Origin of the sequence: Arthrobacter sp. 18067, from assembly GCF_902706295.1 — a bacterium.
GTDB lineage: Bacteria > Actinomycetota > Actinomycetes > Actinomycetales > Micrococcaceae > Arthrobacter.
Genome location: NZ_CACSJJ010000011.1, coordinates 57672 through 114351, shown reverse-complemented (window position 1 = coordinate 114351; position 56680 = coordinate 57672). Strand labels below are relative to the sequence as shown.

General features: G+C 63.5%; 53 protein-coding genes, 2 tRNA genes and 1 riboswitch (2 of these 56 only partly in view). Of the genes, 24 read left to right on the top strand and 31 right to left on the bottom strand.

Annotated elements, in window-relative coordinates:
* Nucleotides 1–133, top strand: the end of a protein-coding gene (locus tag GVL04_RS12620) for a hypothetical protein (RefSeq protein WP_235036272.1). 563 nt of this gene lie to the left of the window's left edge; only the last 133 of its 696 coding nucleotides appear in the window; the start codon falls outside the window, past its left edge; the stop codon is at nt 131–133.
* A 60-nt stretch (nt 134–193) separates the two neighbouring features.
* Nucleotides 194–991, top strand: a complete 798-nt coding sequence (locus tag GVL04_RS12615) for a hypothetical protein (protein WP_159704819.1) — start codon at nt 194–196, stop codon at nt 989–991.
* Nucleotides 992–1356: 365 nt separating this feature from the next.
* On the opposite strand, the gene GVL04_RS12610 is transcribed toward GVL04_RS12615, so the two are convergent.
* Nucleotides 1357–1446: transfer RNA gene (locus tag GVL04_RS12610), tRNA-Ser, on the bottom strand.
* Nucleotides 1447–1584: 138 nt separating this feature from the next.
* Between GVL04_RS12610 and GVL04_RS12605 the strand changes: the two genes are divergently transcribed.
* The 3 genes from GVL04_RS12605 to GVL04_RS12595 are packed head-to-tail and all read left to right on the top strand — an operon-like array spanning nt 1585 to nt 3993.
* Complete coding sequence (locus GVL04_RS12605; protein WP_159704816.1) at nt 1585–2586, top strand: zinc-binding alcohol dehydrogenase; 1002 nt, start codon at nt 1585–1587, stop codon at nt 2584–2586.
* 3 nt (nt 2587–2589) lie between these two features.
* Complete coding sequence (locus GVL04_RS12600) at nt 2590–2988, top strand: 6-carboxytetrahydropterin synthase (protein ID WP_159704813.1); 399 nt, start codon at nt 2590–2592, stop codon at nt 2986–2988.
* On the top strand, nt 2989–3993 hold the full coding sequence (locus GVL04_RS12595) for a glycosyltransferase family 4 protein (RefSeq protein WP_200846836.1): 1005 nt from the start codon (nt 2989–2991) through the stop codon (nt 3991–3993).
* Here GVL04_RS12595 and GVL04_RS12590 read toward each other — a convergent pair.
* The 3 genes from GVL04_RS12590 to GVL04_RS12580 are packed head-to-tail and all read right to left on the bottom strand — an operon-like array spanning nt 3990 to nt 5374.
* Nucleotides 3990–4388: a hypothetical protein gene (locus tag GVL04_RS12590; RefSeq protein ID WP_159704810.1), complete on the bottom strand. Its 399-nt coding sequence runs from the start codon at nt 4386–4388 to the stop codon at nt 3990–3992. The two genes, GVL04_RS12595 and GVL04_RS12590, sit on opposite strands and share 4 nt — an antisense overlap.
* A gap of 48 nt (nt 4389–4436) precedes the next feature.
* Complete coding sequence (locus tag GVL04_RS12585; protein WP_159704807.1) at nt 4437–4817, bottom strand: VOC family protein; 381 nt, start codon at nt 4815–4817, stop codon at nt 4437–4439.
* A 23-nt stretch (nt 4818–4840) separates the two neighbouring features.
* The gene (locus GVL04_RS12580) at nt 4841–5374 is read right to left on the bottom strand and encodes a nucleoside deaminase (RefSeq protein ID WP_159704804.1); all 534 of its coding nucleotides are present in this window, start codon (nt 5372–5374) and stop codon (nt 4841–4843) included.
* A 22-nt stretch (nt 5375–5396) separates the two neighbouring features.
* Between GVL04_RS12580 and upp the strand changes: the two genes are divergently transcribed.
* The 4 genes from upp to GVL04_RS12560 are packed head-to-tail and all read left to right on the top strand — an operon-like array spanning nt 5397 to nt 8653.
* Nucleotides 5397–6032, top strand: coding sequence for a uracil phosphoribosyltransferase (gene upp, locus GVL04_RS12575; RefSeq protein ID WP_159704801.1), 636 nt, complete (start codon nt 5397–5399; stop codon nt 6030–6032).
* A 46-nt stretch (nt 6033–6078) separates the two neighbouring features.
* Nucleotides 6079–6456, top strand: coding sequence for a VOC family protein (locus GVL04_RS12570; protein ID WP_159704798.1), 378 nt, complete (start codon nt 6079–6081; stop codon nt 6454–6456).
* A gap of 45 nt (nt 6457–6501) precedes the next feature.
* Complete coding sequence (locus GVL04_RS12565; protein WP_159704795.1) at nt 6502–7215, top strand: HAD-IA family hydrolase; 714 nt, start codon at nt 6502–6504, stop codon at nt 7213–7215.
* 52 nt (nt 7216–7267) lie between these two features.
* Entirely contained in the window at nt 7268–8653 is a 1386-nt protein-coding gene (locus tag GVL04_RS12560; protein ID WP_159704792.1) for an aminotransferase class V-fold PLP-dependent enzyme, read from the top strand.
* A gap of 16 nt (nt 8654–8669) precedes the next feature.
* Here the strand turns inward: GVL04_RS12560 and GVL04_RS12555 are convergent, their stop codons facing one another.
* From GVL04_RS12555 to GVL04_RS12535, 5 genes are all read right to left on the bottom strand, one after another.
* Nucleotides 8670–9425 (bottom strand): MerR family transcriptional regulator, encoded by a 756-nt coding sequence (locus tag GVL04_RS12555; protein ID WP_235036271.1) that lies wholly within the window; start codon nt 9423–9425, stop codon nt 8670–8672.
* An 18-nt stretch (nt 9426–9443) separates the two neighbouring features.
* On the bottom strand, nt 9444–10694 hold the full coding sequence (locus GVL04_RS12550) for a dolichyl-phosphate beta-glucosyltransferase (protein WP_159704786.1): 1251 nt from the start codon (nt 10692–10694) through the stop codon (nt 9444–9446).
* Between the two features lie 169 nt (nt 10695–10863).
* Complete coding sequence (locus tag GVL04_RS12545; protein WP_159704783.1) at nt 10864–11706, bottom strand: hypothetical protein; 843 nt, start codon at nt 11704–11706, stop codon at nt 10864–10866.
* Nucleotides 11707–11709: 3 nt separating this feature from the next.
* A riboswitch (cyclic di-AMP (ydaO/yuaA leader) is annotated at nt 11710–11895 on the bottom strand.
* 109 nt (nt 11896–12004) lie between these two features.
* Nucleotides 12005–13495 carry a HAMP domain-containing sensor histidine kinase gene (locus tag GVL04_RS12540; RefSeq protein WP_159704780.1) on the bottom strand — a complete coding sequence of 497 codons (1491 nt, stop codon included), beginning with the start codon at nt 13493–13495 and terminating at the stop codon, nt 12005–12007.
* Between the two features lie 3 nt (nt 13496–13498).
* Entirely contained in the window at nt 13499–14239 is a 741-nt protein-coding gene (locus tag GVL04_RS12535) for a response regulator transcription factor (protein WP_159704777.1), read from the bottom strand.
* Nucleotides 14240–14442: 203 nt separating this feature from the next.
* Between GVL04_RS12535 and GVL04_RS12530 the strand changes: the two genes are divergently transcribed.
* The 3 genes from GVL04_RS12530 (at nt 14443) to GVL04_RS12520 (ending at nt 17389) form a co-directional block, all read left to right on the top strand.
* Entirely contained in the window at nt 14443–15297 is an 855-nt protein-coding gene (locus GVL04_RS12530; protein ID WP_159704774.1) for a hypothetical protein, read from the top strand.
* A gap of 553 nt (nt 15298–15850) precedes the next feature.
* Nucleotides 15851–16717, top strand: a complete 867-nt coding sequence (locus tag GVL04_RS12525) for a winged helix-turn-helix domain-containing protein (RefSeq protein ID WP_159704771.1) — start codon at nt 15851–15853, stop codon at nt 16715–16717.
* A 147-nt stretch (nt 16718–16864) separates the two neighbouring features.
* Nucleotides 16865–17389, top strand: coding sequence for a histidine phosphatase family protein (locus GVL04_RS12520; protein ID WP_159704768.1), 525 nt, complete (start codon nt 16865–16867; stop codon nt 17387–17389).
* Between the two features lie 26 nt (nt 17390–17415).
* Here the strand turns inward: GVL04_RS12520 and GVL04_RS12515 are convergent, their stop codons facing one another.
* Nucleotides 17416–17739, bottom strand: coding sequence for a hypothetical protein (locus GVL04_RS12515; protein ID WP_235036267.1), 324 nt, complete (start codon nt 17737–17739; stop codon nt 17416–17418).
* Nucleotides 17740–17855: 116 nt separating this feature from the next.
* The gene (locus GVL04_RS12510) at nt 17856–18758 is read right to left on the bottom strand and encodes a LysR family transcriptional regulator (RefSeq protein ID WP_159704765.1); all 903 of its coding nucleotides are present in this window, start codon (nt 18756–18758) and stop codon (nt 17856–17858) included.
* Between the two features lie 72 nt (nt 18759–18830).
* On the opposite strand from GVL04_RS12510, the gene GVL04_RS12505 reads away from it, so the two are divergent.
* Nucleotides 18831–19745 (top strand): EamA family transporter, encoded by a 915-nt coding sequence (locus tag GVL04_RS12505; RefSeq protein WP_200846835.1) that lies wholly within the window; start codon nt 18831–18833, stop codon nt 19743–19745.
* 54 nt (nt 19746–19799) lie between these two features.
* Here GVL04_RS12505 and GVL04_RS12500 read toward each other — a convergent pair whose 3' ends face one another.
* Both GVL04_RS12500 and GVL04_RS12495 read right to left on the bottom strand, forming a co-directional pair.
* Complete coding sequence (locus GVL04_RS12500) at nt 19800–21278, bottom strand: gamma-aminobutyraldehyde dehydrogenase (protein ID WP_159704762.1); 1479 nt, start codon at nt 21276–21278, stop codon at nt 19800–19802.
* Nucleotides 21279–21390: 112 nt separating this feature from the next.
* Complete coding sequence (locus GVL04_RS12495; RefSeq protein ID WP_235036266.1) at nt 21391–22068, bottom strand: TetR/AcrR family transcriptional regulator; 678 nt, start codon at nt 22066–22068, stop codon at nt 21391–21393.
* Nucleotides 22069–22247: 179 nt separating this feature from the next.
* Here GVL04_RS12495 and GVL04_RS12490 point away from each other — a divergent pair, with 179 nt between their 5' ends.
* From GVL04_RS12490 to GVL04_RS12465, 6 genes are read left to right on the top strand one after another with little or no spacing between them, the layout of a single operon-like run.
* On the top strand, nt 22248–23936 hold the full coding sequence (locus tag GVL04_RS12490) for an amidohydrolase (protein WP_159704756.1): 1689 nt from the start codon (nt 22248–22250) through the stop codon (nt 23934–23936).
* On the top strand, nt 23933–25618 hold the full coding sequence (locus GVL04_RS12485; protein WP_159704753.1) for an ABC transporter substrate-binding protein: 1686 nt from the start codon (nt 23933–23935) through the stop codon (nt 25616–25618). The genes GVL04_RS12490 and GVL04_RS12485 overlap by 4 nt, the downstream gene beginning before the upstream one ends.
* Nucleotide 25619: 1 nt before the next feature.
* A complete protein-coding gene (locus GVL04_RS12480) occupies nt 25620–26648 on the top strand; it encodes an ABC transporter permease (protein WP_159704750.1) in 1029 nt (342 codons plus the stop codon).
* Nucleotides 26645–27502 carry an ABC transporter permease gene (locus GVL04_RS12475; RefSeq protein ID WP_159704747.1) on the top strand — a complete coding sequence of 286 codons (858 nt, stop codon included), beginning with the start codon at nt 26645–26647 and terminating at the stop codon, nt 27500–27502. Before GVL04_RS12480 ends, GVL04_RS12475 begins: the two co-directional genes overlap by 4 nt.
* On the top strand, nt 27499–29103 hold the full coding sequence (locus GVL04_RS12470) for an ABC transporter ATP-binding protein (RefSeq protein ID WP_159704744.1): 1605 nt from the start codon (nt 27499–27501) through the stop codon (nt 29101–29103). The genes GVL04_RS12475 and GVL04_RS12470 overlap by 4 nt, the downstream gene beginning before the upstream one ends.
* Before the next feature lie 39 nt (nt 29104–29142).
* Nucleotides 29143–30561: an FAD-binding oxidoreductase gene (locus GVL04_RS12465; RefSeq protein ID WP_159704741.1), complete on the top strand. Its 1419-nt coding sequence runs from the start codon at nt 29143–29145 to the stop codon at nt 30559–30561.
* Nucleotides 30562–30635: 74 nt separating this feature from the next.
* Here the strand turns inward: GVL04_RS12465 and GVL04_RS12460 are convergent, their stop codons facing one another.
* From GVL04_RS12460 to GVL04_RS12440, 5 genes are all read right to left on the bottom strand, one after another.
* Nucleotides 30636–31262 (bottom strand): hypothetical protein, encoded by a 627-nt coding sequence (locus tag GVL04_RS12460; RefSeq protein ID WP_235036265.1) that lies wholly within the window; start codon nt 31260–31262, stop codon nt 30636–30638.
* 76 nt (nt 31263–31338) lie between these two features.
* Nucleotides 31339–31971 (bottom strand): TetR/AcrR family transcriptional regulator, encoded by a 633-nt coding sequence (locus GVL04_RS12455; protein WP_159704735.1) that lies wholly within the window; start codon nt 31969–31971, stop codon nt 31339–31341.
* Complete coding sequence (locus GVL04_RS12450) at nt 31968–34004, bottom strand: YhgE/Pip domain-containing protein (RefSeq protein ID WP_159704732.1); 2037 nt, start codon at nt 34002–34004, stop codon at nt 31968–31970. The genes GVL04_RS12455 and GVL04_RS12450 overlap by 4 nt, the downstream gene beginning before the upstream one ends.
* Nucleotides 34001–34867, bottom strand: a complete 867-nt coding sequence (locus tag GVL04_RS12445) for an ABC transporter ATP-binding protein (protein WP_159704729.1) — start codon at nt 34865–34867, stop codon at nt 34001–34003. The genes GVL04_RS12450 and GVL04_RS12445 overlap by 4 nt, the downstream gene beginning before the upstream one ends.
* Nucleotides 34868–34937: 70 nt before the next feature.
* On the bottom strand, nt 34938–36395 hold the full coding sequence (locus GVL04_RS12440) for an NAD(P)/FAD-dependent oxidoreductase (RefSeq protein ID WP_159704726.1): 1458 nt from the start codon (nt 36393–36395) through the stop codon (nt 34938–34940).
* A 130-nt stretch (nt 36396–36525) separates the two neighbouring features.
* On the opposite strand from GVL04_RS12440, the gene GVL04_RS12435 reads away from it, so the two are divergent.
* A complete protein-coding gene (locus GVL04_RS12435; RefSeq protein ID WP_327785618.1) occupies nt 36526–37383 on the top strand; it encodes a sulfurtransferase in 858 nt (285 codons plus the stop codon).
* Nucleotides 37384–37447: 64 nt separating this feature from the next.
* On the opposite strand, the gene GVL04_RS12430 is transcribed toward GVL04_RS12435, so the two are convergent.
* The 8 genes from GVL04_RS12430 to GVL04_RS12395 all read right to left on the bottom strand — a co-directional run bounded on the left by GVL04_RS12430 (nt 37448) and on the right by GVL04_RS12395 (nt 46242).
* Nucleotides 37448–37906, bottom strand: a complete 459-nt coding sequence (locus tag GVL04_RS12430; RefSeq protein ID WP_235036264.1) for a DUF1801 domain-containing protein — start codon at nt 37904–37906, stop codon at nt 37448–37450.
* A 44-nt stretch (nt 37907–37950) separates the two neighbouring features.
* Nucleotides 37951–38637 carry an N-acetylmannosamine-6-phosphate 2-epimerase gene (locus tag GVL04_RS12425; RefSeq protein ID WP_159704723.1) on the bottom strand — a complete coding sequence of 229 codons (687 nt, stop codon included), beginning with the start codon at nt 38635–38637 and terminating at the stop codon, nt 37951–37953.
* 21 nt (nt 38638–38658) lie between these two features.
* The gene (locus tag GVL04_RS12420) at nt 38659–39645 is read right to left on the bottom strand and encodes an ROK family protein (RefSeq protein ID WP_159704958.1); all 987 of its coding nucleotides are present in this window, start codon (nt 39643–39645) and stop codon (nt 38659–38661) included.
* 18 nt (nt 39646–39663) lie between these two features.
* The gene (locus GVL04_RS12415; RefSeq protein WP_159704720.1) at nt 39664–40581 is read right to left on the bottom strand and encodes a dihydrodipicolinate synthase family protein; all 918 of its coding nucleotides are present in this window, start codon (nt 40579–40581) and stop codon (nt 39664–39666) included.
* 37 nt (nt 40582–40618) lie between these two features.
* Complete coding sequence (locus GVL04_RS12410) at nt 40619–41425, bottom strand: ABC transporter ATP-binding protein (RefSeq protein WP_159704717.1); 807 nt, start codon at nt 41423–41425, stop codon at nt 40619–40621.
* Nucleotides 41422–43542 (bottom strand): dipeptide/oligopeptide/nickel ABC transporter permease/ATP-binding protein, encoded by a 2121-nt coding sequence (locus tag GVL04_RS12405; RefSeq protein ID WP_159704714.1) that lies wholly within the window; start codon nt 43540–43542, stop codon nt 41422–41424. Before GVL04_RS12405 ends, GVL04_RS12410 begins: the two co-directional genes overlap by 4 nt.
* Nucleotides 43543–43545: 3 nt before the next feature.
* The gene (locus GVL04_RS12400) at nt 43546–44502 is read right to left on the bottom strand and encodes an ABC transporter permease (protein WP_268825379.1); all 957 of its coding nucleotides are present in this window, start codon (nt 44500–44502) and stop codon (nt 43546–43548) included.
* 102 nt (nt 44503–44604) lie between these two features.
* The gene (locus GVL04_RS12395) at nt 44605–46242 is read right to left on the bottom strand and encodes an ABC transporter substrate-binding protein (RefSeq protein ID WP_159704711.1); all 1638 of its coding nucleotides are present in this window, start codon (nt 46240–46242) and stop codon (nt 44605–44607) included.
* A gap of 323 nt (nt 46243–46565) precedes the next feature.
* On the opposite strand from GVL04_RS12395, the gene GVL04_RS12390 reads away from it, so the two are divergent.
* Complete coding sequence (locus GVL04_RS12390) at nt 46566–47294, top strand: FadR/GntR family transcriptional regulator (RefSeq protein WP_159704708.1); 729 nt, start codon at nt 46566–46568, stop codon at nt 47292–47294.
* A 221-nt stretch (nt 47295–47515) separates the two neighbouring features.
* Here GVL04_RS12390 and GVL04_RS12385 read toward each other — a convergent pair.
* Nucleotides 47516–47589, bottom strand: a tRNA-Arg gene (locus GVL04_RS12385).
* A gap of 284 nt (nt 47590–47873) precedes the next feature.
* On the opposite strand from GVL04_RS12385, the gene GVL04_RS12380 reads away from it, so the two are divergent.
* On the top strand, nt 47874–49700 hold the full coding sequence (locus GVL04_RS12380; protein ID WP_159704705.1) for a phosphoenolpyruvate carboxykinase (GTP): 1827 nt from the start codon (nt 47874–47876) through the stop codon (nt 49698–49700).
* A gap of 107 nt (nt 49701–49807) precedes the next feature.
* Here the strand turns inward: GVL04_RS12380 and GVL04_RS12375 are convergent, their stop codons facing one another.
* The 4 genes from GVL04_RS12375 to GVL04_RS12360 form a co-directional block, all read right to left on the bottom strand.
* Nucleotides 49808–50965, bottom strand: coding sequence for a globin domain-containing protein (locus GVL04_RS12375; RefSeq protein ID WP_159704702.1), 1158 nt, complete (start codon nt 50963–50965; stop codon nt 49808–49810).
* A gap of 167 nt (nt 50966–51132) precedes the next feature.
* Nucleotides 51133–51603: an Rrf2 family transcriptional regulator gene (locus tag GVL04_RS12370; RefSeq protein ID WP_159704699.1), complete on the bottom strand. Its 471-nt coding sequence runs from the start codon at nt 51601–51603 to the stop codon at nt 51133–51135.
* Between the two features lie 40 nt (nt 51604–51643).
* Nucleotides 51644–52099 carry a hypothetical protein gene (locus tag GVL04_RS12365; protein ID WP_159704696.1) on the bottom strand — a complete coding sequence of 152 codons (456 nt, stop codon included), beginning with the start codon at nt 52097–52099 and terminating at the stop codon, nt 51644–51646.
* 8 nt (nt 52100–52107) lie between these two features.
* Entirely contained in the window at nt 52108–53526 is a 1419-nt protein-coding gene (locus GVL04_RS12360) for a phosphomannomutase/phosphoglucomutase (protein ID WP_159704693.1), read from the bottom strand.
* A 126-nt stretch (nt 53527–53652) separates the two neighbouring features.
* Between GVL04_RS12360 and GVL04_RS12355 the strand changes: the two genes are divergently transcribed.
* Nucleotides 53653–55818, top strand: coding sequence for an ATP-dependent DNA helicase RecQ (locus tag GVL04_RS12355; RefSeq protein ID WP_159704690.1), 2166 nt, complete (start codon nt 53653–53655; stop codon nt 55816–55818).
* Nucleotides 55819–55940: 122 nt separating this feature from the next.
* Nucleotides 55941–56680: the 5' portion of an MFS transporter gene (locus GVL04_RS12350; RefSeq protein ID WP_159704687.1), read on the top strand. It continues 694 nt past the right edge of the window; only the first 740 of its 1434 coding nucleotides appear in the window; it begins with the start codon at nt 55941–55943; the stop codon falls past the right edge of the window.

Sequence of the window (56680 nt, the reverse complement as noted above, 5' to 3'; positions counted from 1 at the left end):
GTATCTGGTTCATAACTTGGACTCGGTTGAACGGGCCTTGGCTGATTTCTTCAGGAACCCCACGATGTCATCCTTTGGTCCGGAATGGCGGACGGGCGACGTGGCCGAGGCGACGCGGCTGACAGGCCGTTAGGACCATGTTCCGGGCCGGGTAGGGTTCCTGGCTTGAGGAAATTCGGTATCAGGGAAATTAGTGGACAACCAAAAATCGACTCGGCTGAACGCCGCCTGCGGTCCTCGTGAGTTCTGGCTGCGAATACTTATTCCGGCGGTCCTTCTCATCGTCCTATTGATGGTTCTTATCGGATCAAGGCCAGGCGACGACATGGTTCCGGCCATGTTGATCGTTGGAGTTGGGCTTTTGGCGAGTGTCGCTGTGGGGCTTACGACTGGTGCTGCGGGACCAGCTTGGGTGATCTATCTTCTGATATCGATCGAAGTGGCTGTGCTGCTCGTGCTTCCGGCCCCTTGGCGTGAGCTCGCCCAAATGTGCGTCCCGGTATCTGCCATCGGCTTTCTCATGGGAAGAGAGATTGCCTTCCTTCTCTCTGCCAGGCATCCGAAATATTCGCCGACTACTTGGGTTGTGACCGGCGAGCCAGTCGCGGACGTGAGAGCGGCTAAGCAACGAGCGATTTCCCGTCTGCGGACATGGGACAGTCTTCGCGACGGGCGTTTCATTGTTGCCCTCGGTCATCGACGGTTCGAGGCTTGGGGTGATCAGGGGGAAGGATTTGTGGTCCATGTTGCTAATGATGATCGGGATCTCTCCACAACGCATGTCCTTAACCGGGTGCCTCATCAGGATGGGGAAGTCTCAGTGACGCTGGATGGGCACGGGTTGGTTGGCTGGGTGCCCCGCAGCGTCAAAGTCCCCACATCGGTGGCGGAACAAGCTCTCGATGGATTTTTCGAGACCCAAGGGGCAAAACCTCTAGCCGGATGGGATTGGGAAGGCGGCGCACAAGCTCAGGAGTTGCGCTTTCTCTAGAAGGCGGAAAACGAACTCGGAGTCTGCGCCGCGTCTTGCGAGCTGTGTGGGCCTATCCACAAGGATTACGCGGACGGCTCACTTCAGTCCATGTGGCACGGTTGCTGGGACAGTCGTGCTTCGTACACCGGCCGTAACTTAGAAAACACGGGCTCAGTAAAGTGGGGCCACGAGGCGTTGACGAGCGCACCACCACCCTGGATCTACGAGGCACCGCAATTGTGTGGGTCATCAGCATTGTCACGAGCATTCTCGTGGCGATGCTGGCGCCGTGACCGTTCGCATGGATGAGGGACGTCTCGCTCCAGACATGAAGAAAGGCCCTGCTTCCCTCATAAACAAAAGGGAACCAGGGCCTTTCTCATTGGCGGTGACGGTGGGATTTGAACCCACGTTGGCTTTTACACCAAACAACATTTCGAGTGTTGCACCTTCGGCCGCTCGGACACGTCACCAACTGAAATAGGCTACCCGAGATTGGCCCGGTTCCCCAAAACGAGCCCCCACTGGACCACCCCGAAAAGCAGGCGGCGCACCGCTCGATCCGCGCCAGCTTCCGTCCGCGGCGCCCCAACGATAGATTCATAAGCATCATGACTATCCCGCGCGAAGAAGAACACGAGGCCCACGCCTACTGGATCACCGAGTCAGGCCACGGCGAGCTGCGCCCCGAGACGATCACCGCTCCGCAAGAAGGAGAGGCCCTCGTCAGGACCCTGTATTCGGGAGTCAGCCGCGGCACTGAGCGCGTGGTCCATCAAGGCCGCGTTCCGGAGCGGATCGCTGAACGGATGCACGCCCCGCACCAGGAAGGCGATTTCCCGGGCCCGGTGAAGTACGGCTACTTGAATGTGGGGACGGTAGAGCAAGGACCGGAAGATTGGCTGGGGAAAACAGTCTTCAGCCTGCATCCCCACCAGGACTTCTACGTCGTCCCCACGAGCCAGCTCACGGCAATCCCGGAGGATGTCCCTGCCCGCCGTGCCGTGCTCACGGGCATCGTCGAAGTCGCCATCAACGCCCTCTGGGAAGCCGGGCCGAGGCTGGGAGACAGGGTCGCCGTCGTTGGTGGTGGTCTGGTGGGTGGCGTCCTGGCGACGCTTCTGCGGAAGTATCCGCTCGGTCGACTGCAGCTGGTGGATGCGGACCCGGAGAAGCACAAACTGGCGAAAACCATCGACGTGGATTTCGCCCTGCCCCACAACGCGAAAAGCGACAACGACATCGTCTTCCACTGCTCCGCCTCCGACGACGGCCTCAAGCTGAGCCTGCAATTGGCCGGAGACGACTCCGACGTCATCGAGCTCTCATGGTTTGCAGACAAGGAAGTCACCCTGCCACTCGGCGAAGACTTCCACGCTCGCAGGCTCAACATCCGCTCCAGCCAGGTCGGCGCAGTCGCCCTTCCGCGAAGGCACCGGCGCAGCAACGCCCAGCGCCTGCAGGAAGCGGTGAACCAGCTCAAAGACCCGCTGTTCGACACGTTCCTGAGCAGCGAATGCCAGTTCCAGAACCTTCCCACCACACTCGTTAAATTGTTTGAACGGCCCGGCGGTTTCTGCCATGTGGTCGCTTATCCCAACCCGGAGGATTAGTACATGTTCAGCCTGACCGTCCGACGTCACTTCATGGTCGCCCACAGCCTTCCCCGCGAAGCCTTCGGCCCAGCGCAGGGCCTCCACGGGGCCACGTTCGTTGCCGAAGTCAGCTTCCGCCGTCCGGATCTCAACGACGACGCGATCGTCCTGGACATTGGCGCGGCGGGCGGCATCCTTGAGGAAATCCTGGAAGACCTGAACTACAAAAACCTGGATGAGCACCCGGCGTTCAAGGGCAAGCTTTCCACCACTGAAGCTCTCGCCAAGCACATCGCCGACGCCATGGCCGCCCGAATCCAGGACACCGCGGACGGCCCGGCACTCAGCGGCATCGACGTTGTCCTCCGCGAAAACCCTGACGCGTGGGCTGGCTACTCGCTGGAGCTTCCGGTCCAGTAAGTGCAGATCCGCTTTCTGGTCCCGGGGAACGTCCGGCACGGCTCCGGGGGAAACAAGTACAACGCCAAGCTTGCCGGGCACCTGACCGCCTTGGGCGCCACCGTTGAGACAGTAACGGTCGACGGCGATTGGCCGGTTGGCAGCCCAGCGGATCGGCAGCGGTTCTCTGACATGCTCGACGGCGGTGCAACCGTGATTGCCGACGGTTTGGTGGCGAGCGGGGCACCGGAGGAGATTGCCGCCGCGGTCAATGCCGGGACCAACGTGTGGATCCTGTCGCACATGGCTTTGGCGGACCACCATGACCTTGAGGCCAAGGCGTTGGTTGCAGCTACGGGAGTCATCTCCCCGAGTGCCCACGCCGCAGCTGAGCTGGAGGTGAGGCACGGCACGCAGAACATCGTCATTGCCACGCCTGGTGCGGAGAAAGCGGACGTCTCGGCAGGTTCAGAGCCGAAGCACATCGTGGCCGTCGCGGCGTTGCTGCCCAATAAGAGCCAGGAACTTCTGGTGCACGCCCTGGCCACCCTGCAAGACGTTGAGTGGACCGCCGCCCTCATCGGCTCGGAACAGGCTGACCCGAGCTACGCCGCCGAGGTGAGGGCCGCCGTCGAGCATTACGGGCTCGAGAACCGCATCAACGTGACGGGGGAACTGACCGGGCCGGCCCTGGAGGACCAGTGGCAGAGGGCGGACCTCAGTGTCCTCCTGTCGCGCTCCGAATCCTTCGGCATGGTGGTCACTGAATCGCTGGCGCATGGCGTTCCGGTTCTTGTCCGGCAGGGGACAGGGGCCGTTGAAGCCCTCGGCAGTGCGGACGCGGGTTTGGTGCTGGACCTGGGAGACCCCAACAACCTGGCCGACACCCTCAAGAACTGGCTCACCACCCCCGTCCTCCAAGAGCGCTGGCGCAGCAACGCACTCCAAGCACGGGAACACCTCCAAGGCTGGGACGCCACCGCGGCCACGGTCCTGAGGGCCCTGGCCGCACCGGACGCAGGCTAAACCACAAAGTTTGCTGTGGCAGCGGTAGAGCAGGCGGAAGGATCGAACGGGGGATCCCACTCCACCTTGGCGGTCGTCTTCGCAAGGGGCGTGGTGGAGCCCGTGAGGTAGACCGTTACTTCCATGGTTTTTGTTCCGGCGGCAATCCATAGGGGGTTGTCGGCCACAGCGGCGTGGCGCTTGGTGTCAGAGTCCGGCGTGTACACGCATGCTTCCTGCCCCGGACAGTTGACCGTGTACTCCAAGTTTTCCCACGACGTGCCGAGCCGGGAAAAATCGATACTCACGTCAGTGCGCCGAAGCATCGAATCACAAGCTTGCTGTCCGCATGCCGTCACCGTGCCGGCGACCACCACGGCAGCAAGACCAAGAGCTGCCCACGACTTTTCGAGCATGGGCCAGTCTAAGCTCAACCGTCGGCCGCGCGGGCAAAACGGTCAGACTCAGACCGAACCGTACGGCCGGGTAATCGCTTCAAGGAAGTGTCCGTCGGGGTCACAGAAGTAGATCCCGCGTCCGCCGTCGTTGTGGTTGATCTGGTTCGCACGGGATCGGGCAGGGTCGGCCCAATAGGGGATGTGCTCCGCGGTGATCCTCAGGAAGACCTGATCGAATTCCTCTTCGCTGACCAGGAAGGCATAGTGCTGCGGTGCGATGTCCCCGGAGGCCTCGAGGAAGTCCAGCGCTACCCCGTTCTCCAATGCCACGGTGACGAAGGACCACATGGGCTGCGGCTTGGGCAGCCCAAAGATTCGGGCCAGGAACTCCGCCGAGCGGTGCTTATCCGTGGCGTAGACGATGGTGTGGTTGAAAGAGATTGTCATGGATTTCTCCCTGTATGAATGGGTCAGGCCGGGCGCTGCTCTCCTCCAGCCACCCGGTGGGAGGCAAAGAAGTCCCTCAGCAGGACCGCGCATTCCTCCTCGCGGACGCCGGCGTAGACCTCCACCCAGTGGTTGAGGCGGCGCTCGCGGAGGATGTCGAACACAGATCCCGCTGCTCCCGCCTTCTCGTCCCACGCGCCAAACACGACGCGGGGGATCCTGGCCAGGACGATAGCCCCGGCACACATCGCACACGGTTCCAACGTGACCACCAGGGTGCAATCCTCAAGCCGCCAGCCGTCTCCATCGGCGCCCGCTTCCTGGGCGAGCTGGCGCAGCGACGCAGCGGCTTGGCGGATGGCGACGACCTCCGCGTGGGCGGTCGGGTCCCCGAGCGCTTCCCGTTCGTTGCGCCCGGAACCCAGCACGCCGCCGTCGGGCCCCAGGACGAGGGCACCAATGGGTACGTCGTCCGTTTTCAGCGCCAGCCGGGCTTGGTCCAGGGCAAGGCCCATCCAGGCCATGTGTTCTGCGTGATACGGCTCGGTGGCGCTCATGTCTCAATGATAGTTTTGGGGGATGCGCACACTCGTCGTGGACCACCCGCTGGTCGCTCACAAGCTCACCGTTCTGCGGGATAAGAACACCCCTTCACCGGTCTTCCGGCAACTCACTGAAGAACTCGTCACCCTCCTGGCCTATGAAGCCACCCGTGAGGTCAAGACGCAGCCAGTCGAGATCGAGACCCCCGTCACGAAGACCATCGGTACGGCCTTCACCAAGCCCACTCCGCTGGTCGTCCCCATCCTGCGTGCGGGCCTTGGCATGCTTGAGGGCATGACCAAGCTGGTCCCCACCGCCGAGGTCGGCTTCCTGGGCATGGCCCGCGACGAAGAAACACTGGACATCATCACCTACGCCGAGCGCCTCCCCGAGGACCTCACCGGCAGGCAGATTTTCGTCCTGGACCCCATGCTCGCTACCGGCGGCACCCTGCGCGAAGCCATTAAGTTCCTCTTCAAGCGCGGAGCTTCCGACGTCACCTGCATTTGCCTGCTGGCAGCTCCGGAAGGGTTGTCCAAGCTGGAAGAAGAGCTCTCCGACGCCAACGTGAAGATCGTCCTTGCCTCGATTGACGAGAAGCTCAACGAGAAGTCGTACATCGTGCCCGGCCTGGGCGACGCCGGCGACCGCCTCTACGGCGTGGCCGGCTAAAGGGAGCCCCTACCGGTTTCCGTCGCGTCCCGTTAGCCTGTGGCGCATGGACTGGAAACTTGAACTGGTGTTTGTCCCTGTGTCCGACGTCGATCGCGCGAAGGACTTTTACGTCAACAAGGTTGGTTTCAACGCGGACTTCGATGAGCGTCCCATGGACGGCATCCGCTTCGTGCAGCTGACACCGCCGGGTTCGGCCTGCTCCATCGCCATCGGCGAGGGCCTCAGCGATGCCCCTCCCGGAACAGCACCGAGCCTCCAAGTGGTAGTGGCCGACATCAACAAAGCCCACGAGGACCTCAAAGCCAACGGCGTGGATGTCAGCGACATCGACGTCCAGGATTGGGGTCACTTTGTCTATTTCGCGGACCCGGACGGCAACAAATGGGCCGTTCAGTACCTTCCCCAGCGGCCGAACGGCTAAGTCACACTTCAGCACCACCCCTTGAGTGTGCGGCAGGATGGAACCATGAGCCATCCTGCCGAACACGCTGCCCACGCCGAAGCCGCTCAGCGATCCGTGCTGACAGTCCGTGCCGTCCTCTTCGACATGGACGGCACCCTCGTGGATTCAACAGCGATCGTCGAGCAAGTGTGGCTCGAGTTCTCCGAACGATACGGCCTGGATTTCAACGAGATCCTGCGCACCTCGCACGGCGTCCAAGCCGGCGATACCGTGCGTCGCTATGCGCCCGCTGGTGCTGATTTCGAAGCTTTGACGGCCGAGCTTGGCGAGATGGAGCGCTCCCGGACAGATGGCGTGATCGCCCTTCCCGGGGCCGAAGCCCTGCTGGCTGGACTTCCTGATGACGCCATCGCGTTGGTCACCTCCGCTGACCGCATCCTTGCCGATATCCGCATGCAGGCGGCCGGGCTCACCATGCCGTCCACAGTGGTCACCGCCGAGTCCGTCACCCGCGGCAAGCCGCATCCCGAGGGATATATCAAGGCGGCGGCGCTTCTGGGAGCCGACCCGGCCGACGTCGTGGTTTTCGAAGACGCGCCCGCCGGTATTGCCGCCGCGCGCGCCGCGGGGATGCGGACCGTTGTGGTGGGCAAGGCCGCTGCCAGGCACAATGCGGAACTTGAACCGGGCATGTGGCGGATCCCGGACTACTCTGCAGTGACGGTCACCGCCGTGAAGGACGACGACGGCGGGCACCTCCTGACACTGACCCTCTAGCCCTTTTCTGCCCGGCCTGTTCCAAGCGGTGAACCGGGCGTAGGCTGTGCGCATGTCTGCGATGCCGGAGGCGTACGGTGCTGCATTGGAGCGGGCCATGGTCCACGCCGGTGATTGGCTTGCGTCGGTCCCCACCCGTTCTGTCCGCCCTTCGTCCGACGCCGATCAGGTTGCCAAGAGCATCCTCCCGCGTCTCCCTGACGAAGCCACTGATGCCGCCGAGGTAGTTGATGAGCTCGCTGCCTTGGCTGAGCCCGGCCTGATGGCGATCCAGTCCGGACGGTTCTTCGGGTGGGTCATGGGCGGAACCCTGCCTGCTGCGATGGCCGCTGATTGGCTCGTCTCTGCATGGGATCAGAACACGGGCCTCCGCTTCGCCACCCCGGCAGCCGCTGCCATCGAGGAATCAGCCGCCGCTTGGCTTCTGGACCTTCTGCACCTTCCCGCGACTGCCGACGTCGGATTCACCACCGGGGCCACCACCGCCAATTTCGTTGGGCTGGCGGCGGGCCGTCAGTACCTGATGGACGAAGCAGGATGGGACCTCGAGGCGCTTGGCCTCAATGGCGCCCCACCCATCACCACGTTTGCGGGTCGTGAGCGCCATGCCGCAGTGGATCTGGCATTGCGGTACCTCGGTTTGGGGGCGTGCGTTCCTGTTGCCGCTGACGACGAAGGCCGGATTCTTCCGGAAGCGCTGGCCGACGCCATGGATCAGCAACCAGGACCGTCGTTGGTCTGCCTCCAAGCAGGCAACCTCCACTCCGGCGCCTTTGATCCCATGGAGGAAGCCATCGCTGTGGCCCACGATCGCGGAGCGTGGGTGCACGTGGACGGCGCTTTTGGCCTGTGGGCTGCTGTGAGCCCAAAGCTGCGAGGGCGGCTGGCCGGAGTGGAGGACGCGGATTCCTGGGCAACGGACGCCCACAAAACCCTGAATGTTCCCTACGACTGTGGTCTGGCAATCGTTTCCCGTCCGGAATCCCTCAGGCGCGCCTTCAGCGTTCACACCAGCTACTTGATCGCAACCGAAACCGGACTGGGCGATCCGCTGGAGAAAGTTCCCGAGATGTCCCGCCGGGCACGTGGGATCCCGGTGTGGGCCGCCCTCCGCCAGCTGGGCCGATCCGGTGTCATCGCCATGGTGGAGCGACTCGCGGCGAACGCCAGCGCATTGGCCGAAGGCCTCGCCGCGATCCCTGGCGTGGAGGTCCTTAACGACGTCGTGTTCACCCAGGTCTCAGTGAGCTTCGGCAGCGATGACCGCACACACCGCATCACCCAACGGCTCATGGACGAGGGCGTGGTGTGGATGTCCGGGTCTTCATGGCGCGGCCGCGACATCCTCAGGATCTCGGTGAGCAACTGGACCACCGACGCCGGGGACGTTGCTGCGTCAATCGCCGCCGTTCGTGGTGCGGTGGAAGCGGAAGCCTGAGGAACTGCCGCAGGACCTACTGCGCCCTTGCCCTCTGAAGGTAGGCCATCAATCGAGCCAAGTCATCGGCACCCCAGGGAAGGTCCGCACTGATAGCTTGGCTGTTCTCCTGCCAGGCGCCCCGGGCTGCGGCCTTGGTGTCCTCGCCCGAATGGAACATTTCCCCGATCCCGTCCCAGGAGTGAACCCAGTCCTGCACAGCCGGATCCGTCACGGAAGTGCCGGCGCGAACATGTTCCAAGCCTTCCTCAACCAACGTTGCCCATTGATGTTTTGCGGCCTCAATCTTTTCAGAGCCCAGTTCCTGGCGCTTGTCTGCAAGCTGCTGACGCTGTTCCGGCGTGAAGTGTTTTTCGAACACTGTGATCATCTCCAAGGTCGACATGAATTGTTCGGCGGTTGGCATGGCTGGAGTGTCCAGGCGGTCCAGAAGCTTGCCCAGTTGGATTTGAAGGGCGTGGACTTGTTGGGCGTGCTGCTGAACATGCCGCAGTTGCCGGTCCAGCAGGACGCGCATGGATGCCAGATCATCGTCCTGGGGCATGTCCAGCACTGCCGTGATGGAAGCGAGCGGAATCCCGAGCATATGGAGTGCCCTGATCCGATACAGCCGGCGAAGATCGCCCTCCCCGTACCAGCGATGACCGGAAGGCGTGCGACCGCTCGCGGACAGGAGGCCGATCTCGTCGTAATGATGGAGCGTCCTGACACTGACTCCGCAGGCCTTGGCGAGCTCGCCGATGCTCCACTGTCCGCTTTCCGCTGTTCCCATGGAAACCACGCTAAATCCTCACGCCACGTCAGGTGCAAGTCTCTTTTGACCAACCATAGATCTGCCGATCTGTGCGGCGAGCGAGGCACCAGCCAGCACTGCCCCCTCAAGCCAGCGATCCGGCGTCGTTATCACCGGCAGCAACGCAAGCGTGGCAGAACTCAGCAGCAGCGTGAGGAAGAGTGTCAGCGGTCCTTGGAACCGCAGGCCGGTGGCCCCCGACGTGAAAACAAGGGCGATGAGGTTTGCCGTCAGGGGGTCCAGGAAGCCGCGGACCAGCAGGAAGACCACGGCATAGACCGACGTCCAGGCCAACGCCCTGAGCACGCTCTTGGGAATGCCGGCCTGCGGCGCTGGAGGTGTCCGGCCGATTTCCTGGCGAAGCTGGGTGAAAGGAACGGACCCGCGGCCAAGGTCGCGGGTCAGGCGCGCCATGCCGCGCAAGTCGGCGAGGGCGGTACGTACGACGTCGACACTCGAGGTGGGGTCGTCGGTCCAGTCGACGGGGACTTCATGAACGCGCAAACCACAACGTTCGGCGATAACCAGAAGTTCGGTGTCGAAGAACCAGCCATCGTCCTTGGTGTAGGGAAGGAGGCGGTGCGCAACGTCCGCGCGGACGGCCTTGAACCCGCACTGGGCATCGGAAAAGCGGGCCCCCAGGACGGCCTGCAGCAAGGAGTTGTAGCTGCGGGAGATGAACCTGCGCTGCGGACTGCGGGTCACGTGCGAGGTCCGTGCCAGCCGCGTGCCGATCGCGAGGTCCGAATGGCCTGACAGCAGCGGTGCAAGGAGAGGAGCCAGGGCGGACAGGTCCGTGGACAGGTCCGCTTCCATGTAGGCGAGCACTGGTGACGGTGAGGACAGCCAGACTTGGCGGAGGGCGTTTCCCCGCCCCCTTTGTTGGAATCGGACCACCATCAGTTCAGGGAGTTCGCGGGCCAGCCGTTCGGCGATCCTCAGGGTGTTGTCGGAGCTGGAGTTGTCCGCCACGGTGATCCGGAAGGTATGGGGAAAGGAATCCGTGAGGTGCCTGTGCAGCTGGCGCAGGTTCTGCTCCAGGCGGGCTTCCTCGTTGAACACTGGGATGGTGATGTCGAGGACGGGTACGGCAACTCGGGTGTCAACGGGAGAGCGCCGAGGCAGCTGCCGGCTCTCCGGCCTTCCTTGCGGGAGTAGATGCTGGCCAGCGGGCAATGCCGCGCCAGCGAAGCCCGCGGAATGGACCCGTCGTGGCAAAGCGCTGGTGGCTGGATCGGTGAGCGTCATGCTTCCAGCATGGGTCCGCCGATTATGAGGGCTTTAGGCGGAAGCTGTGACCCCACTGTGAACCCCGAAGGGCAGCTGTGAAACGAGAAAACCGCGCCGGTTCCCGCCGCTCGCCCCAGTGGGTACTGGTGCGAGCGGCGGCAACCGGCGCGGTATCAAGCAGTCTGGTTTAGTACCAGTTGTTGGCCAAGTGGAAGCCCAGGGCAGCCGACGGGGATCCGTAGCGTTCCTTGATGTAGTTCAAGCCCCACTTGATCTGGGTCTGGTAGTTGGTCTGCCAGTCAGCACCGGCTGTTGCCATCTTGGAGGCAGGCAGGGACTGGACGATTCCGTAGGCGCCGCTGGAAGCGTTGGTGGCAGTGGTCTTCCAGTTGGATTCCTTCTCCCACAGCGTGTTCAGGGCCGTCATCTCGCTGGCGCTCCAGCCGTAGTTGCCCAGGATGCTGGCGGCATAGGCCTTGGCGGCGGCGGGATCGTCCACAGCTTTCGGAGCTGCAGCAGCAGCGGCAGCTTCGGCAGCGGCAGCGGCCGCAGCGGCATCAGCAGCCTGCTTGGCGGCAGCATCAGCAGCGGCCTTCTCAGCTGCGGCTTGGTCAGCGGCAGCCTTTTCGGCAGCGGCCTTCTCTGCTGCGGCTTGGTCAGCGGCAGCCTTTTCGACGGCAGCCTTCTCAGCAGCCACCTTGTCCGCTGCAGCCCTGTCAGCGGCGCCCTTTGCGGCGGCTGCATCCAGGGAAGCGGAGATCTCGGCTGACTTGTTATTGCTGACCTGGGCGTTCGCCTGGGTTTCGGCCACACGGCTCACCTCGGGGAGGGTCAGAGCGGCGTTGGCAGCAGTGCCGAGCGATGCAACGCCCAGTGCAGCAGCTACAACACCGGCAACAACCGACATGCGGTGGCCGGACTTACCCTGACGGGCGGCGTTCTTGAGGACAGCCTGCGACTTGGTCAACGGTGCGTTGTGTTCGTCGCGGTGACGCGCGGAAGGGCGCGTCTGATCGTTAAATTCAGACATGTGTGATTACCTCTCAGCGCCTGCGGAGTTAGCTGTCGGGTTCGGATGAGGTCATCCGGCCGCGCATCACGCTGCGGCTTCACCCCAAGGGCCGGCAAAATGCCTGGGCCCGGAGACTCTGGGTCCCCCGTCTCTGCCTCGGAGAAAGAACGGACTCCGGGAAGTGGCAGAGCTCGGCGCATCCCGGATGTGGGCCTGCTAGGGGCGACCCACCCTTTCGACGGTACAGGAGGAATCTGCAGAAGTCACATTTAGGTAACAGAGATCACGAAGCCGGTGAGTCGACTTGCCGGATTCGTTACACGCGTTCGGTGCTGACGGTAGGGAGCCGAAGGGCGAACTCGGTGCGCCCCGGACGCGACGTCACCTCAACGCTGCCGCCGTGCGCTTCCACGATGGATTCAACGATGGACAGGCCCAGTCCAGACGTGCCCTCAGACCCCGATCTCGCAGCGTCGGCCCGGGCAAACCGGGAGAAGATCCGGCCTTGGAAATCCTGTGGAATTCCTGGGCCGTTGTCCGTCACGGTCACCACTGCACTGCCATCGGCGGAGAGCATGACCCCGGTGACCACGGTGGTGCCGGCGTCTGTGTGTTTGCGTGCGTTGGACAGCAGGTTGGCCAGCACCTGATGCAGTTGCGTGGTGTCACCGCGGACCGTGACGGGCTCATCAGGGAGCTGAAGTTGCCAGATGTGGTCCGGAGCCATGACTTTTTCATCACTGACCGTTTCGATGACTAATTGCGTGAGGTCCACGTCCGTAACCTTGATGGGCTGGCCTTCGTCCAGTCTGGCCAACAGCAGGAGATCCTCCACCAAGGTGGTCATGCGTTCGGATTGGCTTTGGACGCGAGCCAAGGATTTCCGGCCGTCGTCGGTGAAATTCTCGGTCATCCTCAGCAGTTCGGTGTAGCCGCGGATGGCTGTGAGCGGGGTCCGGAGTTCGTGCGACGCATCAGCGACGAACTGGCGAACCTTGGTTTCGCTCTCCTGCCGTGCTTCGAGCGCGCTGGAGACGTTGTTCAGCATCTGGTTCAGGGCATGGCCAACACTGCCGACCTCCGTTCCGGGATGAGCGGCCGACGGCGGTACGCGCACCGCGAGCGCCACCTCACCGGCGTCGAGGGGCAGGCGCGAAACCTTTGTGGCCACCTCCGAGAGCTGTTCCAACGGCCGCATGGTGCGGCGGATGATGACCGTGCCCGCAAGGCCGATGAGCACCAGTCCGCCAAGCGAAACCAGCACCATGGTCCAGACCAGCGAGGCCTCAGCGCTCTGCTTGTCCGCAAGAGGCAGCCCAGTCACGATCACATCGCCATTGGTCTCGACGGCTACCAACCGATAGTCGCCGTTGGAGAGCGAACGGTCTACAGGGCGGTTGTCCTTGGGGAGGGACAGCAACACTTGCTCGTCGTCTGCGGAGAGCGACACCCGGTTGCCCTTGGCATCGATCAGGCCCGAGCTGCTCACAATGGAGCCGTTGATCCGGGCGTTCAGCGTCCCCGCGGCCTGCCCGCGAGCCTCCAGCGGGTCAGGCCGTCCGGATCCAGGAAAGTTCGACGGCGGCCTGCCGAAGTTGTTGGCGCGGCTGGACGCCTGCTCCAGTTGGCTGTCGAGCTGCTTGTTGAACACCATGTCCATGGAGGCGTAGCTAACCACGCCAACTGCCCCGCAAATGGCGACCAGCAGTGCCATGGCCACCAGGACCAACCGGGTGCGCAGGTGCCACGTGGACGGGTTGAGCCAGCTGCGGCCTGACTTCCTGGCCACTCCTGAAAGTGTGCTCAAGGCCTAGTCCGCTGGCTTGATGACGTATCCGGCACCACGGATGGTGTGGATCATCGGAGGATGGTTGGCTTCGATTTTCTTGCGCAGATAGGAAATGTAGAGCTCCACGATGTTGGCCTGGCCGCCGAAATCGTAGTCCCACACCCGGTCCAGGATCTGGGCTTTGCTGACCACCCGTTTGGGGTTCTCCATGAGGTAGCGCAGAAGCTCAAACTGGGTGGCTGTGAGCGGGATGTCCTCGCCGCCACGGGTGACTTCGCGCGTGTCTACGTTCAGGGTGAGGTCACCCACCACCAGCTCGGCGGTGTCCATGGCGGCGACGCCGGAACGCTGGACCAAGCGGTGGAGGCGCAGAAGGACTTCCTCCATGCTGAACGGCTTGGTGACGTAGTCGTCACCGCCGGCAGCCAGTCCAACGATCCGGTCCTGCACGGCGTCCTTGGCGGTGAGGAAGAGCGCGGGAACTTCGGGGGCGAAAGCGCGGATGCGGTTGAGGACCTCCACGCCGTCGAATCCGGGCAGCATGACGTCAAGGACCAGGACATCGGGCCGGAAATCCTTTGCCAGCTTCACAGCTTCAGGACCGTCGCCGGCAACGGCTACGGACCAACCTGCCATGCGAAGGCCCATGCTCATGAGCTCGGCGAGACTGGGTTCGTCATCCACCACCAAGGCGCGGATCGGGGAGCCGTCCGGGTGGGACAGCTGGGGAAGGTTGTTGGTCATGGAGTGCGAGGAGGCCATGGGACAACTCTCCGTTCTGCTGGTTTGCCAGCGCTTTGCCCGTCCTGTGAGGACGCTGTGAAGTCAACACTAGCGAGGTGGGAGTCCGGAAACACGCGTATCCACAGGTCACAGCAGCCACCTCTCCTCAACACAGCCCCCGCACAGCAAGGCCACTGACGCTGGGGGTCGTACGCAGTCAAACATCATCAACGGAGAAGACCATGAACGAGCAAAACCGACCCCCGTTGCCTCAAGGCGCTCCTCTTGCCGGCAACGCACCCGAACCGGCGCAGCCTGCACCCGAACCGGCGGCGCAGAAGACCGCAGCAAGTGGTGGCTCATCGTGGGCTTGGTCTGAGCCGGAGGATGCAGGCCCTCAAGGGCTTGGCTCCCAGGGGTGGGGCAACAAGCAGGCGGGCCAGCCGAAAAGCGGCCTTCCGGGTGGCTGGACCATGAAGCGGACCTTGATCGTCGCTGGCGTGGCTGTAGTGGTCGCTGCCGGAACAGCCGCGGGGTTCTACGCACTCGGCGGTGCGGGTTCAGCGGACGCCGCCAACGTGCCGCTGGGTCAGGGCGGGACCAGCGGACTCGGTGGGCAACAGGAACAAGTGGTGCCCGGACAGGGCGGCCTCGGCCAGGCGGCACCGGGCCAGATGGGCGGAAATATGGGTCCCGATGGACTCGGCATGGCCGGTGGGCTCAATGGGGCCATCCACTCGGAGTATGTGGTGCTTCGGGAAGAGGACTACGTGACTATGGCGGACCAGCAAGGCACCGTCAGCGAGGTCACGACGAACTCCTTGACCGTCAAGAGCGAAGACGGCTTTACGAGGACCTACGTACTCAGCGACGATACGACGGTGGCGCAGGGAACCAGGCAGCGCGGGAGTGCCACCAGCACCCTCACCTTGTCTGACGTGACCGTGGGCTCAACTGTTCGGGTCACTGCCAGTAAGGACGGAAACAGCTACTCAGCGGCATCCATTCGACTGGCGGCTTCCGGGCAGGGCGCGACGTCAGGGCAGGGTACTGGTTCCGGGCAGGGGTCAACATCAGGCCTGGGTACCTCGTCCTGAGACGAAACAGGCTGTTTCTACAGCTTGTAGCAGATTTTCCCTCAAAAATTGCCGAACGGGGCGACCGGCGATTGGACAACAATTGTTTCAGATCGTGAGATTCCGCCGCTGGGTGCTTCACGGGAACCGCGGTGCACATCATGCCTGATTTGCCGAAGAAAATTCACTGGATTGCGAATATTTCTTGTTCCAACCGAATGAAATGGCGTTCATTTATCAGGACAACTGAATTGTGATTTGCAGCACAATAGACCTCTGTGTCTCAAAATGTGGACGGTTCTGCGCTTTGTTACTTGCGTGTTGCCATTGTTACGTTGCACACTTCCAATGTGAACAAGAACTCAACAGCACCTGCAGCCGCAGCAACCTGGCCCAGCACACCCGCTGGCCATGATGACCGCTGTTGTCGAATGCAAGCCTAACTTTCCACCCCAAGAAGTTTCAGGCATTCGCCCCCTAGCCCAGCGTTGGGCGCCCCTCCCCAAACTCATTGCGGGGACAACCAGCATTCGAAGCCGCGATGACGGCTATTCACTTTTGAGGTAAGCACTCCATGTCAGTTGCATCTGGATACGTCCACATCTCCGTCCGTAACGCCAACAAGGCAGCGTCAAACGCAGGGCTGCGCCCCGGCTTCGGCAACCGACCGGGCTACGCCCCCGCCCCCCAGGGCGCAGGGCAACAGGCTCCCGGTTACGTTCCGCAGGGCTACAACCCCAACTCCTATGGTCAGTTGCGCGCAGTCCCCACAAGCGAGCCGGCACCCATGACGGCCCCCACTCCGGTGATTGCGCAGTCCGACAGGCTGCGCCCCGTTGCCAATGACAACGTGGCCCGCGGCTTCGTGCTCTACATGGGCATCGACGAAGACACCGCAGCGGCTGCCGGGACGTCCATTGCCAAGCTTGCCCAGGAAATCCGCGCCTACGCCCAGTCTTTGGTAACCGGTGCTGAGAGCTACGCTGCCGTCGCGGTCGCCCCCGCCGGCGCACCCGGGTCAGCACTCGACGTCGTGCGTTCCACCTTCGGCGACCCCACCGTGGCCTCCCGCCAGCGAGCAGAAGCTGCCCGCCCCGCGCCGCAGCAGGAAGCCCGCCCCTCCGGCGTGCTGATCGACCTCGCCCGCCGTGAAGTGCACCTCGACGGCGAATCGCTGAACCTTACGTTCAAGGAATTCGAGCTCCTCAACTACCTCGTCGAAAACGGGACCCGCACCGTGGGCCGCGACGAACTCCTCGAGGGCCTGTGGCGCAACGCCGAAGAGGTACCCAACGAGCGCACCATCGACGTCCACATCCGCCGCCTCCGCTCCAAGCTCGGCCGCCTCGCCAACACCGTCCGCACGGTTCGCGGCCAGGGCTACCGCTTCTACGAGCACCCCGAAGTTATCGTTTGGGCCGCTCCGGAATACTCGATCTAGCAAAGCTCAAAGGCGCCCGTCTCCGGTCAGGAGGCGGGCGCCTTCGCGTTCGCGCAACTCCGTATAGCCCCACTGCGCCGCAGCGCCGTCACCATGTCGGAACTGCCCTCCCCGGCTGAGGGGGTTAGTGGCGGATAGGGTTGGTCTATGAGCGACCATCACATCAAACGGCTGGTGATCATGCGCCATGCCAAGGCCGATTGGCCCATGGGCGTGCCTGATCATGAGCGGCCCCTTGAAGAGCGCGGGCATCGGGAGGCTCCGCTCGCGGGCAAATGGTTGCTCAAACATGGCGTGGTGCCGGACTTCATTCTGTGCTCGTCTGCACTGAGGACCCGCCAGACCTGCACCTGGGTCTGTGACGAGCTGGGTGACAAAGCGCCGACGCCGAAACTCGAGGATGGCTTGTATGCCGCTTCCGCGAATCGCATGCTGACGGTCATCAACCATGTTCCCGACACCGTGACCACGCTGATGGTCATCTCGCACATGCCCGGCGTCCAGGACCTCGCCATGCATTTGGCTTCGCGCGATTCGGACCACGATGCTTATATGGATGCCGCTACCCGCTACCCAACGAGTGCGTTGACGGTAATGGAAACGGAGAAATCCTGGGCTGAGTTGGATGGGCAGGATGCGCGGCTGACGCTTTTCACGGTGCCGCATCACTAGGATCCGGCCACTAATCGGGCTGGCTATTACGAGTTGCTGGGGTCCCCGTAGGCTAGCTGCGGCATGCACATGCAGCGGATTTCGAAGACTGGCAGGCCTGCAGCTTCTTCGCCGTGTCCCGTCGCGATGAGGTATTCGCCGTCGAACATGTACACCGGCAACTGTGGCGCCATGTATTCGTTGTAGCGGCTGGGATAGACCCACTGCCCGCGGATGTCGAAGGCCGGAAGTGCGTACGGATCCCGCCTGTTATGGGCGCTCGGATAGAGTCCGTCGTCGATCATGATGTAACTGACCAGGCCATAGGTGTGATGGTGGTTCATGTCCGTGGGAAAGAGGATTGCTTCCACAGTTGGGCCCCTTCAAGAATTCGACAGGCTGCACTCCGGGCGGCGCAGCTAGCTAGGTAAGGTTAGCCTAAGCTAACCGCCGGCTTGGCGTCGAATGTTCCAGTGTGTGACGTTGATCAACCCTGCGGGAGGGGTAGCCCGGAGGCCACCTCGCGCAGCATGCGCACTGCCTGCCGGATGTTGGGGCTGGCAGTCATCGTTTTGCGGTAGACCACGCCCACCGAACGCTGCTGAACTGGGTTGATGACAGGAATGGCGACGACATCCGGCGGCAGGAGCGGCCTGCCGAGCCGTGGCACCAGGGCTACGGCCACAGCCTGCTCCACCATCGCGATATGGGTGGAGAAATCGGGATCGTAGACGCGGATGTCCGGAACCCGCCCCAATCCCGCGAAGATCTGAAGCAAAGCCTCGTTGCAGATGGCACCCGTTGGGGTGCTGAGTAGGTCTTCACGCTCGACGGCGGTGCGTGACGCTAGTGCGTGGGCACGGTTGACGAGGACATCGGCTTGGTCGATGCAGAGATCCTCGTGCACCAGGTTCTCCGGGATCACCAATGGGACGGAGTTCCAGTTATGGACTACCGCCAGTTCCGCTTCGCCGGACGCTACCCTTTGGACGGCTTCGCGGGGGTCCTCTGCCAGCACGGTAACTTCCAATGCAGAGTGGGCGGCCGCCATGCGCCCGAGCATGGGTCCCACCAAGCCCCGGCATGCTGTGGAGAAGGCCACCAGCCTTAGCAGGCCGGAAGGTTTTGCAGGATCGGCAAGCAAGGTGGCCTGCAGTTCTTCCAACTCGCCCATGATGCGCCGGCCGTAACCGGCCAACGCCAGCCCGCGCTCCGTGAGGAGGACTCCACGGCCGTTGCGCTCGAGCACCGTAACGCCGGTTTGTTTTTCCAGTTTCTTGATCTGTTGCGAAACGGCGGACGGGCTGTAGCCCATCACGTCGGAAGCGGCCACCACCGATCCGTGCTGTTCCACTGCCACGAGAGCCCTCAAAGCTGAAATGTCGATCATGAAGCAAATCTACGCGGTTCCATAATGAAATCAACGCTGGTGCTTCAAGGTGAAGGGCGTCAGAGTGTACTTGTGAACCTTCGCCACTCTGCCCTCGCCGTCCTGGTTGCCGTCCTGTGGGGCATCAATTTCGTTGCCATCGACCTAGGCCTGCACGCGAACGGCCGGGAAGTGCCTCCGCTGCTCTTCGTTGCCATGCGCTTCTTGTTGGTCGTCTTTCCCTTCATCCTGTTCATCCGCAAACCGGACGTGAGCTGGAAGGCGATTGTCGGCGTCGGGCTCTTCATGAGCGCCGGCCAATTTGGGCTCTTGTACCTGGGGATGGCTCTCGGGATGCCGGCTGGCCTGGCGTCGCTGGTTCTCCAGGCTCAGGTGCTGTTCACCATCCTGCTCGCAGCGAGGTTCTTGGGCGAGCGGCCCAGCCGGCGCCAAATGGCCGGCGTAGTGCTGGGCATTGCGGGCCTGGGGGTGGTGGCGTTGGGGCGAAGCGCTGTGGCGCCGGTCCTCCCGCTGATGATCGTCCTGGCCGCGGCCTTGTCCTGGGCTGTGGGCAATGTGGTGGCCCGGCATTCAAAGGCAGCCTCCGGACTGGGCCTGGTGGTGTGGTCCGGCGCGGTGGTGCCGCTTCCATTGGCGGGATTGTCGCTGGCGGTGGATGGGCCGGCCGCGGTCTGGGCAACGATCACCGACCTTCAACCAGCCACCATCCTGAGTGCGATCTACACCGCAGTATTTGCGTCGTTGGTGGGGTACGGCATCTGGAACCGGCTGTTGTCGCTGTACCCAAGCTCCGACGTCGTGCCTTTCACTCTGTTGGTCCCGGTGGTTGGCATGACGGCGGCCTGGCTGGTCCTGAACGAGATTCCCACCGTCGCCGAGATCATGGGTGGACTGATCCTGCTCCTGGGCGTTGCCACGGCAGTGCTTGGAGCTGGACGCAAAAACCGTCCGGAAGTGACCGTTGCGGGGCCCGCTCTGCGGCTCTAGATCCCGCGGAGCCGCGCAGAGCGGGCCCCGCAAAGGGGCGCCACAAGAGCGGAGTCAGCGGAGGTTGAAGATGGTCCGGTGCCAGTCCTTCTCCGTGGCGCCCTCCAGTTCGAACATCACATGCTTGACCTGGGTGTACTCCTCGAAGGAGTACGCGGACATGTCCTTGCCGAAGCCGGACTGCTTGAAGCCGCCGTGGGGCATCTCGGAGATGATCGGTATGTGGTCGTTGACCCAGACGCAGCCTGCCTTGATCTCGCGGGTGGCGCGCAATGCCCGCTGGAGGTTGTTCGTCCAGGCCGACGCGGCCAGTCCATAAACGGTGTCGTTGGCGAGGTGGATCGCCTCGTCATCCGTATCGAAGGGAAGAACCACAAGGACCGGCCCGAAGACTTCATCCTTGACGATCTCCGAGTCCGGCGCCGCGTCCACCACCAGTGTGGGCCGGTAGAAGGCGCCGTTTTCCAGGCCCTTATCCGTCGGAACGTGACCGCCGGCCACCACTTTGCTGTAGCCGCGGGCCCGATCCACCACTGCCGCCACGTGGTCCCGCTGCTTGAAGGAAACCAAAGGGCCAAGGTCCGCATCCTCGTCCCCGGGAATGCCCAGGACGATCCCCTCGAAGCGGGTGGCGACTTTCGCTACGAACTCTTCGTAAACGCTCCTGTGCACGATCGCTCGGGTGGCTGCGGTGCAGTCCTGGCCCGTGTTGATGAGCGAGCCAGCCACTGCGCCATGGACGGAAGCGTCCAGGTCCGCGTCGTCGAACACCACGAAAGGCGCCTTTCCGCCCAACTCGAGATGCACGCGTTTGGCGTTGACGGCAGCAGCTTCCAGGACCGTGCGGCCAACGGCGGTGGAGCCCGTGAAGGAGACCATGTCCACGTCCGGGTGCCGCATGAGTGCAGCACCAACGGTGGCGCCGTCGCCCACCACCACGTTCACCACGCCGTCGGGCAGTCCCGCATCGGTGAGCGCTTGCGCGAACATCAGCGAAGTGAGTGGCGTGATCTCGGCGGGCTTGAGAACAATGGTGTTGCCGGCGGCGATCGCGGGCAGGATCTTCCACGCGGCCATCTGCAGGGGATAGTTCCACGGTGCGATGGACCCCACCACACCAATCGCCTCGCGACGGATGGATGAGGTGTGTTGCGCCGAGTATTCAGCGGTGGCTTTGCCTTCAAGGTGGCGGGCGGCTCCGGAAAAGAAATCGATGTTGCCGATGGTTCCGGGGACGTCGAATTCGCGGGTCAACCGCAGCGGCTTGCCAGTCTGTGAACTCTCCACGCGGGAGAATTCTGCTGACCGCCCTTCCATGATGCGGGCGAACTTCTGCAGGATGCCGGCACGTTCGCCCGGGGCGGTCCGGGACCACGCGGGGAAGGCCGAACGGGCTGCTGCCACCGCTGATTCAAGGTCCGCCAATGAAGCGAGGCTGACGGTTTCCACCAGCTCCGAGGTGGCCGGATTGATGACGTCGAGGCTCTGTCCAGAGGTACCGGATTGCAGTTTTCCGTTGATGAACTGGTGCATGTGGGTGCCGTGCTTTCCCTGCCTGGCGGCGGTGCCAGGGCAGTGCTGAATGAACGACGCCGGAGGTGTCGTTGTGCGGTCGGGGTGGGTTGTGGGGTGGCCTGGCGGCCGGTCAGGCTTGCGTGCTTTCGCGTTCGGCGCTGTCCAGGATGGCTGCAAGGCCGGCCTGGAATGCCTTCAGCGAGTCCAGGTTTTGAAGGGCTCCGTGGTGCTTTTCAAGAAGCGGATGGCCTGTAATTCGGGTGAAAATCCGGGGGTTGAGCCAGGGGTCGTGGCCTTCTGAATCCGGGAGCCGCTGGATTTCCACGGCGATCCCGGCACCGAGGGCCAAGGTGTAGCTTTCCAGGGCTGCGTAGTAGTGCACCACGCGGTCGTCGGCCAGCCCGGCATCGGTCAGGCACTGCAGGACGAACTCGATCGCCTTCAACTCGCCGGGGCCGTAAGTGTCCGTGGCGAATGACTCGCTGCCCAGCGAGGGGTGCTGCATGAAGGCCCTGAGGAGTTCGTCCAGGTACGCCTCAAGCCGGGTGCGCCAATCCTGCTCGCGTGCCACGGCCAGTGTGCGCTCCACTGACATCATGAACAACTTGTCCAGTGCAGCCCTGACGATTGCGTCCCGGTTCCGGAAATGCCGGTAGACGGCTGTCGCGTCCACTTCCAGTTCTTGTCCCAGCCGGCGGACCGTCAACCGGTCACCGAGTTCCTGGCTGGAGATTCGGAGGACGGCGTCAATGATGGCGGCAGGGTCCAGACGGGTGCGGCGGTCCGTCGACTGTGCTGGCTGCACCATCAGTTGTCCGCCTTCCATGCGATCCCGGGTTGGTTATCAACCTACATGATTCATGGTTTCCTCCTCTCGAGGACAAGTCAAAGTCTTTGTCAGCATTGATGTCAACACTGTTGACTTTAGTGTGATCCGGCTCATAGTGTGTCTCGCAGAGTTGAATTTCCCCACGAAAGGACTCGACCGTGCACGCAGAGATTTTGTTTGAGAACGGATGGGTGTACACCGGCAATGACGCCGGACCCAGCCGGGCAAACCTGGCAGTCGCCGATGGCAGGATCATCGCCGTCGGAAGCCCCGAGGACAACCACGTAACCGTCACGCCGGACACCCGCCGGGTGGACCTGCAAGGGCAACTGGTTCTCCCTGGGTTTCAGGATGCCCATATCCACCCCATCTTCGCCGGAATCGAGCTGCTCCAGTGCGACCTGACCGAGGTGGCCAGTGCAGAAGAGGCCGTAGCAGCGGTTGCCCGTTACGCCACAGAAAACCCGGAAGAACCGTGGATCCTGGGCGCCGGGTGGTCCATGGACCTCTTCCCGGGCGGCACTCCGGGACGGGAACTGCTTGATGCCGTCGTTCAGGATCGGCCTGTGTATCTCCAGAACAGGGACCACCACGGAGCATGGGCCAACACGGCGGCGTTCCAGGCCGCCGGGATCACCAAGGACACCCCGGACCCCGCGGGCGGCCGCTTTGAACGTGAAGCGGACGGCACACCGGCAGGCACCGTCCACGAAGGTGCCATGGACCTGTTCAATGCGGTGAAACCGGCCGTGCCTTATGGGCTGGCTTACCAAGGCCTGCTCACCTCCCAGGAGCTGTTGCTGTCCCAGGGCATTACAGCGTGGCAGGACGCCTGGGTTCCCATCCCGGAGGGCGAACATGCCGATCATCTGGAGGTCTACCAGGACGCCGCGAAGGCCGGGGATCTCAAAGTCCGGGTCACGGCTTGCCAGTGGTGGGATAGGACCGCCGGCATGTCCCAGCTGGACGCAATCGTGGAACGCCGGAATAACGTACGCGAAGCATTCGACCCCCTGCAGCTCAACGCCAACACCGTCAAAGTCATGGTGGACGGCGTGGCAGAGAACTACACGGCGGCCATGCACCACGTCTACTTGGACCACCACGGCCACCACACGGAAAACCGTGGCATCGAGTTCTTCGAGCCGGAAGAGCTGAAGGAATTCGTCACCGCGATAGATGCCGCCGGCATGCAGGTGCACTTCCACGCACTCGGCGACCGCGCCGTAACGGACGCCTTGGACGCGGTCCAGGCCGCCCGGGAAGGCAACGGGCCGAATGATCACCGGCACCACCTGGCCCACCTGCAGTTGGTTCGCGGCGAAGACATCCCCCGTTTCGCGGAGCTGGAGGCAGCCGCCAACGCACAGGCGCTGTGGGCCTGCCACGAGGAACAAATGGACACCCTGACCCTCCCGTTCCTGGAACCGGGTGCCGAGGACCGGCACTATCCCTTCGGCGAACTGGCCGCGGCAGGCGCCCGCCTGGTGGCGGGCAGCGACTGGCCGGTCTCCACGGCCGACCCCGTCGCAGCCATCCATGTGGCGGTAAACCGCACAGCTCCCGGCGAGGACCTGCCCCCGCTTGGCCCCGCATCACAAAAGCTCAGCCTCAAGCAGATCGTGGACGCTTACACCCGCGGCACCGCGTGGATCAACCACCTGGACGCCGCAACGGGAACGTTGGAACCGGGGAAGCTGGCCGACCTTGCCGTCCTCGACGTCAATATTTTCGAGCTTCCCGTGGAGGAACTGCACCGGGCAGTGGTGACGCAGACGTGGATCGGGGGCGAGTGCGTCTATGACCGCGCCAACGTCCGCCAGAGCCAGTCCGAGGTGATGCTGTGAAGCCGCAACCAGCGAAAGGAGCCGTAAGGCTCAAACAGCGGACGACGCCGTCGCGCATCACAGCGGTGACGGTCGCCGGCGTCGTGCTCGGCTTGCTCCTGGGCGGCTGCGGCGTGCGGCCCGCCAGCGTGACTGACGCGGCGGGGGGTGCAAAGTACACGTTGTCCGACTCCACGCCGGCCCCCACCAAGGAGATCGACAACTTCACCTGGGCAATGTACGCGGAGCCGTTTTCCCTGGACTACGCCTACGCCTTCGACTACCCGGACAACACGGTCTTGTCCAACGTGTGCGAGTCGTTGTTCCGCTGGAATAAGGACCTCTCAACATCGCCCGGCCTTGCAACGGGAGTCGAGAATCCTGACCCCCTGACCTGGGTGTACACCATCCGGCAGGGCGTGAAGTTCCACGATGGCAGCGAGATGACGGCAGACGATGTGGTCGCCTCCCTCAGCCGCCACATCGATCCGGAAGTGGGCTCATTCTGGGCATCGTCCTACCAAAACGTGGAGTCAATCGAGAAGACCGGCGACTATGAGGTCACCGTCACCACCACGCGCCCGGACTATGTGTTCAACGCTTCCCTGGTTGGCGCCCCAGGTGTGGTGGAGTCCGCCGGAACGCTCGAGGAAACAGGCAAGGACTACGGCAACTCCAAAGCCGGCGTGAACTGCACCGGGCCCTTCCAATTCGAGCAATGGGAAGCGGGGGAGAGCATCACCCTGAAGCGCTTCGACGACTACTGGGACCCGGACCTGAAAGCCAAATCGAAGCAGGTCACGTTCACCATGCTCCCGGACGCCACGTCCCGCATCAACGCGTTCCAGACCGGCGAAATTGACGGTGGCTTCGCGATCCCGTCCAACGCCATCGACATCCTGAAAGCCAGCAAGGACGCCGGGTCCCTGTATTTCGGCAATGACACCTCGGTGCAGAGCATGGTCTTCACCAACCTCGCCGGGACCTTCCAGGACGTCCGGGTCCGCAAGGCGCTCATGATGGCCATCAACCGGGACGCGCTGATCAAGGCCGCAGAGCAGGGGTACGCGAAGAAGACGGACGCATTGACCACCAGGAGCGTATGGAAGGACATCCAGGCCGGGACAGCGGACCAGGCTTTTGACGGCCTACTCTCCACGCCCTACGACGTGGAAGAGGCAAAGAAGCTGGTCAAGGAAGCCGGAGCCGAGGGCAGTAAGTTCGTCTTTGCCACTGCCTCACTGAACGCGGCGTTCGACATCACTGCACGGGCCATTGCGTCCGCGGCCAAGGAGATCGGCTTGGAACCGGAGATCCAGACCATGTCCAACGACAAATACACCACCCTGTTCTCCGACCCCGAGGCCCGCAAGAACGTGGACCTGATGGTGACGTCCTGGTACCTCTCCAGCACCGAACCACTGGAAATGTACAGCGTGCTGCGGACCGGGGACTTCAGCAATTACGGCGGCTGGAGCAACCCGGAATTCGATGACCTGGTGAACTCCGCCTACAGCGTGCAGGACCCTGACGCCCGCGGCAAGCTCACGGGCCAGGCCGCCACGTTGGCCAGCCAGGAGGTGGTGTGGGGGCCGCTCTATGAGACCGTCACCTCCATGTGGCTCAGCAAACGCATTACCGGGGCTGACCCCTCCATCAATTACATGTACTTCCCGTGGGCAGCCCAGATAGGAGGTCGCTGACATGACCGCTACAGAACAAGTCCAAGCCACCGTTATGCCGGGCGGCCCCACCCACAAGCGAGCCAAACGCCCGGCAGTCGGCCCGGCCGTGTACATCGTGAAGAAGCTGCTGGCCTTGGCCCTGACGTTGTTCGTCGCCTCCCTGGCCGTCTTCTTCTCCCGCTTCCTGGTCCCCGGTGATCCGGCCCGCTTCCTGCTCAGGGGCCGCAGCCCCAAACCCGAAGCACTGGAAGAAATCACCCGCCAGTTCGGCTTGGACAAGCCGGCCTGGGAACAGTACCTGAACTGGCTCGGCGGCATCCTGCACGGAGACTGGGGACGCTCGCTGACCTACCGCCAGGACGTCTCGGATGTCTTGCTCGGCAGGCTGCCCACCACCCTGCAACTCGTGGCTTTAGCCGCAGTGTTCATCACTATCCTTGGGTTGTTCGCCGGGATTGTGGCCAGCCTGAACAAGGGCTTCGGCGACCGCTTCATCCTCATTACCCTCACCGCTGCAGGGGCCGTTCCGCCGTTCGTGGCAGCCATCGCCTTGGTGGCGCTCTTCTCCGTAGGCCTCGGGTGGTTCCCCTCCTTTGGAAGCGGCGACGGCGGCCTGGACCGTATCTGGCACCTCACCCTGCCGGCGCTCGCCTTGGGCATCACCTACATTGCGATGGTGGCCAGGGTGACGCGCTCCTCCATGAACGAGCAACTGCTCCGCGAACACGTTGAAGTAGCCACCAGCCGAGGCCTTACCCGCGGATCCGTGGTGGCACGCCACGTGTTGCGCAACGCCCTGGGACCCATCCTGACGGTCAGCGGCGTGTTGGTTGCCGGCCTTTTGGTCTCCAGCGCGATCATCGAGCGGACGTTCGGCCTGTCCGGCATCGGCCAACTCCTGGTGCAGTCCATCGACAGGCTGGACTTCGCCGTCGTCCAAGCGATCGTCATGGTGGTGGTTGCGGCGTTCGTCGTGGTGAACACCGTGGTGGACCTCGTCCAACCCCTCATTGATCCGCGTATCGCGGCCGGAACGGAGTCCCGATGACCTTGGCCATCCAGCTGCCGCAGACAGGCCTTCGCCGTTACGGCAGCCTCCTGTCACCCATGGCGTGGGGCGCGCTGGCCGTTGCCGCCGCCGTCGTACTTCTTTCACTGTTCGCCCCGGTCCTGGCGCCTTACGACCCGGACTATGTGGACCTCAACAACGTCCTTGCAGGTCCCAGCGGGCAGCATCTGCTGGGCACCGACGCGCTGGGCCGGGACCTCCTTAGCCGGCTCATGCACGGTGGGCGGACCTCGCTCCTGGGACCCACCATCGTGGTGATCGGTTCAACGGTGCTGGGACTGCTGCTTGGCTTGGTGGCCGGCTGGTCCGAAGGCTGGCTGGGCAAAGTCCTTGGCCGGGTTTTCGACCTTCTCTTCGCCTTTCCCGCGCTGCTGATGGCCATGCTCGCCATCGCCCTTTTCGGTAAGGGGCTCTTTGCTCCGATCCTGGCCATGACCATCGCCTATGTTCCGTACGTCGCCCGGCTCGCGCAGTCCTTGGTGGTGGCCGAGCGCAGCAGGCCGTACGTCCAGGCGTACCGCGTGCTGGGGTTCCGGACGCCATGGGTGGTACTGGGCAGGGTGCTGCCCAACCTCATTCCCACGGTCGGCGCCCAATCCACGCTGAACTTCGGCTACGTGCTGGCCGACCTCGCAGCTCTCTCCTTCATAGGGCTGGGGGTTCAACCGCCCACCAGCGACTGGGGAGCCATGATCGAGGAATCCCGCGGCGCCCTGCTGGGCGGGTACATCCTGCCCGCGTTCTGGCCCGCCTTGGTAGTGGTCATGGTGGTGGTGGCCGTCAATGTCATCGGCGAGGAACTCTCAGACCGCATCGGAGGAAAACTTTCATGAGCCAGCTGTTGCAGATCGAAAACTTTACGCTCGGGTTTCCGGGCCGGCCGCCGCTGTTGGACAGCGTTTCCCTGCAAGTGGACGACGGCGAAGCGGTCGCCTTGGTGGGGGAGTCCGGATCAGGCAAGTCCCTGACAACCCGTGCCGCACTGGGGTTGTTTCCCGGCGGTTCCGAGTTCTCTGGAACCGTGTCCGTCCAGGGCCTCGATACCCTGACGGCCGGCAAGCAACGGCTGATGGAGTTGCGCCGGGGCCATGCCTCGATGATCTTCCAGGACCCCCGGGCCGGCATCAATCCGGTCCGGACCGTGGGGGACTTCCTCACGGAAACACTGGTGCGGTTTGACGGGCTGACCCGGTCCGAGGCCACCGAACGCGCAGTGAAGCAACTGGAGCAAGTGGGGCTTCGGCGGGCCAAGGAACTCATGGACCAGCACCCGCACCAGCTCTCGGGCGGCATGCTCCAGCGGGTCATGATTGCCGCTGCGCTCCTGAATTCACCGGATCTGCTGCTCTGCGACGAGCCCACTACGGCCCTGGATGTCACCACCCAGGCCGGGATCGTGCGGCTCCTGCGCGAGGAACAACAGTCCCGGGGTATGGGCATGCTGTTTATCACGCACGACCTGAACCTGGCCGCGAGCCTGTGCGAACGCGTCTACGTGCTCCGTCGCGGCGAAGTGGTGGAACACGGACCAACCCGGACAGTGTTCCTGACCCCTCAACAGGACTACACCCGTCAACTGGTGGAGGCGACGCCTGTGATTGAGGTGGGTGGCCTCGGTGCGCCGGTTGCCGCCGGGTCCCCACTGCTGCAGGTTTCCGGGCTCACCAAAACGTACCAACTGCCCCGCGGCGACGTCATCACTGCCCTGGACGATGCCGGCTTCAGCCTCCCGGAGGGCGGTTCACTGGGGGTGGTGGGCGAGTCCGGCTCCGGAAAGTCCACCCTCGCCCGGTTGGTGGTGGCACTTGAAACCGCCACGTCCGGCGAACTCACGCTCCGCGGCGTCCCCCGGCCACACCGGCCTTTGAGGGCATCGGAGCGGAAGGTCCTGGCCAAGGAAGTACAGATTGTGTTCCAGGACCCTTACCTGTCCCTGGACCCGCGCATCCCGGTAGGCAATGCTGTGGCCGATGTCTTCCGCCTGCACCAGAAGCAAGGACGCAAGGAAGCCAAGGACAGTGCGCGCGATCTTCTGGCGCGGGTGGGGATCGGGCCCGAACGGTTCGACGCCCGGCCCCGTGCCCTCTCGGGTGGCCAGAGGCAGCGCGTCGCCTTGGCCAAAGCCCTTGCCGCCCGTCCCAGGCTCTTGGTGTTGGACGAGGCCACCAGCGCCCTGGACGTCTCCGTCCAGGCTCAGGTGCTGGACCTCGTGGAGGAGTTGCGGGACCAGTTCGGGCTCACCATCCTGTTCGTCACCCACGACCTCGCGGTGGTCTCACGCATTTGTTCCGAGCTGATCGTGATGCATCAGGGCCGGATTGTGGAGCAGGGTCCCACGGCGCGAATCCTTGAGGACCCCGGAGACGACTACACACGGAACCTCATCGCCTCCCGTCCCCGGCCCTTGTGGGACGCCGAGCCGGTCACTGCCTGACCGGTTCTTAGATCACCGATTGAAACAGGAGAACCTCCCGTGAAGACCACCGTTTTCGAACGGAATGTCCCGCAGGCCGCCGTCGTATCCCATGCACTGGAAGGCGCCGCCCACCGGCCTTTCTGGATCGACGACCTGAAGGACTCAGCAACGCGCTACCCGCAGCTCGACGGCGATGCTGCCGCCGACCTCGTGATTGTTGGTGGCGGATACACCGGCCTCTGGACAGCGCTGCGTGCCAAGGAACGCGACCCCGGCCGGACAGTGATCCTGGTCGAAGCAGAACACGTTGCCTGGGCCGCTTCCGGCCGCAACGGCGGCTTCTGCGAGGCCAGCCTCACCCATGGCCATGAGAATGGCAGGAACCGTTGGCCGGACGAGTTGGAGACCCTTGACCGGCTGGGCATGGAGAACCTGGATCGCATGCAGGAAACCGTGGAGAAATACGGCATGGACTGCGATTGGGAGCGGACGGGTGAGCTCAACGTTGCTGTCGAACCCCACCAGGTTGCCTGGCTCAAGGAAGACGACAGCCCGGGGAGCGTCTTCCTGGACCGGGAAGCCATCCAGGCCGAGGTCAACTCGCCTACGTACCTCGCCGGCCGCTGGCACAAGGACTCCGTGGCGATGGTCCATCCGTACAAGCTCGGCCTCGAACTGGCACGGGCAGCAACGGACTTGGGTGTGCGGATCTTTGAGGACACGCGCGTGCGTGAACTGAAGGACCATGAAGACGGAGTCACCGTGGTTACCGAACGGGGGAGCGTTGAGGCCGGGCACGTTGTCCTTGGCACCAACGTGTTTCCGTCCCTGCTCAAGCGGAACCAGCTCATGACCGTACCGGTGTACGACTACGCCCTCATGACCGAGCCCCTCACTGCGGAGCAGCTGGAGTCCATCGGCTGGGGTAAACGGCAAGGCATTGGGGACGTGGCCAACCAGTTCCACTACTACCGCATCACCAAGGACCACAGGATCCTGTTTGGTGGCTACGACGCCCTGTACTTCTGGGGCCGGCGGGTGGACCAGCGACACGAGCATCAGCCCGCCACGTGGGAGAAGATCGCCTCCCACTTCTTCACCACATTCCCGCAATTGGAGGGCCTGAAGTTCACGCACAAGTGGGCTGGCCCCATCGATTCCAGCACGCAGTTCTGCGCGTTCTTCGGCACTGCGCGGAAGGGGCGGGTGGCGTACGCGGCTGGGTTCACCGGGCTGGGAGTGGGTGCCACGGCCTTTGCCGCCGATGTGCTCCTGGACCTTTTGGGTGGCTTGGATACCGAGCGCACACGGGTGGAGATGGTCCGTAAACGGCCGCTGCCTTTCCCTCCCGAGCCGCTGGCCTCCCTAGGCATCAACCTGACCCGTTGGTCCATGGACCGGGCCGACCACAACCAGGGGAAACGGAACCTCATCCTCAAAGCGCTCGACGCCGTGGGGCTGGGTTTCGACTCCTGACCCTCCCAACTAAGTAACAGCACATGTCGTAATGAGTGCCCATTGCGACATGTGCTGTTACCTACTTGGGGGCGCTAGCGCTTGGGGGCCGGCTTGCGTGCAGAAGCGCTCGACGCCGGCCGCTTGGCTGGCGTCGTTGGCGTACGGGGTACGGGGCGCTTCACGACGGGGGTCTTCGTTGCGCTGGAAGTACGCGGCGCCGGAGCAGCAGGGCGCTTAGTGCCTGTACTAGGACGTGTGGCAGGTTTGCGTGGCGCGGGGGTGCGCTTGGCCGCCGTCGTGGGCCGCTTAGCGGGAGCCGGCGCCCGCGAACCGAACGACGGCACCACTGCCCCGAGGAACAGCACCGCCAGTGTCCCGACCCCCGCCACCGCGGCCAGGTAGAAGTAGATGTCGGAGTCCTGGGTGCTCACGGCAGAGCCCAAGGCGTTGGCGTCCTGAGTGAACGCGATGCCCCACATCCGCAGGAACGCGATGCTGCACCCGATGAACAGGCTGGTTCCCGCTGCTCCGAGGAGGACTACGAGGTAGCGCCGCCGGTTGAAGACCTGCACCAAGGAGGCCAAATAGCAGACCAGCACAGCGCCAAGGAACAAGTACAACACCAGTTCCTCGAGCACCACGGCGGCCAGCACCAACAGCCCAAGTGACACAAAGGCGGCCACCACCGCAAGCTTTCCGCTGTTCCCCATGTGACGCATGAGGTTAATCATCGCCGACCGAGTGGCCGCGCCACGCCGTCGTACATTGCAGTTGAATACCGTTAGGGACAGTCACTTACTTGATGACGTAGCCGTGCATGATGGTCATCACGGCCGCGACGCTTTGCTCGCGGGTCCGCTCCGGGTTGTACGTCTGACGGTCCAGGCCCACCACGAAGATTGCCCCGAAAATCGCCGCCTCCAAGGAACCGCGGGCAATGGACTCGTTGACCTTGTACCCCGACGCAACGCTTTCCACAGCCGAGCCGATCACGGCCAGTAGCTCAGCACGGAGTTCGGCGAACACAGCGCTCCACTCGCCGGGTGTGCGCCAGTTTTCGCTGACCCACAAACGCGCGAAGGAGGGGTAGTCGTCCATGAATTCCATGGCTTGGCCCACCATGTTGTTCATGGATTCCAGGGGATCGCTGGCCTGTCCACGAACGTCCTGGAGCCGGAGCAGCATGATGTCCACTCCGTGCCGAAGCAACTGGGCGATGAGGTCCGATTTGCTGCCGAAGTTGTAGTAGACGGTGCCCTTTGAGACCCCGGCTGCGGCGGCGATTTCGTCCACTGTGACCCCCGCTGCGCCGCGCTCGCCGATCAGCTCCATGGAGGCTTCGAACAGGCGCTGCTTGGTGGCGTTGGTGCGTTCCGGCCGGAGCTTCTTTTCTGCAGGGCCGGCAGGGACGGGCTCGGTGGTGCTCATACTGCGATCTCCGGCTTCAGCGTCTTGAGGGTCCACACCTTGTGCTTGCGGACGGCGAGCGTGGACAGCGCCATTCCCAGCAAAGTGTATCCAAGCAGGCCCAGGACAGTAGGCCAGATCATGCTGAGTTCGCCTCCGTAGATCAAGTGCCTCATGCCGGTGACCACGTAACCCATGGGCAGGACCTCATGCACCACATGCAGCGGCATGGGGGTGGTCTGCCACGGGAACGTGCCGCCCGAGGACACCAGCTGCAGGACCAGCAGGATGAGCACCACGAACTTGCCGGGTGTCCCCATCAGCGCCACGATGCCCTGGATGATTGCGCTGAACGCCATCACTGCTGCCAGCATGAACAGCCACATCCCGATGGGGTGGGCGGGGTTCAACCCGAGACCCAGGTTCACTACAAGCGTGAGGATGGTGGCCTGCAGGACCGAGACCACGAAGAACGGCAACCAGCCTCCGACGGCGATTTTCCAGGCGGGGGCGTTCGACGCCAGGGCCCGCTGGGTGATGGGCCGCATGGCCTGGACCAGCATGAACACGCCGATCCACAGGGCGAGGGTCAGGAAGAAGGGTGCCAGGCCGGCGCCGTAGGACCCTGCCTTGGCTTGGGAAACGTTGTCCACGGCGACGGGATCAGCGATTACCTTGGACACGCTGCTCTTCTGCTCATCATCCGGGTTGGGGATCTCTCCCGCGCCCTTGGCCAGTTCGGTGGCCAGGGTGTGGGCGCCGTCGGAGGCTGTGACTCCACCGCTGGCAAGCTGTCCCGCGCCGTCGTCCAGTTGGCGGGCGCCGTCGTCGAGCTGTGCAGCGCCGTCCAAAGCGGTCTGCTGGCCGGCGGCCAGTGTTGCTGCGCCGGTGTTCAGTTGTCCGGCACCGGCAGCAGCCTGCGAGATGGCGTCGGTCAACGTTGGTGTCGCGGCGGCGAGCTTGGAAGCTCCCGCGCTCACGGCGGCCGAACCGTCTGAGAGCTGCTGGATCTTGGCAGCATCGCCGGAAATCTTGGCCTTGGCGTCCGTGACGGGGCTCGAAGCAGCAGCGGCGTCGAAGTCCGCCAGGACCTTGTCGGCCTGCTCCTGGGTCAGCACGCCAGCGGTAACCAGCCGGGTGTTGGACTCGACAACGCGGTTCCGGAGGCCCTTGTCTGCCGCTTCAAGCTGCCCGACGACGTCCTGGACTTTCGCGTTCAGCTCGGCGTTTCCGGCGGCTACTTGTGCGGCACCGTCGGCGAGCTTCTTGGAGTCAGCCGGGAGTGTGGAGGTCTTGTTCTTCAGTTCCGTGAGGCCTGAGCTCAGTTGGCTGGCGCCGGTGTTAAGTTGTACCGCACCGTCACGCAGCTTGGTTTGCCCCGCCACGAGTTGATCGGCACCCGTCACCAGTTGGGTGGTGCCCTCGTGCAGGGTTGCGGCGCCGTCGCTTAGCTTCCCCACACCGGTGGCCAGTTCCGAGGCTCCGTCCGCGGCTTTCACGATGGACGCATGGATGGTGCCGAATCCGGTGAGGAGCTGGTTGGCGGTTTCCTCGCCTACTTCCTTGGCCACGGTGGAATGCACGGCCGTGGTGAGCTTGTCCACGATGGTGCTCAGCAGGTAGTTGTTGGCATCGTTGGTGGTGACGTGGAGCATGGCCTGGTTGGCAGCGTCGAAGCTGCCGGGGGAGACCAGATTGGCGGAGAAGTCCTTGGGGATCCGCAGCGCGAAGGCGTACTCGCCCGTACGGACACCGGCGTCTGCATCCTCGGCGCTGGAGACCGGCTTCCAGTTGAAGACGTGGCCCTCAACCAGGCTGTCCGCCACTTTCCTGCCGGCCTGCAGCTCGGTGCCGTCCGAGGATGTGGCACCTGTGTCCTCGACTACCAATGCGGCGTCGATCTGGTTCAGGTTGCCGTACGGATCCCAGTTCGCGTAAAGGTACACGGCACCGTAGAGCAACGGCACCATGGTCAGGGCGAGGATGGTCAGCTTGGGCAGGAGCCCGCCGGTCATGCGCTTGAGTTCGGAGCGGGCGAGCCGCAGAACAGTCACTTTGCAGTCCTTTGGAGGTTTTCGGAGTCAGGTTCGGCAGCGGTTTTTGGTGCTGCTGGAGTTTCGGGCGTTTCCGGTGTTTTCGGGTCTTCCGGGGCAGGCTCGGCCGCGTGCTTGGCTTTGGGCTCAGCGGCTGGAAGGAGCTCAGCGGCCGGCTGGGGCTCGACGGCGGAGGCCGGCTTTGGCTCGGCGGGCTGAGGTTCGGAGGGGGCGTATTCCGCCTCCGGTTCGGGTGGGTGCGCGATCGAATTGCCGATCACCGCAGCGGCTCCGGTCCACGTGTCCGGGAGGGCACCTACGACGGCGACGACGGCGAGCGGCCGCCCGGCGTCGGACGCCAATGCCTGAAGTCGCGGCAACCAAGCCGCGGGATCGGCGCTGTGGCGGTCCGGGGAGTCAATCACGAGGAGGTCGGTGGCTGGATCCGCCAACGCAAGCGCGGTCAGGAGTTCAAGGCGGCGGCCGGCCGGAAGCTGTTCGATCCAGAGTCCCGCGATGTCCTCGAAGCTGTTGACCTTCAGCCACGGCTTGCTCAGCAGTGCACCGCGGTAACGGCGGGGGATGAGGGAGAGGTCCTCGGTGACGAGGTCGCGGACGCTGAGGTGCTGCTCGGGCTCGTTGACGCCAGGGGAGTCCACCAAGGCGCTTGCGAGGCGGATCTTCTTGGTCTTGGTGGTGGTGTCCCAGCTGAGGACGCCGTTGCTTGGCTTCATGCGACCACTCAAGGCCAACGCCAGGGCAGTCCGCTGGTCCTGGCCCTCTCCGGCAACGAGCAGTAGTTCGCCGCGGCGGACTTGAAGGGACGTGGCTGGAAGGAGATCGTCCCGGCGGCCGTTGATCTGGAGTTGCTGTACGGACAGCACAATGAAGCCTTTCGCAGAAATGGTGTCTGCGAAAAGTCTAACTGAACTGACCGGTCAGTTCAAATAGAAATTAGAGTCCGTACTTTTCCAAGAGTCGCAGCCACACTTCGCTGATGGTGGGATACGAGGGAACCGCGTGCCAGAGGCGGTCCAGCTTCACTTCGCCCACTATGGCTATGGTTGCCGAGTGCAGCAATTCGGCTACTCCCGGGCCCACGAATGTGGCACCGAGGACGACCTTGCGATCCTCATCCACCACGATCTGCGCCCACCCCTTGTAATCAGGGGAGTGCAGCTGGGAGCCGGATACGTTGATGGGGAGTTCCACTCCGGTGACGTTTTTGCCCTGCAACAACGCCTGCTCCAGGCTTGGGCCCACGGAGGCAACCTCGGGGTCGGTGAACACCACGCTCGGGACCGCGTGATCGTTGGCGGTGTGGGCCCACGGGCTCCACGGCTGGGGCGTGCCCTTGAGCTTGCCGTTGGCCCGGGCCACGATGGCGTCACCGGTAGCGCGGGCCTCGTACTTGCCCTGGTGGGTCAGGAGTACCTTGCCGGCGGCGTCACCGGCGGCATAAAGCCAGAGCCCGCTCGTGCCATCGCTCGCTGGGCCTTCAACGAGTCCGCTGGATTCGGTGGTAAGCCGGAGTGGTTTGCCGTTCTGAGCCTCGACGCCCACATTCTCCAAGCCCAGGTTGGCCAAGGCGGGGTGCCTTCCCGAGGCCACCAGGAGCTTATCGGCGGTGACTGCCTTGCCGTCGAACGCGACCGTCACCGAGCCGTCGTCGTTCGTCCCGACCTTCTGGACATCAGTGTGAACGTGGACGGACACGCCATCGGCGCGAAGTCCGGCCAGGACCAGGTTCGCGGCTTCCTCCGGGTAGCTGCTGAGCAGCCGTCCCCGGGCAATAAGGGTAACGTCCGAGCCGAGCCGGGCGAACGCCTGCGCCATTTCCACGCCAGCCACGCCACCGCCCAGCACTGTGAAGCGCCTCGGAACTTCCTTGGCTGCCGTTGCCCCGCGGGTTGTCCAGAACGGTACGTCCTTCAAGCCCTCGATATCCGGGACGGTGGGGGTCGAGCCCGTTGCGACCACCACGGCATGGTGTGCCTTCAGTGCGTAACTGTTGCCGTCGAGGCCGTCCACCTGGACTTCGCGGGGGCCGGTGATGCGACCGCGTCCACGGATCAGCTCGATACCGGCGCTGTCCAGCCATTCCACCTGGCCGCCGTCCTGCCAGTTGTTGGTGAACCAATCCCTGTGCGTCAGCGCGGCCTGCGCGTCCACCACTCCGGTGACGGCCTCGGAGGCGCCAGGGATTACTTGTGCGGCGTGGAGGACACTTCCTGGCCGGAGCAATGCCTTGGACGGGATGCAGGCCCAGTAGGAGCACTCGCCGCCCACCAATTCGCTCTCGATAATCACCGCCGTCAGGCCGCCGCGAACCACCCGGTCCGCTACGTTCTCCCCTACGGCGCCAGCGCCGATCACGATTACGTCGAATTCCCGCGAGCTCTCGGCAGTCATGGGGAAAGCCTACGCCGGGTGAGCATGGGTTGTGAGGCCTGCTTTGCGGGCTTGGGGTGGGTTTTCGGGTGCAGAGCGGGCCTCGCAAGGCATCGACGCCGTCCATATGGTGGGATATACATCTCAAATTATGGGACGGCTGACTAATCTGGGGTTCATGGGAGATGAGCTGAAACCTTTTGTCGACTGGAGTTGGTGCACGAACAACCCCGGGAAGTTCGTTCTGGCAGATTCCCGCTGGTATCTCGATGGATCCTCCGGCAGTAAGGCTTTTGAGCGCGGCCATCTTCCCGGGGCCGTTTTCATCGACCTGGACCAGTGGCTGTCCGGGCCGGCATCCCCTGACGCCGGGAGGAACCCGTTGCCCGACCCCGAGGTATTCGCCCAAGGCATGCGGCAAGCAGGTATCAATGACTCGGACACAGTAATCGCCTACGACGACGCAGGTGGAGTCATCGCGGCCAGGCTCGTGTGGATGCTCCGGTCGACGGGACACAACGCAGCGATCCTCAACGGAGGCATGGCCGCCTATCCGGGCGAGCTCGCCACGGAATCCTCGCCACGACCGAGGGGGAGCTTCTTACTCCGCGCGTGGCCAGCGCGCCTGCTGGCGGATATCTCCGAGGCTTCTTCCACCGCGTACCTGAGAGTGGATGCGAGAAACACCGATCGCTTCGAAGGACTCCAGGATCCCGTGGACCCTCGCCCTGGCCACATACCCGGAGCCGTGAACGTCCCTTGCCGCGAGAACCTCGACTCCACGGGACGCCTGCTCCCGGAACTGCAGGTTCGCGCGAACTTCGAACGTGCAGGCGTTCTGTCCGCAGGGAACGCCGTCTCCTACTGCGGTTCCGGAGTGACGGCCTGCCACAACCTGCTGATGATGGAACAACTGGGAATGGGCCAAGGCAAGCTGTTCGTCGGCGGGTGGTCCCAGTACTCCCGCGCGCAGGAGAGGCCAGTGGCGAGGGTGTCACCGGGGTTGTGAGGCCTGCTTTGCGGCCTGGCGCGGATTTTGGGGCACAGAGCGGGCCTCGCAACGCTTCCAAGCATCAGCGTTTCTTGCCCCCAACACCCGGCACGGACGTTACCTGCTTCATCCACGCCGCGATCTGCTGTTCGTCGATGTCAGCCAAGGAGCTGATCTCCACGCCCCGTGTGGCCTTGCCCATTCCCACCGGTGTCACCGGCGGTACCGGCTCGAGTGAGGAGCCGTTGATAAACATGAGCTTGACGTGCCCGGCAAAGCCGCCGCAGCTGAAGCACCACCCGTCGCCGACACCGTAGTACGCCATGCCCCATTTCACGGATCGCTGGAGTTCGGGCAGTGTCCTGGTTGCCAGAGCATCGATTGCTTCGGCGATGCCGCGTTGTGGCTCCGGCAGGCTTGCGATGTAGGCGAAAACGGGCTTGTCGCCTTCCGCGGCCTTCGCGGGGCTCGCCCTGCCGGTCATGGCCTCCGGCAGCATGAAGGAGGGCGTCTCGCTCTTACTGGTTTCCTTGCTGCTCATGGAATGACATATTCCTCCTCGTCATGGCAAAGGACCAGTGCCACTTATGCGTGCATGGCGCCCTTGAACCAGCCAGTTATCGACGCCGGGTGGGTGATCGCAGTCCCCACCACCACGGCGAACGCGCCGGCATCAAGGGCCTGCCGTGCGTGAGCCGGGGTATGGATGCGGCCCTCGGCGATAAGCGGCTTGCCCAGCCCGGCGGAAGCGATCTGTTCCAGCAGCTCCAGGTCTGGGCCGTTCGTCTTAGGACGCTCGCCGGTGTAGCCGGCCAACGTCGTCCCGATCAGGTCCGCCCCGGCTTCAACAGCTGCCACGGCGTCGTCGAGGGACCCACAATCGGCCATGACCAGCGCATGGGACCCAGCGTGGAGACCGGCCACCGTTTCGGCGAGGGAAAGCCCATCCGGGCGGGCCCTGCGCGTTCCATCGATCGCCACCACATGAGCCCCTGCATTCGCCACGGAGAGTGCATGACGGAGCGTGGGGGTAATGAACACGCCGTCGTGGCCGTCTTTCCAGAGACCAATGACGGGAACCTCGACGGCGGCACGCGTGAACTGCACGTCGGCCAACCCTTGGACGCGGACAGCCGCCGCGCCACCGATGACAGCCGATGCGGCCACTTGGCCGGTGGTGCGGGGATCGCGCATGGGCTCGCCGGGGTATGCCTGGCAGGAAACGATCAGTTGGGAGCGGAGGGCTTCAAGGCCTTCGGGTGTGAGGATCATGATGTTCCCTTTACTTACGGACTACTTGAGGACGAGTTTCGCGGCGCCAACAATGGCCGCTGTGTTGCCAAGGGTGGCCCGGACTACCGGCACGGAGATCAACGGGGCAAGCAGTTCCTTGCGCAGGGCAGCTTCCATGGGTTTCCACCAGAGCTCTCCGGCGTCGGCCAGACCACCGGAGACCACTACGGTTTCGGGGTCCAGGATATTGATGAGTCCGCCCACGGCTTGTCCGGCAGCGGCTGCGCCAACACTGATGGCACGCACAGCGGCGGCGCGACTACCAGCGGAGTCAGCGTCAGCACCGCCGTCGTGCGCGTCTGAGACAGAAGCGGCAAGCGTAAACACGCCCCGGGTGTCAGGCGCGTCCACGGAATAGCCGCCAAACCGCAAGAACGCTTCATGGATGGCGGGCCCGGAAGCGATGGCCTCGACGTGCCCGGATCCACCGCAAACGCAAGCCAAAGGAAGTCCGGAAAACACGGCAAAAGGAGAAGCAAAGTGCCCCACATGCCCGCCCACAAATCGGTGCCCCAAAACGGGAGCGCCATCCAGCACAAAGCTGCCGCCCACCCCGGTCCCGAACGCCACCATGAGTGAACTGGAGGAACCTGCGGCGGCGCCGAGCCAAGCTTCGCCGAGGGCGTGCGCATGGACGTCGTTGACTGCCCGCACGGCCGAGGCGGGAAGCGAAAGTCGGGCAGAAAGCCCGGCAACAAGCGCAGTCCCGGCCCAGCCATGTATCGCGTCGGTCGCAGACACCACCGAGCCGGAAACAGCGTCAATAACCCCCGCGGAGCCGATACCGACGCCGGAAACCGAAATTCCGGCGTCGGCAGCGCGCTCCACCAAGCCCGCGATCAGCGCAGCGGTGGCATCGAGGATGGCTTCGCCACCTGCCCGGTTCAACGTCGGAATGGTCTCCGACATCAATACTTCGCCTGAAGGGGCAACAACCCCGGCGGCAGTTTTGGTGCCGCCAAGGTCAACGCCGATCACGTGGGTCATGGAAGCGGTCATCGAAGCTTAGACCAGCCCGTTCCGCTCCAGAATTGAACGAATCAGAGCCGTCTCGGAGTCATTCAAAGACAGCATCGGTGAGCTCATCGTGTTGGACTCGATGACGCCCATCACCTGGAGTGCGGTCTTGAAAGCACCCAGGCCGGCAGCGCCACCGGAAACGCGGCCGTTGGGGGCGTAGACGATCTCGAAGACGTCGGCCAGGCGGTCCTGTTCCCTTGCCGCGAGAGCCCAGTCGCCGGCCTGGGCGGCGTCGAACAGACGGCGGTAGCCGGCCGGATCAACGTTGCCGAGGCCGGGGACAACACCCTGCGCGCCGCCCAGGAGGGCACCGTCCACTACAACTTCGTGACCGGTGAAGATGTCGAAGTTGGGGATGTCCTTGGCTGCGAGGAGCAGCTGGCGGAAGGAGACGTCGTCGCCGGAGGAGTCCTTGACGCCGGCAATGACGCCATCGCGGCCGAGGCGGACCAGGAGGTCGGTGGGCAGCTTGAAGTGCGTGCGGACCGGGACGTCGTAGGCGAAGATCGGCTTCTCGATGGCGGCGTGGATGGCGCGGAAGTGGGTCTCGGTCTCCGCGGCGTTGCCAATGGCGTAGTACATGGAGGTGACCACGATCGCGTCGGCGCCGAGGTCAACCACCTTGCGTGCTTCTTCGATGACTCGGTTGGTTGTCTGCTCGTTGGCGCCCACGATCAGCGGGACGGCTCCAGCGTTGGCGTCGGCGATGGTGGAGACCACCAGCTCACGCTCATCGTTGGTCATGTAGGGGACTTCGCCGGAGGAGCCCAGGACGAAAAGCCCGGACACACCGCCGTCGATCAGGTGCTTGGTGACGTTCTTCAGCGACGCGGTGTCGATGCTGCCGTCGGCGTGGCGGGGGGTGATGACCGGGGGGATGACGCCCTGGAACTGAGTGGACACAGAATTCTCCGTTGTTTGTAGCTTGTGAAGGGAAAAACTAGATGTGGAGCAGGCTCGGCGCGGCGCCCAGCAGCTTCTTGGTGTAGTCGTTGCTGGGGTTGTCGAAGACCTGGGTGGCTGTGCCTTGTTCGACGATCTTGCCGAAGTACATGACGCAGATGCGGTCCGAGACGTACCGGACGGTCTGGATGTCGTGTGAGATGAAAACCATGCCGAGGTTCAGTTGGGTCTTCAGGTCGGACAGCAGGTTCAGGACCTGGGCGCGGACCGAAACGTCCAGGGCCGACGTCGGCTCGTCCGCCACGATGATGTCCGGGTCCAAGGCCAGTGCGCGGGCAATCGCCACACGCTGGCGCTGACCGCCGGAAACCTGCGACGGCGTCACTTCAGCCGCCGATTGCGGCAAGCCAACCAGCGCCAAGAGTTCCTTGACCTTGGCAGCGCGCGTTGACGCATTGCCGATGCCGTGGATCTGCAGCGGATCCGTCAGGATGTCCTGGATGGTCATGCGTGGGTTCAGCGCCGTCGCCGGATCCTGGAAGACCACGGAGACGGAGCGGCCGAACTGCTTGCGCATTGCTGCGTTCCGCTTGATGGCCGGCTTTCCGTGGAACAAAACCTTGCCCGACGTCGGCGGCTGCAGTCCCACGAGCACTGAGGCCAGCGTGGACTTGCCGCAGCCGGACTCACCCACGATGCCCACGGTTTCGCCGCGGCTGATGGTGAAGTCCACGCCGTCCACGGCTTTGACGATGTTCGGGCGGAACAGGCCACCGGTCCGTGCGTGGTGGTAGACCTTGACGTCCTTGAGCTCGATGACCGGCTTCCCGGTTGATTCACTCATTTCGCGTCCTCCTTCAGGTGGCTCGCCCAGTAGTGGTCGGCATCGTCACCGTTCGACGAAGAAACAGTGGTGAGGACCAGTTTCTGGTGGGGATCGGCGTCGGATCGCAGGGAGCGGGCCGCGAAGCGGTCGCCCGTCGCGAAGTCCCGCGGGGACGGGACGGTGCCGGGAATCTGGTGCAGGCGCACAGCGTCAGCCTCGATGGAGAGCACCGCGCCGAGCAAGCCCCGGGTGTACTCGTGCTTGGGGTTCTGCAGCAGTTCGGAGGCCTGGGCGGATTCCACCACCTGGCCGGCGTACATCACGGTGATGCGGTGGGCCAGGGAAGCTACCAGGGCGAGATCGTGGCTGACGAACACCATGGCGAAGCCGAGTTGTTCGCGCAGTTCGTTGAGCAGATCCACAACCTGTTTCTGGACGGTGACATCCAAGGCGGTGGTGGGCTCGTCGGCAACGACGATCTTCGGCGAACGCGACAGGGCCATAGCGATCAGCACGCGTTGGCGCTGGCCACCGGAGAGCTCGTGCGGGTAGCTGGCGAGGGTCCGGATGGGATCCAGTTTCACCATTTCCAGCAGCTCGGCCGGAGTCTTGCGACCCCCACGCTTGGTGAGCTGCTCCATCTGGTCCTTGATCTTCATGGACGGGTTCAGGGAGCTCAACGCGTCCTGGTAGACCATGGCAATCTGCTCACCGCGCAGGCCCTCGTAGGCCTTGGGGTTGCTGTGCTTGGTGGCGGAGTCCAGGAGTTCCTTGCCATCGAACTTGATGGAACCGGTGACTTGGGCGGTCTTGGGCAGCAGGCCCATGACTGCGAGCGAGGTGATGGACTTGCCACAACCGGACTCACCCACCAGGCCCATGGTCTCGCCTTCGCGGACCGTGAAGGACACGTTGTCCACGATTGCGATGTCGCCGAAGCGGCCGGGGAAGCGGATGGACAGGTTCTTGACCTCAAGGACGTTGCGTGCGCCTGCCGATACCTGCGGAAGGCGGTCGGTGCGCTTCGCTTCGATTGCTGCCAGGAGTTCCAATTCGCGGTCCAGGAGGAGGTGCGGGTTGGCGGCGGCCAGCTTCACATCGGTGAGGACGGCTGACATGCCGACCTCGGAAGTGACGGTGTCGCCGGAAGCCGCACGGACGCCGTCGAGCTCGTGTTCCTCAACTACCGAAGGCTGGGCGACGGAGGTTGCGACCTCGGTGTCCACAGCGATACCTGCAACGGCGGCGGAAGCTCCGTCGTCGTCCTTCACCACCGGTGCGCGGCGCAGCTTCGGGTTCACCATGGCGTCGGTGAGGCCCTCGGCCAGGATGTTCAGGGAAAGCACGGTCAGCAAGATGGTGACACCGGCGAAGGTGGTGGCCCACCAGCCGCCGGAGAGGACCAGGTTGCGGCCGTAGGAGATCACGTTGCCCCATGATGGTGCGGGGTCCTGCACACCTGCGCCCAGGAAGGACAGGGAGGCTTCGAGGATGATGGCGTCGGCCACCATGACCGTGGCGAATACCAGCACTGGAGCTGCAGTGTTGCGGACGATGTGCTTGACCAGGATGTAGAAACGGCCTGCACCAATGACGCGCTCGGCACGGACGTAGTCTTCGCCATACTGGGCCAGGACGTTGGCGCGGACCACTCGGGCCAGTTGCGGGGTGTAGATGATGGCGATCGCGATGATGATGGTGGGCACCGAGTTGCCGAAAGCAGCCAGCAGCACGGCCGCCAGCGCGATGCCGGGGAATGCCATGAGGATGTCCATGAGCCGCATGATGATCTCGTTCACGGACTTGCTGGACGTGGCGGCGAAGGAGCCGAGGAGCGCACCGGCAAGGATGGCCAAGGCCACCGCACCGAGGCCGATCATCAGCGACGACTGTGCACCAAAGAGGAGACGCGAGAAGATGTCGCGGCCCAGCCGGTCAGTGCCGAAGAAGTGTTCGGCACCCGGCGGGGTGGCCGGAATGAAGGTCTCCAGCGGATCGTGCGGGGCGATGACCGGTGCGAAAATGGCCGCGAGAACGATCACGATGAGGAAGAGCAGGGCGATACGGGAGCCCCAGGGCAGGGCCTTGAAACGAATGCCCGGGGCACTTAGCCGTTCTGCGAGCTTGCTGCGCATGAGCTATACCGTCCTGATTCGGGGGTTGATAAGCAGGTAGAGAAGGTCCACCACGATGTTCACCAGAACGAAGGTGACCGAGATGGTGAGCACCACGCCCTGGACCAGGTTGACGTCCAGATTGGTGATGCCGTTGAGGATCAACTGGCCCATGCCGGGCAGGGCGAAGATCATTTCAATCACGACGGCGCCGCCCAGCAGGTAGCCGACGCGGAGTCCCAGCACGGTCACCGGGGTGACGAGCGCGTTGCGGAGGACGTTCTTGGAGACGACCTCGCGGTAGGGGACGCCGTTGCCGATGGCGGTGCGGACGTAGTCGCGGTCCAGTTCTTCCACCATCGAGGTGCGGACTACGCGGATCAGCGATGCTGACACGGGGATGCCGAGTGCCAACGCCGGTAGGGCCATTGAGTTGAGCCAACCGCCGAAGCCGGACTCCGGCGTCGCAATTCCACCCGAAGGGAACATCGGATTCTCACCCAGGGCGAACCACTGGATGAGGAGGATACCGAGCCAGAACGACGGCGTGGCGATCGCTGCAATGGAGAAGACGCGGACCAACTGGTCCTGCCACTTGTCGCGGTAAAGGGCGCCGAGGATGCCGAATGCGAGGGAAAGCACGATCGCGATGAGCACGCCCAGGAAGGTGAGCTGGAGCGTCAGGGGGAACGCCGAGCCAATCATGGATGCCACCGACTTTGCCGGTGGGGTGGTGACGCCGAGGTCGAACTGCAGGAGCTTTCCGAGGAAGCGGAAGTACTGCAGGACCAGGGAATCGTTCAGGCCATTGTCCTGGCGGTACTGCTGCTTGGCTTCTTCGCTGGCGCCGTCACCGAGGGCGGAGCTTGCCTGGTCGCCTGGGGCGGCCTGCAGGACGAGGAAGACGAGCAACGTAATGCCCAGGATCATCAATGGCAATGCTGCAAGCCTGCGGCCAAGCAGACGCAATATCGTGACCAATTTGTTCTCCGGTTGGTTGGGTGCTGCTGGTTGCGGGGCCCGCTCTGCGGGCTATTTGGGGGACTGAGGCCGTAGAACGGGCCCCACAACGCGAGGGGGCTTTTAGGCAGTTCGTCCGACGTCGACGAATGACAAGCCGGTGGTGGGAAGGGGCTGGAAGCCGTTGAGCTTCTTCTCGTCCCATGCACTGGGCAGTTGGCGGTGGAAGATCGGGTACAGGGGAACCTCGTCCGAGACCATGTCCACGATTTCGCCCACGATCTTCTTGGCTTCGTCACCGGAGGCCTGCGAGCCCTTGTTCATGAGTTCCTGCAGTTTGGTGCGCTCGGGGGTGGTCCAGAAGGCACGCTTGTCCATCCAGGTTGCGCCCGAGTAGAACCAGCTCAGGAGGAGGTCTGCGTCATTGCCGAAGACTGATGGATCGCCCGGGGCCGCGACCACCGAGAAGTCGCCCTTGCCCACGCGGTCGCTGTACAAAGCACCGGACTGGAGGCTCTTGACGGTGACCTTGACGCCCGGGATCTTGTTCCAGGATTCGAGGATCAGCGGTGCAACATCCTTGACCCAGGCGGTGTCCGTGGTGAGCAGTTCGAACTCAAGGCTGGTGACGCCTGCCTGCTTCAGCAGGTCTTCGGCCTTGGAAGCGTCGTAGCCGTAAACGTTCTTGGCCTTGACGTAATCCGGGTGGCCTTCCTGGAAGTAGGAGCTTGCGGCCTTTGCGTTGCCGAACAGCGCCTTCTTGATGATGGATTCCTTGTCCATGCCGTAATGCAGGGCCTGGCGGACGAGCTTGTTGTCGAACGGCGCCTTGGCGCAGTTGAACATCAGGAACAGCATGCCGAACGACTGGACGGATTCGACCTTGACCTTGGACTTCAGGCCGTCGACGTCCAGGTACGGAACGTCTTCGATTGCCTGGACACGGCCGGACTGGACCGCGGTGACGCGGGCGGCCGCGTCGGAGAGCAACAGCCAGGTCATGCCCTTGGCCAGTGCGGGCTTGGGGCCGTTGTAGTCCGCGAACGCTTCGAAGACGATTTTGTCGTCCTTGACTGCGGAGATGAGCTTGTACGGACCCGATCCCACCGGTGAGGCGTCGAAGGCCTTCAAATCGGTGGCGAGTGCCTTGGGGACAATCTTGACCACCGAGATGCGGGGTCCGAAGCCGGGGAAGGCGTACTTAAGGGTGAACTCCACCGTCTTGGCATCCAGCGGCTTGACGTCCTGGATGAAGGGGATGAACTGGGAGAACAAGGACTTGTTCGCCGGGTCCATCACACGGGTGAAGGAGAAAGCGACGTCTTCGGTGGTGACGGGGGAGCCATCGTGGAACTTGGCGCCGTCGCGGATGGTCACCTGGTAAGTGGTGTCGTTGACCTTCTTGGGGTCCGCCGCCGCCAATGCGTTGTAGGGCTGACGGGTGGCGGGGTGGAGCTCGATGAGGCCTTCAAAGATGTGGAGGTTGGCTGCCATCGGCGTTGCTCCGGAGGAGCTCAGGGGATCAAAGCCAGTAGACAGCGCGTAGGAGATGCCTGCCTCGATGGTGAGGTCCTTGTTAACTGCTGCGGTATTGGTGGCCGTGCCGGTGGTGGTGCTGGCAGCGCCGCCGCACGCGGAGAGGGTTGCCGTGAAGGCGGCTGCTGCACCAACTGCGCCGCTTAGCTTCAGGAAGTTCCGGCGGCTGGCGTCATTGACCAGCGGCAGGCTTTGAATCGTCTTGCTCATAGGGTGCCTCACCATTCGCGTTTCGTGGGTTATCGGATGTAGGACGTCCGATGCTCGTATTGAAACTGTAAGGGCGGTCACAACGGAACGTCAAGTGAGAATTGGCGCTTGGGGCACTGGCGCACGCCTGGCGGATTGCCGGCTGCGGCCGGTCCGGAACGGAAACCTCAAGGATTTCGCGGCACATAGCTATGACGGAGGTGGGACATCCGATATTGTATGTTGCGAGTCACTCATTCTTTGGTGGGCACTAAGCTCGCCTCAATATTAACACCGCACTTGCTTCCAAGGCTGGCCTCCGCCCGCTTCGAGGCAGGTGCATCGGCAAGGAGAAAGCCATGACAACTTCCGGTGTGGTTCCGCAAGCGCGGTTCAGTGCACAGGCCCGGCTGCGGGCTTTGCAGTCGGACATTATGGAATTGATCCTTGAGCGCGAGCTCGAGGCGGGCGATCCATTGCCGACGGAAAGTGAGCTTTCCGGCGCTCTCGGCGTGGGGCGCAATACGCTCCGCGAGTCACTCAAAGTGCTGCAAGCCCTCGGTGTCATCGAAATCCGCCACGGCTTCGGCATGTTCGTCGCACCCAGTAACTTTGATGCCCTGGCCGACGGACTCACCTTCCGGGGCCGCCTCTCGCTGCGTCACCAGGGTCTTGAAGCCTTGCAGTTGGTCGACGTGCGCCAAGCGCTGGAGTCCGGCCTGATCGGTTCGTCCATTGATGTCATGACCAAAGAGCAGCTCGCTTCCATCGAAGAAGCCGTGAAACAGATGGAAGAGCTCGCTGCTGCCGGCGAAAACTTCGTTGCCGCCGACGCCGAATTCCACCGCCGGCTTTTCGAACCCCTGAACAACGAGCTCCTGATAAATCTGATGGGCGTCTTCTGGAAGGTGTACCGGAAGATCCATGTTGAGATAGGTCCGGGCAACGAGGACCTGGTGAAGACCGCCTCGATGCACCGTGGAATCTATGCCGCTGTCGCTGCGGGGGACAAGGTCCTGGCCTCCGAACTGCTCAACCGACACTTCGACGGCATCCGCCGCCGCATCAGCGAGGCCGTTGGGGACTAAGCGTCCGCGCTTAACGCAAGGGGCCGCCGTCGTACTTCTTTGGAAAGTACGACGGCGGCCCTTGCGTTTCTGCGTGCGGGTCACCTGCCGCCGTGGCTGCCCAACTAGGTCGCATTAGTGTGCGTTTTGAGGGCTCACAACGGCATCAACTGCGACCTACTTGGGCCCGCCCGGGCAAAACAAAAGACCCGCACCGGCGAACCGGTGCGGGTCTTCATTTGTGCGCCCAAAGGGATTCGAACCCCTGACCTTCTGTTCCGTAGACAGACGCTCTATCCAGCTGAGCTATGGGCGCATTTCGTGTGATTCTCGGTGGTCTGTTTCTCTGACCCCCTCGAACCTCAATAAACTTTACAGAAGTTCATGAGAAGTTCCAAATCGAAAAGCTGTAATCTGCGCAACTAGACCGGTCTACGTGACCTTAGTCACTTAAATGACGCTTTCCGGAACTCCAACCCTTGATTTCTAGCGGTTTTTGCTTTTCCGCCGTCCGGATGTCCGATGTCTGACAGCGGATTGGTCTGGTCCGCGGCCCCTATCGTTTAGGACACACCACTGAACCCGAGGAAGGGAACCGCAATGGGCGATCTGGCGCGACTGCCGCTGCTTGAGAAGGCACCTACTACGCATGCACGCCTGCTGGCCTGGGTTGAGGAAGTTGCCGAGCTGACTCAGCCGGACCGCATCCACTGGGTCGATGGCAGCGAAGCAGAAAACAAGAAGCTCACCGACGAACTCGTTGAGGCCGGCACACTGAAGCGGCTGAACCCGGAAACGTTCCCGAATTCCTTCGCGGCGTTCTCCGACCCCGCTGACGTTGCCCGTGTTGAAGAGCAGACCTTCATCTGCTCCGAGAACGAGCGCGACGCAGGCTTCACCAACAACTGGATGGCCCCGGCCGAGATGAAGCAGAAGCTGCGCGGACTGTTCGCCGGCTCCATGCGCGGCCGCACCATGTACGTCATTCCGTTCGTCATGGGCCACCTGGATGCTGAGGACCCGAAGTTTGGCGTCGAGATCACCGACTCCGCCTACGTTGTTGCCTCAATGCGCATCATGGCCCGTATCGGCACGGACGTTCTGGACCGCATCACCCAGACCGATGCTTTCTTCGTTCCGGCCCTCCACTCGCTGGGCGCACCGCTGGAAGCCGGCCAGGCCGACGTCGCATGGCCGTGCAACACCGACAAGTGGATTGTGCACTTCCCCGAAGAGCGCTCCATCTGGTCCTTCGGCTCCGGCTACGGCGGCAACGCCCTCTTGGGCAAGAAATGCTACGCGCTGCGCATCGCTTCTGTGATGGCCCGCGATGAAGGCTGGCTGGCCGAGCACATGCTCATCCTCAAGCTGACCTCCCCTGAGCAGAAGACCTACTACGTCTCGGCTGCTTTCCCGTCCGCTTGCGGCAAGACCAACCTCGCGTTGCTCGACCCCACCATCAAGGGCTGGAAGGTTGAGACCCTCGGTGACGACATCACCTGGATGCGCTTCGGCAAGGAAGGCGAGCTCCGTGCCGTCAACCCCGAAGCCGGCCTGTTTGGCGTCGCTCCCGGCACTGGTTGGGGCACCAACCCCAACGCCATGCGTGCCATCGCCAAGGGCAACAGCATCTTTACCAACGTTGCTCTGACCGACGATGGTGGCGTCTGGTGGGAAGGCATGACGGAGGAAACTCCGGCTCACCTGACCGACTGGCGCGGTGAGTCCTGGACTCCGGACTCCGATGCTCCGGCTGCACACCCGAACTCCCGCTTCTGCACGCCGATCGACCAGATCGACATGCTGGCCGAGGAGTACTTCAGCCCGGAGGGCGTGGAACTGTCCGCGATCCTGTTCGGTGGCCGCCGCAAGACCACCATTCCGCTGGTCACCGAGGCCCGCAACTGGTCCAACGGCATCTTCATGGGTTCCACGCTGTCCTCGGAAACCACGGCTGCTGCCGCGGGTGCCGTTGGCGTTGTCCGCCGCGATCCCATGGCCATGCTGCCGTTCATCGGCTACGACGCAGGCGACTACCTGAACCACTGGGTCAACCTCTCTGCCAAGGCCAACCCGGAGCGTCTGCCCAAGATCTTCCTGGTCAACTGGTTCCGTCGCACGGCTGAGGGCGGCTTCGCCTGGCCTGGCTTCGGAGACAACGCGCGTGTGCTCAAGTGGGCCATCGAGCGCCTTGAAGGCAAGGCCGACGCTGTGGAAACCCCGATCGGCTTTGTTCCGACCGGTGAGTCCATCGACCTCGAGGGCCTGGACATGACTCCGGCCGAGGTCGAGTCGGCTGTTCGCGTCGACCCTGCAGAGTGGGCAACCGAGCTGGCGTCCATCGAAGAGTGGTTCGCCAACTTCGGCGAATCGCTCCCGGCGGCACTCCAGTCCGAGCTGGACGGTCTCAAGACCCGTCTGGGCTAGACCTCTTAGGAACAACGGCGTTCTTAAGTGAACGACGACGGCCCGTCACCTCTCGTTTGAAAGGTGACGGGCCGCCGTTGTGCTGTGCCCCGGGGCCTTGCCGGCTGTTAGTTGGCGAGCCAAACGTCCGGGCCGAACACTTCGTAGTGGATCCGGGTGGCGGGAATTCCGGCGTCGATGGCTTCGTCACGGATCTTCTTCATGAAGGGGAGCGGTCCGCACAGGTACAGCGAGGCGTCGGCGGGCAGGTCCACTTCCCGCAAGGACATGAAGCCTTTGCTGGCACCGGCGTGGGGTGTTTCAAGCCAGAGCTGCAGCTCTGCGTCGATCTTCGCGGCGTCTGCCGTCATCTGGCCCCTCAGTGCCCAGTTGTCCATGGTCTTCTCGGCGTGCAGGACCATAACCTGCCGATCCGTACCGGAATCCGCGAGCGAGCGCAGAATGGACGCTGTGGGAGTGCATCCGATTCCCGCGGAAACAAGGATGACCGGACCAGCGCCATCCTTGAGGGTGATTTCGCCGTAGGGGTTCGAGATCTCCAGTGTGTCGCCAGGTTCGACGCCGGCATGCAGGGCGGTGGATACTTCGCCGCCGTCGTTGAGCTTGGTGGTGAAGGTCCGGTTAGTGCCCGTGTCACCGGACAGCGAATACTGGCGCACCTGGCGCAGGCCGTCGCTGAGGCGGACCTTGACGCTGACGTATTGACCTGCCTTTGCCGCTGTGACAGGGGTGTTATCGGCAGGCTCCAAAGTAAAGGTCATGGCGTCCGCGCCTGCCGGTTCCTTGGCGATTACGCGCCAAGGCATCCACATCCTAATGTTCGCCTGTGAAGCGTAGAGGTCCTTTTCGATCTTGATCAGCGCGTCGGCCATGAGCCAGTAGACCTCGGTCCAGGCTTCCGCGATGTCCGGCGTGATGACTTCGGCCAGGTCTGCGGCGATGGCGGCGAACAAGTGCTCATAGACCACGCCGTACTGATCCTCGGTGATCCCGAGTGAGCCGTGCTTGTGGGCTATCCGGGAAAGGACCGTTTCGGGCAGTGTGCCGGGGTTGTTCACCAGATGGGTCGCGAAAGCCGCGATGCTCCCGGCGAGTGCCCGCTGTTGATCACCTGAACGCTGGTTGGAGCGGCTGAACAGGCCGTCGAGCAACTCGGGATGCGCCGCGAAAAGCCTCTGGTAGAAGTCGGCCGTGATTGAGCCGATGCGTGCACCCACCAAGGGGAGGGTTGCTTCGATGATGGGCCGGGACTTTTCCGAGAGCATGGTTCTCCTGGGTGTAGGGGCCATTCTTACCTGGCCGATATATATGCATTTGGAATGCGTATATTTATATCTCAATTTCTACACTGCGTAGAAGAGTTGTGCAAGCTGGAGAGGCCTAGCTGCGGGGGCGGCTGCGACGAGTGCCCTTCTGAGGTTTGCGGGGGCGCTTACGGCTGGGTGGCCGGTACCCTGAACTCCGGGCGCAGCCCGATGGATTGGAACACCGGGTTCATCTGGCGGGCGTGGGGGAGTGAAGCTATGACCACGGTATCGAGCTCGCGGTAGAAGGCCTCCCGGGCGCGATTCATCGCATGGCGCAGGCCGCATTCAGTGATGAGCGGGCAATTCTTTGTGGGAGATTGGCACTCCGCCGGATCCTGCCGGCTGTCCAAGTGCCTCAGGACTTCCCCGACGGTGGCCCTGCGTCCGGTTTCATTCAGACGGGAACCGCCCAGCCGGCCACGTTCGACGTCGATGTAACCGAGTGCACGCAGGCGGACCATAGCCTTGCTGACGTGGTTGTACGGTGTCCCCACGGCGTCGGCCACTGCCTGGGTGGTCAGCAGCGTACCGTCGGGAGCCGCGGCCAACACCATGATGGCACGGAGGCTGACATCTGCGAACGCGTTTATCTTCATCGGATCAGCTCACGGTTAGGGTCCAGCTCACGGGCAGGGTCTAGTCCACCCAGATGGATGGCTCGTGTGTATCGGGTTCCATCGCGCTGAAGGCGAAGCCCTCCGCCGTGGGAGAGTACGGGATGATGGCGGCCAGAACGTCGCCGTTCCGGTGCTCGGCCGCGCCGTGGATGCCGTCAGATCCATGGTCCGGCAGGCTGACGTCGCTTACTACTGCGATGGCCCGGAAATCACCACGGCCTTGGCGTAGCAGGTCCTGGATGTCCGTGAGCATCTGACCGGCGTCGACGTCACCGTTTTCGTCCGGCTCACCGGGGGCAATCATCATTATCCGGAGCTCACCGTCGTCGGACAACGTGACGCCGAACGGGAAGAATCCGCCGTTCTGCTGGAGATGCTCCTGGGCAGTCCCAAGCGCGGTTCCCAAGGTTTCACGGAGTTCGCGATCCTGGTCTGATTCGCTTGAATCGCCATCGGTAACGGGCTGGTCGCTCATGCCTGGACCTATGCCCGGACCAGTGCGAGGACGCGGTCGCGGATCTTTTCCATGGTGGGCTGGTCCTTGGCTTCTGCGTTCAGGCGCAGGAAGGGTTCGGTGTTGGAGGGGCGCAGGTTGAACCACCAGCTGCCGTCCTTGGCCGTGAATGTGCTGCCGTCCATGTGGTCGATGTCGATGTCTTCGGTTTCAAAGTCGACGCGGACCCGCTCGACTGCGCCTGCCTTGTCCTCGATTTCCGAGTTGATTTCACCGGAGGAGACGTAGGGCTCGTACTGACGGCCGAGCTCGGACAGCGGACCGTCCTGCTCGCCGAGGGCGGCCAGGACGTGCATGGCAGCAAGCATGCCGGTGTCGGCGTTCCAGAAATCCCGGAAGTAGAAGTGCGCGGAGTGCTCCCCGCCGAACACGGCGCCTTCTTCGGCCATGACGGCTTTGATGAAGGAGTGTCCCACACGGGTCCGTACCGCGCGGCCGCCGTCCTTGGCCACCAGTTCAGGTACGGCCTTGGACGTGAGGAGGTTGTGGATGATCACAGGGGTTTCTTCCCCTGCTGCCTGGGCGCGGGCGATCTCACGGCGGGCAACCATACCGGTGATCGCGGACGGGGAGACCGACTCACCCTTTTCGTCGATCACGAAGCAGCGGTCAGCGTCGCCGTCGAAGGCCAAGCCGATGTCCGCGCCGTGTTTGATGACAGCGGCCTGCAGGTCACGGAGGTTTTCCGGTTCCAACGGGTTGGCCGGGTGGTTGGGGAACGAACCGTCCAGCTCAAAGTAGAGCGGGACGATCTCGAACGGCAGTGCCGGGAGCAGTTTGTCGCCAAGCACTGCCGGGGTGGTCAGCCCGGCCATGCCGTTGCCGGCGTCCACAACGATCTTCAGCGGACGTGAGCCGGAAAGGTCCACGAGTTTGCGCAGGTATTCCGAGTAGTCCTTCAGGACGTCGTGCACGCCGATCTCACCGCGGTTTGCCGCTGCCGGGATGGTGCCGGAGTTCAGGTACTGCTCGGCGAGGGCCTGGATTTCCTTCAGGCCGGACTCAGAGGAGATGGGCTGGGCGCCTGCCTTGGCCATTTTGATGCCGTTGTATTCGGCCGGGTTGTGGCTGGCGGTGAACGTGGCGCCGGCGGCGTTCAAAGCGCCGCATGCGTAGTAGAGCTCATCTGTGGAGATCAGGTCCAGCAGTTGGACGTTCGCGCCACGCGTTGCTGCGCCGTTGGCAAAGGCCTGGCTGAACTCCGGCGAGGAGGGGCGCATGTCGCCGCCGACCAGGACGGTCTCGCCCTCGAGGCCCAGGACGTCGATAAAGGCAGCACCCACGGCCTCGACGATTTCGGCCGTGATGGATTCACCCACGATCCCGCGGACGTCATACGCCTTGAAGGATGCCGAGAGGTCGAATGTCTTGTTCTGCTCGCTAGTCACGCGCTCAATCCTACTGTGGCAACGCAATTGGGCATGAATGCGGCAGGACGCTATGTGGATAGTCGTTTGTCCACATAGCGTGGATGAACGGTTCTGGCTGTCGGGGTCGGCTGGAATACTGGGGTGATGGCCAACAACTCCCAGAATGCTGCCGTTTCCGTGCAATCACCCACCCAACAACAGGCCTTGGCGTGCCTGCGCGAGTTGGTGGGGCACCCCGACGCGCAGTTCCATGACGGCCAGTATGAAGCGATCGAGGCGTTGGTTGATGCCGGCCGGCGGGCGTTGGTTGTCCAGCGAACCGGTTGGGGAAAGTCCGCCGTCTATTTCGTCGCATCGTTGTTGCTGCGGAGGCGGGGAGCGGGCCCAACGCTGATTGTGTCGCCCCTGCTCGCCCTCATGCGTGATCAGGTTGCCGCAGCCGCGCGGGCAGGTGTGCGTGCCGTGGCCATCAACTCTGCCAACGCTTTGGAATGGGACACCGTCCTGGCCCAGCTGGCCGCAGACGAGGTGGATGTCCTCTTGGTTTCTCCCGAGCGGCTGACAAACCCGTCCTTCAGAGAGAACCAGCTTCCTGAGCTCATACGCCGTACCGGACTCCTGGTGATTGACGAGGCTCACTGCATTTCGGACTGGGGGCACGACTTCCGGCCCGATTACCGCCGCATTGCCGACCTCATCGCGCAGTTGCCGGTATCCGTGCCAGTCCTGGCCACTACAGCCACAGCCAACTCCCGGGTGGTCCACGACATCGAGGAACAACTCGGCGACGGAGTGCTGACCATCCGGGGTGCCCTCGGCCGTGAATCACTGCGCCTTGGCGTTCTGACCCTGCCCGATTCCCGGGACCGGTTGGGGTGGTTGCTGACTCACCTGGCAGACATGCCCGGAAGCGGCATTATTTACACCCTCACGGTTTCGGCCGCAGAGGACACTGCCCGGCTCCTCGCAGAAGCGGGACACAACGTCCTGTCTTACACGGGACGGACGGATACTGCGGATCGGGAGCGCGCTGAGCAACTCCTCAAGGACAACCAGGTGAAGGCCCTCGTGGCCACGTCCGCCCTGGGAATGGGTTTCGACAAGCCGGACCTGGGCTTTGTCATCCACCTTGGCGCGCCGTCGTCGCCCGTTGCCTACTACCAGCAGGTTGGCCGCGCAGGACGTGGAGCGGCCAACGCAGATGTCTTGTTGCTTCCCGGCTCTGAGGACCGAGAAATCTGGCAGTACTTTGCCACAGCCTCCATGCCGTCCGCGGAAAAGGCCGACGCCGTACTGACCGTCCTCGGAGATGCGGGCTCGGCACTGTCCACCGTCGCCCTGGAAGCCCGGGTGGATCTTCGCCGCACGCCGTTGGAACTCCTCCTGAAGGTCCTGGCAGTTGACGGAGCAGTAGAACGCGTCGGCGGCGGGTGGCGTTCCACCGGCATGCCGTGGAACTACGACGCCGAGCGATACGCACGCATCGCAGAGGCGCGTGTGGACGAGCAGGACTCCATGGTGATCTACCAGGACACCGCAGGTTGCCGCATGGAATTCATCACCTCAGTGTTGGACGACGAAACAGCTGCCGCGTGCGGCCGTTGCGACAACTGCGCCGGCCGATGGTTCCCAGTGGACGTGGCAGCCTCGGCAGCCGACACCGCGGGACAAACGCTGCGACGGGCCGGCATAGCCGTGGAACCACGCCTTCAATGGCCCAGCGGCATGGACAGGCTCGGGGTTGGGGTCAAGGGCAAGATCAAGCCCGACGAGAGCGTGTCCGAGGGACGGATCCTGGCCAGGCTAACCGACCTCGGTTGGGGCGGAGCTCTCCGGGAGTTGTTCGCCGCCGGAGCTCCGGACCGAGCCGTGGACCCTGCCATGCTGCAGGCATGCGTCCAAGTACTGCGCGAATGGTCAGGTGCGGAGGGCGGGACCCCGTGGAGCGGAGCCGGCCGTCCGGCGGCAGTTGTCAGCATTCCGTCACGGAGCAAGCCGCAATTGGTTGAATCCTTGGCCCAGGGAATAGCCGGCATTGGGCGGATGCCTTACCTCGGGCAACTGCAGCCCCAGCACGGCGGGCCAACCGGGGCTCGTGGAGGCAACAGTGCCTACCGGCTGGCCGGGGTCTGGGACAGGCTCGTGGTCGGTCCCGAACTTGCCCAGGCCTTGGCGGGTACCGGGGGCCAGCCCGTGCTGCTGGTCGATGACCTCATTGACAGCCGCTGGACCATGACCGTCTCGGCCAGGGCATTGCGCCAGGCCGGGGTTGGTGCGGTCCTGCCGCTGGCACTGGCCCAAGCCGGGTAGGGTGCCGGCCCGGTACCGGTAGGACTACGTCATGTTGTGATCGCTCCCACGCTGCGTCTATAGGATCGAGCAAACAGCCCGCTCCCTGTCGCGGGCCATACGCCAGAACCCGGACCGGAGCCATGAGCACAAACCCGAGCAACACAGACGTCGACGCCGCCAACCAGACGAGTTGGCGGCCGCGCCTGGCATTGCTCGTGGCGGCGACGTTCTTTATGGAGTTCCTGGACGGGACCATCCTCACGACGGTCATTCCCAGCATCGCCTCCGATTTCCGGGTGGCACCAGCTGACATCAACATCACCATGACGGCGTACCTGGTGACAGTCGCCATGGGCATTCCGTTGAGCAGTTGGCTTGCTGAGCGGTTCGGCGCTCGCAGGATCTTCTGCCTGGCGATATCGGTGTTCACTATTGCCTCGCTGCTCTGTGCGATCAGCACTGACCTGACTATGCTCACGCTCAGCCGGGTGGCACAGGGCATGGGCGGGGCCATGATGGTTCCTGTAGGCACCCTGGTGGTGCTGCGGGGCACCCCGAAATCCGAGCTTCTGCGGGCTACCGCTTATCTGGTGTGGCCCGGCCTCCTTGCTCCTGTCCTGGCCCCAATGGTGGGCGGCGCCCTCACTACCTTCCTTTCGTGGCACTGGATCTTCATCATCAACGTCCCGCTGGGCCTGGCTGCCTTCATTGCGGCCCTCAGGCTGGTGCCCCGAACGCAGTTCGACGGGAAGCGCCGGCTGGATTGGTTCGGCCTGTTGCTCACCACCCTGGGTGTAGGCGCGTTGGTGGTGGGGTTGGAAACCCTGGGTGGACACGCATCGAACGTGCTGGCCGCGGGAGTGGTTTCCTCAGGGGTGCT

Excerpts from the sequence above, each read along its gene's own strand:
- GVL04_RS12410 (WP_159704717.1), bottom strand. The coding sequence starts at position 41,425 with ATGAGTGAATCAACCGGGAAGCCGGTCATCGAGCTCAAGGACGTCAAG.
- GVL04_RS12565 (WP_159704795.1), top strand. The coding sequence starts at position 6,502 with ATGAGCCATCCTGCCGAACACGCTGCCCACGCCGAAGCCGCTCAGCGA.
- GVL04_RS12460 (WP_235036265.1), bottom strand. The coding sequence starts at position 31,262 with ATGCGTCACATGGGGAACAGCGGAAAGCTTGCGGTGGTGGCCGCCTTT.
- GVL04_RS12470 (WP_159704744.1), top strand. The coding sequence starts at position 27,499 with ATGAGCCAGCTGTTGCAGATCGAAAACTTTACGCTCGGGTTTCCGGGC.
- GVL04_RS12390 (WP_159704708.1), top strand. The coding sequence starts at position 46,566 with ATGACAACTTCCGGTGTGGTTCCGCAAGCGCGGTTCAGTGCACAGGCC.
- GVL04_RS12605 (WP_159704816.1), top strand. The coding sequence starts at position 1,585 with ATGACTATCCCGCGCGAAGAAGAACACGAGGCCCACGCCTACTGGATC.
- GVL04_RS12480 (WP_159704750.1), top strand. The coding sequence starts at position 25,620 with ATGACCGCTACAGAACAAGTCCAAGCCACCGTTATGCCGGGCGGCCCC.
- GVL04_RS12405 (WP_159704714.1), bottom strand. The coding sequence starts at position 43,542 with ATGCGCAGCAAGCTCGCAGAACGGCTAAGTGCCCCGGGCATTCGTTTC.
- GVL04_RS12525 (WP_159704771.1), top strand. The coding sequence starts at position 15,851 with ATGTCAGTTGCATCTGGATACGTCCACATCTCCGTCCGTAACGCCAAC.
- GVL04_RS12520 (WP_159704768.1), top strand. The coding sequence starts at position 16,865 with ATGAGCGACCATCACATCAAACGGCTGGTGATCATGCGCCATGCCAAG.
- GVL04_RS12545 (WP_159704783.1), bottom strand. The coding sequence starts at position 11,706 with ATGTCTGAATTTAACGATCAGACGCGCCCTTCCGCGCGTCACCGCGAC.
- GVL04_RS12395 (WP_159704711.1), bottom strand. The coding sequence starts at position 46,242 with ATGGTGAGGCACCCTATGAGCAAGACGATTCAAAGCCTGCCGCTGGTC.
- GVL04_RS12530 (WP_159704774.1), top strand. The coding sequence starts at position 14,443 with ATGAACGAGCAAAACCGACCCCCGTTGCCTCAAGGCGCTCCTCTTGCC.
- GVL04_RS12370 (WP_159704699.1), bottom strand. The coding sequence starts at position 51,603 with ATGAAGATAAACGCGTTCGCAGATGTCAGCCTCCGTGCCATCATGGTG.
- GVL04_RS12580 (WP_159704804.1), bottom strand. The coding sequence starts at position 5,374 with ATGAGCGCCACCGAGCCGTATCACGCAGAACACATGGCCTGGATGGGC.
- GVL04_RS12430 (WP_235036264.1), bottom strand. The coding sequence starts at position 37,906 with ATGAGCAGCAAGGAAACCAGTAAGAGCGAGACGCCCTCCTTCATGCTG.
- GVL04_RS12585 (WP_159704807.1), bottom strand. The coding sequence starts at position 4,817 with ATGACAATCTCTTTCAACCACACCATCGTCTACGCCACGGATAAGCAC.
- GVL04_RS12380 (WP_159704705.1), top strand. The coding sequence starts at position 47,874 with ATGGGCGATCTGGCGCGACTGCCGCTGCTTGAGAAGGCACCTACTACG.
- GVL04_RS12570 (WP_159704798.1), top strand. The coding sequence starts at position 6,079 with ATGGACTGGAAACTTGAACTGGTGTTTGTCCCTGTGTCCGACGTCGAT.
- GVL04_RS12375 (WP_159704702.1), bottom strand. The coding sequence starts at position 50,965 with ATGCTCTCGGAAAAGTCCCGGCCCATCATCGAAGCAACCCTCCCCTTG.
- GVL04_RS12475 (WP_159704747.1), top strand. The coding sequence starts at position 26,645 with ATGACCTTGGCCATCCAGCTGCCGCAGACAGGCCTTCGCCGTTACGGC.
- GVL04_RS12600 (WP_159704813.1), top strand. The coding sequence starts at position 2,590 with ATGTTCAGCCTGACCGTCCGACGTCACTTCATGGTCGCCCACAGCCTT.
- GVL04_RS12590 (WP_159704810.1), bottom strand. The coding sequence starts at position 4,388 with ATGCTCGAAAAGTCGTGGGCAGCTCTTGGTCTTGCTGCCGTGGTGGTC.
- GVL04_RS12440 (WP_159704726.1), bottom strand. The coding sequence starts at position 36,395 with ATGACTGCCGAGAGCTCGCGGGAATTCGACGTAATCGTGATCGGCGCT.
- GVL04_RS12435 (WP_327785618.1), top strand. The coding sequence starts at position 36,526 with ATGGGACGGCTGACTAATCTGGGGTTCATGGGAGATGAGCTGAAACCT.
- GVL04_RS12425 (WP_159704723.1), bottom strand. The coding sequence starts at position 38,637 with ATGATCCTCACACCCGAAGGCCTTGAAGCCCTCCGCTCCCAACTGATC.
- GVL04_RS12455 (WP_159704735.1), bottom strand. The coding sequence starts at position 31,971 with ATGAGCACCACCGAGCCCGTCCCTGCCGGCCCTGCAGAAAAGAAGCTC.
- GVL04_RS12560 (WP_159704792.1), top strand. The coding sequence starts at position 7,268 with ATGTCTGCGATGCCGGAGGCGTACGGTGCTGCATTGGAGCGGGCCATG.
- GVL04_RS12555 (WP_235036271.1), bottom strand. The coding sequence starts at position 9,425 with ATGGGAACAGCGGAAAGCGGACAGTGGAGCATCGGCGAGCTCGCCAAG.
- GVL04_RS12365 (WP_159704696.1), bottom strand. The coding sequence starts at position 52,099 with ATGAGCGACCAGCCCGTTACCGATGGCGATTCAAGCGAATCAGACCAG.
- GVL04_RS12355 (WP_159704690.1), top strand. The coding sequence starts at position 53,653 with ATGGCCAACAACTCCCAGAATGCTGCCGTTTCCGTGCAATCACCCACC.
- GVL04_RS12535 (WP_159704777.1), bottom strand. The coding sequence starts at position 14,239 with ATGGCCTCCTCGCACTCCATGACCAACAACCTTCCCCAGCTGTCCCAC.
- GVL04_RS12510 (WP_159704765.1), bottom strand. The coding sequence starts at position 18,758 with ATGATCGACATTTCAGCTTTGAGGGCTCTCGTGGCAGTGGAACAGCAC.
- GVL04_RS12500 (WP_159704762.1), bottom strand. The coding sequence starts at position 21,278 with ATGCACCAGTTCATCAACGGAAAACTGCAATCCGGTACCTCTGGACAG.
- GVL04_RS12495 (WP_235036266.1), bottom strand. The coding sequence starts at position 22,068 with ATGGTGCAGCCAGCACAGTCGACGGACCGCCGCACCCGTCTGGACCCT.
- upp (WP_159704801.1), top strand. The coding sequence starts at position 5,397 with ATGCGCACACTCGTCGTGGACCACCCGCTGGTCGCTCACAAGCTCACC.
- GVL04_RS12420 (WP_159704958.1), bottom strand. The coding sequence starts at position 39,645 with ATGACCCACGTGATCGGCGTTGACCTTGGCGGCACCAAAACTGCCGCC.
- GVL04_RS12550 (WP_159704786.1), bottom strand. The coding sequence starts at position 10,694 with ATGACGCTCACCGATCCAGCCACCAGCGCTTTGCCACGACGGGTCCAT.